The following is a 57,671-nucleotide window of genomic DNA, read 5'->3' on the forward strand; positions in this document are numbered from 1 at the left end:
TGGCGGTCCAGCGCACGCTGGTGGAGGACCTGGGCGGCACCTTCCACCACGTCGTCGGGGACGACATACCGGTCGCGCTGCTCGACTTCGCGCGCGGGGTGAACGCCACCCAGATCGTCCTCGGCTCCTCGCGCCGCAAGACCTGGCAGTACGTCTTCGGGCCCGGCGTCGGCGCCACCGTCGCCCGGGAGTCGGGCCCCGACCTCGACGTCCACATCGTCACCCACGACGAGGTCGCCAAGGGGCGCGGACTGCCGGTCGCCCGGGGCGCGCGGCTCGGCCGCTCCCGGGTCGTCTGGGGCTGGCTGGTCGGAGTGGGCGGCCCGGTGGTGCTGGCAGTCCTGCTGAACACCATCGACCTCGGCCTCGCCAACGACATGCTGCTGTTCCTGACCGTGACGGTCGCGGCGGCGCTGCTCGGCGGGCTCTTCCCGGCCCTCGCCTCGGCGGCCTTCGGCTCGCTGCTGCTGAACTACTACTACACGCCGCCGCTGCACCGGCTGACGATCGCCGACCCGAAGAACATCGTCGCCATCGCGATCTTCGTCGGGGTCGCCGTCTCCGTGGCCTCCGTCGTGGACCTCGCCGCCCGCCGCACGCACCAGGCGGCCCGGCTGCGCGCCGAGTCGGAGATCCTCTCCTTCCTCGCGGGCAGCGTGCTGCGCGGCGAGACCAGCCTGGAGGCCCTGCTGGAACGGGTCCGGGAGACCTTCGGCATGGAGTCGGTCGCCCTGCTGGAGCGGGCCGGCGACGTCGACCCGTGGACGTGCGCGGGCAGCGTGGGCCCCCAGTCGCCGAAGCGGCCCGAGGACGCGGACGTGGACATGCCGGTCGGCGACCACATGGCCCTCGCGCTCTCCGGACGCGTCCTGCCCGCCTCCGACCGCCGGGTGCTCGCCGCCTTCGCCGCCCAGGCCGCGGTCGTCCTGGACCGCCAGCGCCTCCAGCACGAGGCCGACCAGGCCAAGGAGCTGGCCGAGGGCAACCGCATCCGCACCGCCCTGCTGGCCGCCGTGAGCCACGACCTGCGGACCCCGCTGGCCGCGATCAAGGCCGCCGTGTCCTCGCTGCGCTCCGACGACGTGGCCTGGTCCGAGGAGGACCAGGCGGAACTCCTGGAGGCGATCGAGGAGGGCGCCGACCGGCTCGACCACCTCGTGGGCAACCTGCTCGACATGTCCCGCCTGCAGACCGGCACGGTCACCCCGCTGATCCGCGAGATCGACCTCGACGAGGTGGTCCCGATGGCGCTCGGCGGCGTACCCGAGGGCAGTGCCGATCTGGACATCCCCGAGACGCTGCCCATGGTCGCCGTCGACCCCGGTCTGCTGGAGCGCGCGGTCGCCAACCTCGTCGAGAACGCCGTCAAGTACAGCCCCGCCGACGAACCGGTCCTGGTGTCCGCGAGCGCCATGGCGAACCGGGTGGAGGTACGGGTGGTGGACCGCGGCCCCGGCGTCCCGGACGAGGCCAAGGACCGCATATTCGCGCCCTTCCAGCGCTACGGGGACGCTCCCCGCGGCGCGGGCGTCGGCCTCGGCCTCGCGGTCGCCCGCGGCTTCGCCGAGGCGATGGGCGGCACACTGAACGCCGAGGACACCCCTGGCGGCGGACTCACCATGGTGCTCACGGTCCGGGCGGTCGACAGGCTGCCCGACCTGGCCACGGCAACAGCAGAAAGGCAGGCTTCATGACCAGGGTGCTCGTGGTCGACGACGAGCCGCAGATCGTACGTGCCCTCGTGATCAACCTGAAGGCACGGCACTACGAGGTCGACGCGGCCGCCGACGGCGCCGGCGCGCTCCAGCTCGCCGCCGCCCGCCATCCCGACGTCGTCGTTCTCGACCTCGGGCTGCCCGACATGGACGGCGTAGAGGTGATCAAGGGGCTGCGCGGCTGGACCCGGGTGCCGATCCTGGTGCTCTCGGCCCGGCACTCCTCGGACGAGAAGGTCGAGGCGCTCGACGCGGGCGCCGACGACTACGTCACCAAGCCCTTCGGCATGGACGAACTGCTGGCCCGGCTGCGCGCCGCCGTGCGCCGCGCGGAGCCGACCGGGGGCGGCGAGGACGACGTCGTCGTCGACACCGAGGACTTCACGGTCGACCTGGCCGCCAAGAAGGTCAACAGGGAGGGACGGGACGTACGGCTCACCCCCACGGAGTGGCACCTGCTGGAGGTGCTGGTGCGCAACACCGGCCGCCTGGTCAGCCAGAAGCAGCTGCTCCAGGAGGTGTGGGGACCGTCGTACGGCACCGAGACGAACTACCTGCGGGTCTACATGGCACAGCTGCGCCGCAAGCTGGAGGTGGACCCCTCGCATCCTCGGCACTTCATCACGGAGCCGGGGATGGGATACCGGTTCGAGAAGTAGTCCCTGCGGGAATGGGGTACAGGGCAAGTAGGGATGCAGGAAGGGCACAGGTGCGCGAAAGAGCACTGGTGGGCGCACACGTTCATCCGACGTCAGTGCTCCCCGGTACGCTTTCGGTATGAGTGCTGTTCCTCGTTCCGAAAAGCCGGCGGGCCGGTTCCGGCGCATGATCGACCGGCTGTCCTCGTCCCAGGAGGACCTGGAGTCCGAGGAGCTGCGCGAGGACTCCGAGACCACGGGCTGTACGCGGATCGGTGACTGCCACGACCGACAGATCGTCACGGTTACTGGTACCTTGCGCACGGTCACTCTGCGCCCACGGGCCGGAGTCCCGGCCCTGGAGGCCGAGCTGTTCGACGGTTCGGCCGCCCTGGACGTGGTCTGGCTCGGCAGACGCTCCATCGTGGGCATAGAACCGGGACGCAAGTTGATCGCCTCGGGCCGGATCTCGATGAGCCGGGGCCGTAGGGTGCTGTTCAATCCGAAGTACGAACTCAGACCCCTTGGACGGGAGTAGCCGGTGACGTCGCTCGACAAGCCGACCGAAGACGCCCAGGACGCCCAGCAGGATGCGCGGGCGGTGACCGAGGCCGCACTCTTCGAGGCGTTCGGCGGCGTGCGGGGCATGGTCGAGACGGTGGTGCCCGGCCTGCTCTTCGTCACCATCTTCACGATCAACAAGAACCTGCACTGGTCGGCGATCGCCGCCCTCGGGGTGTCCCTGCTGCTGGTCGTCGTCCGCCTCGCGATGCGCGACACCGTCAAGCACGCCTTCAGCGGCGTCTTCGGCGTCGCCTTCGGCGTGGTCTTCGCGATGATGACCGGCAACGCCAAGGACTTCTATCTGCCGGGCATGCTCTACACGCTCGGCCTGGCCATCGCCTACATCGTCACGACCCTCGCGGGCGTGCCACTGATCGGTCTGATCCTCGGCCCGGTCTTCAAGGAGAACCTCTCCTGGCGCACCCGCAACCCCGGCCGCAAGAAGGCGTACGCGAAGGCCAGTTGGGCCTGGGGCCTGATCCTGCTCGCCAAGTGCGCGATCCTCTTCCCGCTTTACTGGTGGGCCAACACTGCGCAACTGGGCTGGATCCTGATCGCGCTGAAGATCCCGCCCTTCCTCCTCGCCGTCTGGCTCACCTGGGTGTTCCTGGCCAAGGCCCCCGCCCCCATCGACGTGTTCGCCGAGATGGAGGCGGAGGAGCAGGCCGAGAAGGAGCGCAAGGCCGCCCTCGGGACCGAGTCCGGCGACGAGGCCACGGCCGGCCGTCACCGCCGCGACGCGTAGCGGTTGCCCGTACGACGTAGTTCCCCGCGCCACGTAGTTCCCTGTACGACATAGTTCCCTGTACGACGTAGGGGGCGCCCGGAGATCTCCGGGCGCCCCCTACGTCGTATCGGAGCTGTCGGGGCCGACTAGCTCGTCGCGTCGTCGCGGCGGACCGAGAGCAGGTCCTCGAGCTGTTCCTCGCGGGCCTGGGCGGCGACGAAGAGAAGTTCGTCGCCCGCCTCCAGGGAGTCCTCCTGGGAGGGCGTGAGGACGCGGGTGCCGCGGATGATCGTGACCAGGGAGGTGTCCTCGGGCCACTCCACGTCGCCGACCTGCGTGCCGGCCAGGGCCGACTCCGGCGGGAGGGTCAGCTCGACCAGGTTCGCGTCGCCGTGGCTGAAGCGCAGCAGCCGGACCAGGTCGCCGACGCTCACGGCCTCCTCGACCAGGGCCGACATCAGACGCGGGGTGGAGACCGCCACGTCCACGCCCCAGGCCTCGTTGAACAGCCACTCGTTCTTCGGGTTGTTCACACGGGCGACGACGCGCGGGACGCCGTACTCGGTCTTCGCGAGCAGTGAGACGACCAGGTTGACCTTGTCGTCACCGGTGGCCGCGATGACCACGTTGCAGCGCTGCAGCGCCGCCTCGTCCAGCGAGGTGATCTCGCAGGCGTCGGCGAGCAGCCACTCCGCCTGCGGGACGCGCTCGACCGAGATGGCGGTCGGCGCCTTGTCGATCAGCAGAATCTCGTGCCCGTTCTCCAGGAGCTCGCCCGCGATGGAGCGACCGACGGCACCGGCACCGGCAATGGCGACCCTCATCAGTGACCGCTCTCCTCTTCGGGGCCCTCGGCGAACGACGCCTCGACCTTCTCGACGTCGTCCGTGCGCATCATCACGTGCACCAGGTCGCCCTCCTGCAGCACCGTCTGAGAGGTGGGCAGGATCGCCTCGCCCAGCCGCGTGAGGAAGGCCACACGCACCCCGGTCTCGTCCTGGAGACGGCTGATCTTGTGGCCGACCCAGGCGGCGGAGGCGTGCACCTCGGCGAGCTGCACCCCGCCGGTGGGGTCGCGCCACAGCGGCTCGGCACCCGAGGGGAGCAGCCGCCGCAGCATCTGGTCGGCCGTCCAACGGACGGTGGCGACGGTCGGGATGCCCAGGCGCTGGTAGACCTCGGCGCGGCGCGGGTCGTAGATGCGCGCCGCGACGTTCTCGATGCCGAACATCTCGCGGGCCACCCGGGCGGCGATGATGTTCGAGTTGTCACCGCTGGAGACGGCGGCGAAGGCGCCGGCCTCCTCGATGCCCGCTTCACGCAGGGTGTCCTGGTCGAAGCCGACTCCGGTGACACGACGGCCACCGAAGCCGGAGCCCAGTCGTCGGAAGGCCGTGGGGTCCTGATCGATCACAGCGACCGTGTGCCCCTGTTGCTCCAGGGTCTGGGCCAGAGCGGAACCCACTCTTCCGCAGCCCATGATGACGATGTGCACGACCGTCCTTCCGAATGTAAATGGTTACGGCTCAGGCTAAACAGGGTCTCAGACCGCCGCCCAAGCTACACACGCGCGGTCGATCAGGGGCACCCTTGTGCACGTTCGCCTGTGCGTTCACGGGGATCAACGGGGATCAGTGGCGATTGAAGCTGCGCACGCTGAGAAGAGTCAGGATTCCGAGGCCGACAAGTCCTGCGGTGGCGCCGATGAGCTCAGCGGTCACGTGCATGGAACCTCCATAGTGGGATAAACGGGGCTTTGTCATATAGGCATGCGGACGCGCGAGGCTGCGGAATCCGCAACGGGGCCCCTCTCCGTTTTCACTCGGAGAGCAGATGTCGAGCGGCGGGTGGGCGACCCCCCGTTCGAACGCTTACGATCCTCTGCGTGTCCAAACTGACCGACGTGCCCAAACGGATCTTGATCGGGCGCGCACTGCGCAGTGACCGGCTCGGGGAAACCCTCCTGCCGAAGCGCATCGCACTCCCCGTCTTCGCATCCGACCCGCTCTCCTCCGTGGCCTACGCACCCGGGGAAGTGCTTCTGGTCCTCTCCATCGCGGGCGTGTCGGCCTACCACTTCAGCCCCTGGATCGCGCTCGCGGTCGTCGTGCTGATGTTCACCGTGGTCGCTTCCTACCGGCAGAACGTCCACGCCTACCCCAGCGGCGGCGGCGACTACGAGGTGGCCAACACCAACCTCGGCCCCAGGGCCGGCCTCACCGTCGCCAGCGCGCTGCTCGTCGACTACGTCCTCACCGTCGCCGTGTCGATCTCGTCCGGCATCGAGAACCTCGGCTCCGCCATCCCCTTCGTGGTCGAGCACAAGGTGCTGTGCGCCGTCGTCGTCATCGTGCTGCTCACGCTGATGAACCTGCGCGGAGTCAAGGAGTCCGGAAAGCTCTTCGCGATTCCGACGTACGTCTTCGTCGCGGGCGTCTTCATCATGATCGCGTGGGGTGCCTTCCGCGGGCTCGTCCTGAACGACACCATGCGCGCGCCGACCTCCGACTACCACATCAAGGCCGAGCACCAGGGACTCGCGGGCTTCGCGCTCGTCTTCCTGCTGCTGCGTGCCTTCTCCTCCGGCTGTGCGGCGCTCACCGGCGTCGAGGCGATCTCCAACGGCGTCCCGGCCTTCCGCAAGCCCAAGTCGAAGAACGCCGCGAGCACTCTCGCGGCGATGGGCCTGCTCGCCGTCACCATGTTCTGCGGCATCATCGCCCTGGCCATGTCGACCAAGGTCCGGATGGCCGAGAACCCGGCCACCGACCTGATCCACAACGGCGTCCCGATCGGCTCCGGCTACGTCCAGAACCCGGTGATCTCGCAGGTCGCCGAGGCGGTCTTCGGCAAGGGCAGCTTCCTGTTCATCGTGCTCGCCGCCGCCACCGCGCTGGTGCTGTTCCTCGCGGCCAACACCGCGTACAACGGCTTCCCGCTGCTCGGCTCGATCCTCGCCCAGGACCGCTATCTGCCGCGCCAGCTGCACACCCGCGGCGACCGCCTCGCCTTCTCGAACGGCATCGTCCTGCTCGCGGGCGCCGCCACACTCCTGGTCGTCATCTACGGCGCCGACTCGACCCGGCTGATCCAGCTCTACATCGTCGGCGTCTTCGTCTCCTTCACGCTCAGCCAGACCGGCATGGTCCGGCACTGGAACCGCCACCTGCGCACCGAGAAGGACCCGGCCAAGCGCAGCCACATGATCCGCTCCCGCGCGATCAACGCCTTCGGCGCCTTCTTCACCGGCCTGGTGCTGGTCGTCGTCCTCGTCACCAAGTTCACGCACGGCGCCTGGGTCGCCCTGCTCGGCATGGTGATCTTCTACGCGACGATGAGCGCGATCCGTAAGCACTACGACCGCGTCGCCGAGGAGATCGCCGCCCCGGAGGGCCCCTCCGACGACAGCGTCCGCCCCTCCCGCGTCCACTCGGTGGTCCTGATCTCCAAGATCCACCGCCCGACCCTGCGTGCCCTCGCCTACGCCAAGCTGATGCGCTCCGACACCCTCGAGGCGCTCAGCGTCAACGTCGACCCGGCCGAGACCAAGGCCCTGCGCGAGGAGTGGGAGCGGCGCGGCATCGACGTACCGCTGAAGGTCCTCGACTCGCCGTACCGCGAGATCACCCGGCCCGTCATCGAGTACGTGAAGGGCCTGCGCCGGGAGTCCCCGCGCGACGCGGTCTCGGTCATCATCCCCGAGTACGTGGTCGGCCACTGGTACGAGCATCTGCTGCACAACCAGAGCGCGCTGCGGCTCAAGGGCCGGCTGCTGTTCACGCCCGGTGTGATGGTCACCTCCGTGCCCTACCAGCTGGAGTCCTCGGAGGTCGCGAGGAACCGGGCCCGCAAGCGGCAGGAGTGGAACGCGCCGGGTGCGGTGCGCCGGGGTCCGGCGGAGGAGCGCCCGAAGGAGTCCTCGAACACCAAGGGCTGACGGTCCTGCGACCGCAGGGGCTTACGGCCCTGTGACCGCAGGGGCCGACGGCTTTGTGGTGAGCGGCCGGGCAACGTCCACGTAGACTGGTGGGCTGTTGTCCGGCCGTTCGCGGTTCCGCGACCCCTTCCTCATCCCCTTTCGCATCTGGAGTCACCCCGCCATGCAGGCAGAACCGAAGAAATCGCTGGTGGGGGAGGAGTACGAGGTCGAGATCGGCCCCGTGGCCCATGGCGGGCACTGCATCGCCCGTACGGCCGAGGGCCAGGTGCTCTTCGTCCGGCACACCCTGCCCGGCGAGCGCGTCGTCGCGCGAGTCACGGAGGGCGAGGAGGGCGCGCGCTACCTGCGCGCGGACGCGGTGACGATCCTCTCGGCGTCCAAGGACCGCGTCGAAGCCCCCTGCCCCTACGCCGGCCCCGGCCGCTGTGGCGGCTGCGACTGGCAGCACGCCAAGCCGGGCGCGCAGCGCCGCCTCAAGGGGGAGGTCATCGCCGAGCAGCTGCAACGGCTCGCTGGCCTCACGCCCGAGGAGGCGGGCTGGGACGGCACGGTGATGCCCGCCGAGGGCGACAAACTGCCCCCCGGCGAGGTTCCGGCCTGGCGCACGCGCCTCCAGTACGCCGTGGACGCGGACGGCAACGCCGGACTGCGCCGCCACCGCTCGCACGAGGTCGAGCCGATCGAGCACTGCATGATCGCGGCACCGGGCGTGAGCGAACTCGGCATCGAGGAGCGCGACTGGTCCGGCATGGCCTCGGTCGACGCGATCGCCGCGACCGGCTCCCAGGACCGCATGGTCATCCTGGAGCCCCGCCCCGGCGCCCGCCTGCCCCTCGTGGAACTCGACAAGCCCGTCTCCGTGATGCGCGTCGAGGAGCACGACGGCGGCATCCACCGCGTCCACGGCCGCGCGTTCGTGCGCGAGCGGGCCGACGGCCGTACGTACCGCGTCGGCAGCGGCGGCTTCTGGCAGGTCCACCCGATGGCGGCCGACACCCTGGTCAAGGCCGTCATGCAGGGCCTGATGCCGCGCAAGGGCGAGATGGCGCTCGACCTGTACTGCGGCGTCGGCCTCTTCGCGGGCGCCCTCGCGGACCGCCTCGGCGACAAGGGCGCGGTCCTCGGCATCGAGTCCGGCAAGCGCGCCGTCGAGGACGCCCGGCACAACCTCACCGCCTTCGACCGGGTCCGCATCGAACAGGGCAAGGTCGAGTCGGTCCTCCCGCGCACCGGCATCACCGAGGTCGACCTCATCGTCCTCGACCCGCCTCGCGCCGGCGCCGGCAAGAAGACGGTCGAGCACCTCTCCTCCCTGGGCGCCCGCCGCATCGCGTACGTCGCCTGCGACCCGGCGGCGCTCGCCCGCGACCTCGGGTACTTCCGCGACGGCGGGTACAAGGTGCGGACGCTGCGGGCGTTCGATCTCTTCCCGATGACGCATCACGTGGAGTGCGTTGCCATCCTTGAACCTGCAGCAAAGGGCCTCTGACCTGCAGCTCTGCTGCTCTTACGGTTCCTTTGAGGTGCGGCGGATCGGGACGACCTGTTTTCCGGTGCGCAGGCGCGTGACGCCGGCCTCCGGAGGCCGGCGTGAGGTTGTTCTGACGCTCGTTGGACGCTCGCGGCGGTTCCGCTGGTGCTGCTGATGTGGGTGTAGAGGTCGATTTTGCCGTCGTTGCCGTCGTTGCCGTCGTTGCCGTCGTTGCCGTCGTTGCCGACGGGGACGGCGACCGCGGTGACCGTGCTGGGGATGGTGGTGGGCACGCCGCTGACGGGTGTGGTGACGGTGTCGCCTGCGATCTTCAGGTGGGTGACGGAATCGGATGCGACCGTGTTGCGATCGCCGCGCAGCAGCCCCGCGCGTGTCCGAGTACGTCGCCCCCGGCCGCGCCGAGGTCGGTTTCGCGGCCTTTTGGTCGAGGGAACACGCGCCTGCCTATTCCGGTCCTCACGGCTTGAGCCGTTCGGCAGTCGGTGCCCGGAAACAGCGCGCACCGCACGGACCGCCGCCTCGAAGTGCCACTCCCGGAAACGGACCGGCGATAGGCGGTAACGTGACTGGGTGGAGATGTTCCATTTGCGATATTTCGTGGCGGTTGCCGAGGAGCTGAACTTCTCCGCGGCGGCCCGCCGACTGCACATGGCCACCTCGCCACTGAGTCAGCGGATCAGGGACCTCGAGCGGGAGCTCGACCAGCGGCTGTTCGAGCGCGACACGCATCGCGTCTCGCTCACGCCCGTGGGTGAGGCGCTGCTGCCGATCGCCCGGAACGTACTGGATGAGATCAACTCCATTCCGTGGCGGCTGCGCGAGGTGGCCCGGACCGAGCGCAGCACCATGTTCGTGGGCATCCCTCCCGGGGTGCACCCCGCACTCAGGTCGCTCGTCGACACGCTCGCCGAGCGCGTCAGCGAGACGTGCGAGCTCCTGCGCTGGCCCGGCAGCTCCAAGGCCCTGGTCGTCGGTGTGCACGAGGGCAGACTCCCGTTCGCGCTGGTCCATCTGCCGATCAGCGACCCGGCGCTGGAACAGCTGCCCGTCCTGTCGGAGCGGCTGGGAGCGGTGGTGCCGGCCGATCGGTTCGCCGGGCGGGACTCCGTTGCCCTGACCGAGCTGGCCGACCTTCGTTTCGTCGTCCCGCCCAAGGAAGTCGGCCTCGCCTATTTCGATCAGCTCGACCGAGAAATGGCTGAGCGGGGTATCAAAAAACGCATCACCTTGACCGACACCGGGTACGACGGAGTCGCTGAAATTGTTTCCAGCGGAATTGCTTTCTATTTTACGATGCTCGATCCGAAAAGCCCCATGCACGGCTATGCGAAGGCGAATACCAAGGTTCTGCCGTTCACGGATTTCAAGCCGCGACTGGAGACCGTTCTGATCTGGCGCCGCGACCGGGCTCGCGACGGTGACCTCGATGAACTCGTCGAAGCAGCCCGCGAGGTCTTCGGTGCCCCGCTTCACCTCTGAACCGAGTGGCCTGCACGCGTTAGGCACCGTTTCCGCGCTCGTCGCCCAGGATCGACCCTCGAACGTCGGGGATCTGCGCCGCCTTTCGCGGTTGAGGCGATCTCCGCCAGACCGTCCGAATCACGCCCCAGTGGCCACCCATATCGGTGTGACCGCTGCGGTCACACCGATATTAGCAACTCGATAATTCCGTGATCCGTTATTCGCGGCTAGCGTTCCTTCTCGTAGCCAACCAAGGCACGAAAGGACGCGAAAATGGCGGACGCAGAGACCTCCGGGCCGCTCGCCGGCGTGCGGGTCATCGACCTCGCGACCGTGGTGATGGGTCCGTACGCCGCCCGAATCCTCGGAGATCTGGGCGCCGATGTCATCAAGATCGAATCCCCCACGGACTCCCTCCGGGTGGGTGAGTACCGCAACACCCCGGGCATGACCCCGCTGCACCTCAACGTCAACCGCAACAAGCGCAGCGTGAGCCTCGATCTGAAGGACGACAGCGAGCACGCCCAGGCCCTGAAGCTCATCCACACCGCCGATGTGCTGATCACCAACATGCGACCCCGTGCGCTCGCCCGACTGGGCCTGACCTACGAAGACCTCGCCGCCGCCAACCCCGGCCTCGTCTACGCGCAGGCAGCGGGCTTCCGCAGCAACTCGGACCGGGCCGACATCGCCGCCTACGACGAGACCGTGCAGGCCGCCTCCGGGCTGGTGGACATCGCCAACCGCACGCTGGGCACGCCGCTCTACCTGCCGACCATTCTCGCCGACAAGGTCTGCGGCCTGACCATCGCCTACACCGTGCTTGCCGCCCTGGTGCACCGGAACAGGACCGGCCACGGTCAGCGGATCGAGATCCCGATGACCGACACGATGATCGCCTTCAACCTGGTCGAGCATCTCGCCGGGCACACGTTCGAGCCGGCGTCCGGCCCCACTGGCTATCTGCGGTCGTTGGCGGAGCACCACACACCGCGACGCACCAAGGACGGCGTGGCCGCCCTGATCCCGTCCAACCCGCAGAACTACCGCGACCTCTTCGCTGCCGCCGGCCGTCCCGACCTGGTCGCGGACCCACGGGTCAACGGCACCGTCGTCGACCCGCTCGACGCCGACGACCTGTCCGTCCTGGTCGACGAGTGCGCCCCGGCCCGGACGACGGCCGAGTGGGCCGAGACATGCGCGAAGCACAGCATCGCGATGGGACCGGTGCTGGAGCTGGACCACGCGCACGAGGATCCCTACGTCCGCGAGGGCCACCTGATCGAGACCGTCGTGCACCGGACCGAGGGTCCGGTCCGCACCAGCGGGATCCCGGTGAGGTTCTCCGCCACCCCCGCCTCGATCCGCCGCCTGGCTCCCGTGCCGGGCCAGGACACCGCGGAGGTCCTCGCCGAGCTGGCAGCAACCTGCTGAATCCGCTGAGTCCTAACGAAGCATCAGGAGAAACACAGTCATGAGCACCAAGGAAGTGCGTGTCCAGCAGGTGGGCTCTACTTTGCTGATCACGATCGACCGCCCCCAGGCACGTAACGCGGTGAACGCCGCGGCCGCGGCGGGACTCGCCGCGGCACTGGACCAACTGGAGGCCGACCCCGCGCTGCGGGCCGGCGTCCTGACCGGAGCGAAGGGCACCTTCAGTGCCGGTATGGACCTCAAGGCCGCCCTGATCGGCGAGTCGCCGACGATCCCGGGCCGCGGGTTCGGCGGCCTGACCGAAGCCGAACTGACGAAGCCGCTGATCGCCGCCGTCGAGGGCTGGGCCATGGGGGGCGGTTTCGAACTGGCCCTGGCCTGCGACCTGATCGTCGCCGCCGAGGACGCGCGGTTCGGCCTGCCGGAGGTCAAGCGCGGTCTGAGCGCCGGCGGTGGTGGCGTGATCCGTCTGCCCAAGCGCATCCCGTACCACCTGGCGATGGAGTTTCTGTTGACCGGTGAGCCGGTGAGCGGTGGCCGTGCCGGAGAGCTGGGCCTGGCGAACCGGGTCACCCCGCCGGGCGAGGCAGTGGCCGTCGCCCTCGCGTTCGCCGAGAAGCTCGCTGCCAACGCCCCGCTCGCGCTGGCCACGGTGAAGAGCGTGGTGAAGGCCGCCGAAGGCGTGCCGGAGTCGGACGCGTTCGACGTACAGCGCAAGGCGATGGGGACGCTGATGGCCTCGGCCGACGCACGCGAGGGCATGACCGCCTTCGCCGAGCGCCGTGCCCCGCAGTGGACGGGGAAGTGACATGAGGATAGAAGACGTGCGCCGTCAGGCCACCACCCCGCTGACCCGCCCGGCGTTTCCTCGCTCCACCGCCAGGTTCACCGACCGCGAGTACCTCAATATCGTCTACCGCACCGACCCCGAGGCGCTGCGGGCCGTCGTTCCCGAGCCGCTGCGGATCGAGGAGCCCCTGGTCCGGTTCGAGATCATGAAGATGAACGACGTCACCGGGTTCGGCCCCTACACCGAGGGCGGCCAGGCGATCCAGGTCAGCTTCGACGGCGAGCAGGGCGAGTACCTGCACGCGATGTACCTCGACAACTTCCCGGCGACCGCGGCCGGACGCGAGGTGAGCGCCTACCCGAAGGTTCTCGGCACACCGAAGCTGTACGTCGACAACGACGTGCTGGTCGGCACCCTCGACTACGGCACGCTGCGGGTCGCCACCGCGACCATGGGCTACAAGCACCACGCATTCGACACGTACGACGCCGAAGAGCAGATCACGGTGCCGACCTTCATGCTCAAGGCCATCCCCGGCTACGACGGCACCCCGCGCGTCCTGGAGCTGGTCCGCACCGAGATCACCGACGTGGTCGTCAAGGCCGCCTACACCGGCCCGGCCAGGCTGCAGCTGTTCGAGCACGTCCTCGCCCCGCTGGCCGACCTGCCCGTCCTGGAGATCGTCTCCGCCAGCCACATCCTCACCGACCTGACACTCGCCCCGGTCAAGCCGGTCTTCGACTACCTCGAGGGAGACGCGCGATGACGCACCCGTTCCGTACCGTCGCGGTGATCGGCGCGGGCACCATCGGACTTTCCTGGACGGCACTGTTCGCCGCACACGGTCTGACCGTCCGTGTCAGCGATCCCCGCCCCGACCTGCCGGAGGCGGTCGCCGAGGCGCTCGCCGCGTTCGGTCCGCACCTGGCCACCCAGGGCCTGGACACCGAAGGCCTCGCCGACCGCGTCCACCTCGCGGCCGACGTCACCGAAGCCGTCCGGGACGCGGACATCGTCCAGGAGAACGGGCCCGAGCGCATCGAGTTCAAGAAGGAGCTGTTCGCCCAGCTGGTCCGGGAGACCCCCGGACACGCACTGCTGCTGAGCTCGTCGTCGGCGATCCCGGCGACCGCTTTCACGACGCATCTCGAGGGCGCCGACCGTGTCCTCATCGGACACCCCTTCAACCCGCCCCACCTGCTGCCGCTCGTCGAGGTCGTACCCGGCGAACGCACCGGCGAGGAGGCCGTGCAGGCGGCCGTCGACTTCTACACCGCCGTCGGCCGCACCCCCGTCGTCGAACGCCGGGAGATGCCCGGCTTCGTGGGCAACCGCCTCCAGAGCGCGCTCAACCGCGAGGCCGTCCACCTCGTCCAGCAGGGCGTGGTCACCCCCGAGGACCTGGACACCGTCGTGACCCACTCGCTCGGCATCCGCTGGGCGACGGTCGGTCCGTTCCTCGGCGGGCACCTGGGCGGCGGGCCCGGCGGCTACCGCCACATCACCGAGCACATCGGCAAGTCCATGCAGCAGATGACCCTCGGTGAGCCCTCGCAGGACCCCGAGGACCAGGAGCGAGTCATCCAAGCCGTGGAGAAGGCATACGCCTCCACGCCGTACACCGACCTCGCCGAAGCCCGCGACCGCCGGCAACTCGCCGTCCTGTCCGCCCTGGAAGACATCCGCCAGAACGAGAACCAGCACCAGCACAAGAACCGGAACGAGAAGGAGAACTGAGATGACCACCGCCGCCGCCCCCGTTGCTCAGCTGGACGACCAGCTCACCGCCGACTTCTACCTGTACGAGTCGCTGCTGCCGGACGAGGAGCGCAAGATACTGCTCAAGGCCCGCACGTTCATGCGTGAGGAGGTCAAACCGCTGGTCAACGACGCCTGGAGCAAGGCCGAGTTGCCTCAGGAACTGATCGAGAAGTTCCGCGGCAGCGGACTGGTCGCCCTGGCCTACGAGGGCTACGGCGAGCACCAGCCGGCCGTCAGCCACCTGCTCAGCGGGACGCTCGCCATGGAGCTGGGCCGCGTCGACGCCTCGTGCGCCACCTTCTTCGGTGTCCACAACGGGCTGGGCTTCTACTCCATCTACTACGGCGGCGACAAGGAGCAGCGCGACAGGTTCCTGCCCGCCATGGCCACGATGGAGAAGATCGGCGCGTTCGCCCTGACCGAACCTGACGGTGGCTCCGATGTTTCCGGCGGCATGCGCACCACCGCAAGGCGTGAGGGCGACACCTGGGTCCTCAACGGCGCCAAGAAGTGGATCGGCAACGCCACCTTCGCCGACTACGTGGTGGTCTTCGCGCGGGACGCAGCGGACAACAAGGTCAAGGCCTTCGTCGTCGAGAAGGGCACCCCCGGCTTCGAGCCGGTGAAGATCGAGGGCAAGATCGCGCTGCGGATCGTGCAGAACGCCGAGATCACCCTGACCGACGTCCGCGTGCCGGAGGCGAACCGGCTGCAGAACATGAAGGGCTTCCGGGATGTCGCCGAGGTCCTGCGCCAGACGCGCAGCGGGGTGGCCTGGCAGGCCCTGGGTGTCATGATCGGCGCCTACGAACTCGCACTGGACTACGCCAAGGAGCGCAACGCCTTCGGCCGTCCGATCGCCAAGTTCCAGCTGGTGCAGGACCTGCTGGTGAAGGGCCTGGGCAACATCACCTCTTCCTGGGGAATGCTGGTGCAGCTCGCCCGGCTGCAGGACCAGGGCATCTTCCGCGATGAACACTCCGCGCTGGCCAAGGAGTTCGTCGCGGCCCGCATGCGGGAGGTCGTCGCCTGGAGCCGCGAGATCTTCGGCGGCAACGGCATCCTCCTCGACTACGACATCGCCCGATTCTTCTCCGACGCCGAGGCCCTCTACTCCTACGAGGGCACCCACCAGATGCAGACGCTCATCGTCGGCAAGTCCATCACCGGCCACAGCGCCTTCGTGGGGTGACGCATATGACCACCGAATCCGTCTTCACCGGCCTGAAGGTCCTCGACGCCTCGACCTTCATCGCGGCGCCCGCCGCGGCAACCATGCTCTCCGACTTCGGAGCGGACGTCATCAAGATCGAGCCGCCGGGAGCGGGCGACCCCCAGCGGAGGCTGAGCTTCGTGCCGCCCAGCCCCCGGGCCGAGGCCAACTACGGCTGGCACCTCGCCAACCGCAACAAGCGCGGCATGGTGCTCGATCTGAAGTCCCCGGCCACCACCGAGGTCCTCAAGCGGCTCGTCCAGTGGGCCGACGTGGTCATCACCAACTTCCCGCACGGCACACGCGAGAAGCTGCACCTCGGCTACGAGGAGGTCTCGGGCTGGAACCCGCGGGTCGTCTACGCAGACCTCACCGGCTTCGGTGATGCCGGCCCCGACGCCCGGCAGCCGGGCTTCGACCTGACCGCCTTCTGGTCACGCAGCGGGCTGCTGGCCTCCACCCGGGACGCGGGAGCCCCGCCGACGGTGCCGGTCTGGGGCAGCGGCGACTACACGACGGCGGTCGCCATCTACGCGGCGATCGTCACCGCCCTGTACCACCGCGAGCGGACGGGACAAGGGGCCAATGTCGGGACGTCGCTGCTCGCCGCGGGTGTCTGGGCCACGGGGACATTGGTGGCCGGCGCCCTCGCCGGCGGCACGCCGTTCGAGCTGCACGACCGCAATGCGCCGGTGAACGCGCTGACCAACCCCTACCGGACCGCGGACGACCGGTGGATCATGCTGGCGACCTCAGCCGTGCACTGGCCGGCACTGGCGCGGGCCATCGGACGCCCCGAGCTGATCGAGGATCCCCGTTTCATGGACGTCGAGAGCGCCGCGAAGAACGCCGCCGCGCTCAGCGAGCTGCTCGACGTGGAGTTCGGCTCCCGGCCCTTTGCCGACTGGGAGGACGCCCTGGCCCGGGAGCGCGTCACCTACAGCCTCATCCAGACACCGGAAGAGGCCGCGCGGGACCCGCAGCTGCGCGCGAACGACATCGTCGTGCCTCTGGAAGGGGTCAGCGGGCTGGAGTACACCGTCAGCAACCCGGTCAGCCTCCGAGGGGTGCCGAAGGTCCCGGCCAAGCGGGCCCCGGAGCTGGGTGAGCACAACGACGAGATCCTCGCCGAGCTGGGATTCGCTCCCGCCGACATCGCTCTGCTGTGCGCCAAGGGAGCGATCCCGGGCAGGCCGGAAGCGGAAGCCGCGTGACGAGCACGGCGCCCGAAGCGGTCAGTGTCACGCGCCACGCGCCCCCAGCGCCGCGATGGCCCGCCGACGAACCCCGGCACCGCCCGGTAACCGCCCATGGCCCCTCGGCCGGGCGGCGCACGAGACCCCGCTGACCAACAAGGCCGGCAGGAAGAGCCAACGGCACCTCCCCGCACGATGAGGCGGCGAGGTGCCGTTGCCGTGCTCACGCCGAGCGGAAGGGCTCGCGGCACCAAGTGCGAGCACGTGGACGGGCGGTGCCCTGTTGCTCAGCTCCACTGATGCACCAGTGGAACGATCGCTAAGGTTCTGTGCACTGGACGGATGGGTTCCGGGGTCCGTACGTTCGGCTGCAGACTGCCTCCGCCGTGGGCACCGAAGCCTCGCACCCCCATGACTGCGCTCCGAAAGCCGCGACGGCCGCGGCGGCACCTGCCCTGCCTGTGCCTCTCCTCGCTTACCTCCCCCCGCGAGCATCCGTGCAGACGCCTTCCCCAACTGATCGCCGGCCTCGCCCTCTACGGATTCAGCCTCTCGGTCATGGTCCGGGCCTCGCTGGGCGCCAACCCCTGGAGCGTCCTCGATGAGGGGCTCAAGAGAGCCGGGACCAGTCGGTTGATGAGGGTGGTGACCTCGGCTTCCAGATCCCGGACGATCGTGGTGAGCTCTCGGCAGCGGGCCAGTAGTTGCCCGGCCAGGCGTGCGGCGAGGCCGTTTCGGCCGTCGAGGAAGGCTGCCACGGTGAGTACCATCGCGCTGACCTGGGACTTCGACAGCTGGGTCGCGCCGAGGGGGCAACCCTCAGTTGCGGTGGTTGACGCGTTCGTGGCCGGCCTGCCCGTATTCGGCACCGCAGACGGCGTCGGCCTCGGCGGACATCAGCGCAGCGCATCGGTGCACGTCTTGACCATCGCGCGGAGCAGATCGGGACTCGCCGCGGCGAGGTTGACCTCGGCGAGGGCGTGCAGGGGCACACTGCTGTCTGGAGCGGTCATCGTGCTGATCTCCTTCGGGCTTCGACACCTCGAAGATCAGCCGGTGGCCGTTCGTCCATGGGGTCCACACCCTGACGCCGGAGCAAACCCCCGGATCAGGTCGGAGTCCGGGCTGAGGGTGTTGCAGCCCGTCGGCGAAGCCGACCTCTCCCCATACCGCCGAACGAGAGCTGCCGTGCACCCCGGCACAACCAAGCAGGTGACCGAGGGCATGGGTTTGACTGCTGCGGTCATACCGGTGGAAGCGATTCGGTAATTCCGTCCCGCGCGGGAAGCGGGCAGGGTGGAGCCATCGAGTCCGACTTCGCCGTGGGGTCGGAACTACCCCCGGGAGCAGCGCATGCCTACCCTCCACCGTCAGGAAAACGTCTTCGTACTCGATCTCGGAGACGGCGAGAATCGCTTCCACCCCGACTGGCTCACCGCCGTCGACACCGCTCTGGACGAGGTTGACAAGGCAGAAGGGCCACGGGCCCTGGTGACCGCCGCGACGGGCAAGTTCTACTCCAACGGCCTGGACCTGGAGTGGCTGAGCGCCCACCCCGACCAGCACGAGAGCTACACCACCTCTGTCCACAAGCTCTTCGCCCGCGTGCTGTCTCTGCCGGTGATCACCGTGGCCGCCCTGCAGGGGCACACCTTCGCCGCCGGTGCGATGCTCTCCCTCGCGCACGACTTCCGTGTCATGCGCGCGGACCGCGGCTTCTGGTGTCTGCCCGAGGCCGACATCAAGATCCCCTTCACTCCCGGCATGTGCGCCCTGATCCGGTCCCGCCTGGCGCCGCAGACCGCGCACGAGGCCATGGTCACTGCTCGCCGCTACGGCGGGTCGGATGCCGCCGCCGTGGGCATCGTCGACCAGGCGGTCGCCGAGGATGCCGTGCGCTCCACGGCCATGGCGATCGCCGAGGCACAGCTGAGCAAGGCCGGCGACACTCTCGGCACCATCAAGGCACGCATGTACGCCTCGGTCCTGGCCACCCTGCCCCGCACGGACAGCCTGGCTGACTGACCCAGGACTCTCACGAAGACCACCCCAGCGGCGCCCCACCCCCATGCGCTACGTCAATACCGGGCCCGTTGACCCCAGATACGCCAGCGCAGGCTGCGGCCACTACGGCTCATGCGGCCTGACTTACTACAACACCAGCTGGGCACAGCGCACAGCGCACAGCGACAATGGCAACGGCACGACCACACGGTCCAAGGGCCTCGGCGAGACGATCGCTCTGACCCGGCAGCAACCGGCGAAACAATGCAGGGTCCCGGAGCCACCTACGGCCTGGGAGGATCTCGGCGAGCATTCGGTATGTCGCGTGCAGGTCAAAACATTGACCGTTCCTCAAATGCGCCAGAGGCCCCGCCGGGTACCTGGACGCGCGGGATCAGTGAGGCTCCACCCAACGACAGTGCCGTGCTGGACCAGGAGCGCCACATCGGGCGCGATACCGACGCGGGCCTCCAATGGCTCGTCGAGGACGTCGAGATCGCGCGGGCCGGTCAGCACGGCATCACCGGGGGTGCGGCACAGCACCGCGCACATCTTCAGCCAGAAGTCCCGGACCTCGTCGGCGTGAAGCCCACCCGGGCGTACCGCGGGTGTGTCGGGAAGGCGGGCGGAGTGCTCCACCGAAGCGGATTCTCCCGGCAGTTGGAATTCGGCTCCGACCAGGGTCTTGCGCAAGGGTCCTGGCCCGGACCGTCGTTGTCAGTGGTGACCACTAGTTTGGAGTCACTGGAAGACGGCCGATGCGGCCGACCGGGCCTTTGGGGAGGGGTGTGCTGTGTCCGCTGCGCAGGCACGACAGTCGGGGAACACGACGTATCTGGAGCTGTCCCAGGAGAGCGGCGGTGCCCACAAGTTCTACGAGGTGACCGTCGAGGGGACCACCGTCTCCGTGCGGTACGGACGGATCGGTGTGGACGGGCAGCGTCAGACCTCCGCGTTTCCGACCGTCGAGAAGGCGAACGTGGCGGCGGCGAAGAAGATAGCGGAGAAGGTGCGCAAGGGGTACGCGCCCGCCGTCCAGGGGCAGCGCGCGGCCCGGCCCGTGACGCATCGTCAGGTGACGTCCGCCCCGTCCACGGCGCGGGCGACGGCCCCGGTGCTGTGGCGGTTCCGTACGGGCGCCTCGGCGTTCGGCATCCATGTCGACGAGGACCGTTGCTGGGTGGGCAACCAGCACGGCAGCGTCTACAACCTGAGCCACGACGGTGAGGTGTTGGCTCACTACTCCCTGCCGGACGGTGTGAAGTGCCTGGTGGCGGACGACTTCTGGATCTACGCGGGCTGTGACGACGGCCGGGTGTACGACCTCTCCTCGAAGGTGCCGTTCGCGGCCTACGAGATAGCGGCCGAGGTGGACATCTTCTGGCTGGACATTCACGCGGGCGTGCTGAACGTCTCCGACCGCAACGGCGGGCTGACGGTCATCGACCACGAGGACGAGCTCCAGTGGTCGCGCAACTCGTCCGGGGACAACGCGTGGATGGTGCGGGCCGACGACCACGCCGTGTACCACGGGCACAGCCGCGGTGTGACGGCGTACGCGGCGGACGGCACCAGCCAGCTCTGGCACACCGCGACCAACGGCAACGTGCTCTTCGGATGGCAGGAGGAGAACGCCGTCTACGCCGGGACGGGGCGGCGGGTCGTCCAGCGGCTCGCCAAGTCCGACGGGCGGATCGAGGCCTCCTACGCGTGCGACGCCGCGGTGTACTCGTGCGCCACGTCCCCCGGCGGGCGGTACGTCTTCGCGGGCGACTCCGCTTCCTCCGTCTACTGCTTCACCGCCGACGGCACCCGGCTGTGGAAGCTCGGCACGGGCGGCGGTTCGGCGCTGTCCATGCAGTACCACGACGAAAGGCTGTACATCGTCTCCACGGACGGCTCGCTCGCCTGCATCGACGCGAGCGAGGCCGCGATCAACGCCGCCCAGTCGGGCACCGTCCCGGTCGCCGCGGACATCAAACTGGCGGCCGCCCTGCCGACGTACGCACCGCTGACCACCGCCGCCTCCGTCGCCACGGTCAGCGCCGTCCCCGCGCCGGGGAGCGGGGTCGTCGTGGAGTGCACTCAGGAAGGGGGCCGAGTGCGCGTGCACGTGGTCTCCGAGGGCTATGAGCCGAGTTGGAACGTGCAGTTCCCGCGTGCGATACGCCAGCCCGGCGCCCGCTATGTGGTGGACGCGCTGCACTCCTCGGTGGGTGGCTTCTACCGGGTGCGCGGAGAGATCAGGCGTCTGGTGTGACAGACGGCCGCGTGTTGTGCGACCCGGTGCCGATGGCACGAGCGTGAGGACGAGGCCGAGGCCGAGGCCGAGGAATGGGCCATGGCGAAAGAGCGAGTGACCGTGTGCGTCCCCCCGGTGTGCCCCGGGGGGACGTCCTCCGGGCCGTCGGTGCGGCCATGGCGCCGTACGACTACAACCGCGACGCCGGACCTGGTGTGCCGGACGTCGAGACCTGGTGGGACTACTGGCGGATCGACGGCCGGGGCGGCGAGTTCCCGGTCGTCCCGGGGCACGAGGCGGACCCGCGCCTCATCCGGGGGTCCGAAACCATTTCCGGAGAGCCGCGCAGCGTTCCGCCCTCGCTGTGCGACGGCGGACCGCGCGTTGCTGGACCTCCAATGCCCCCGCGCGCAGGCAGCCGCCAAGGCGCGCCGGGCTTTCGAGGCCTGGCAGGCGTTTGCCTCCGGGTACCCGCAAGCGCGCGCCATGAGCGACTTCCGGGCCCGGCACTTCGCCGACCCCGAGGGTTATCCGCAGACACAGGTGCTGGAGGACTTCCGCACGCAGCCTGTCATCGCGGCGCTCCTGGACAACCCGGAACTGGAGGACCTCGTGGGCGAAGACCCGGTCGCCCGTTTCGCCGACGACTTCAACGAGTACCTCGACGCACTTCCGGCCGACGCGTACGTCGTCCGTGTGCTGTACCACGGGTGAGTGAACTGGTGCGGTGCGTAGGGCAGTTGTCGCCGTATTCGTAGGAGGCCCCGCAGTGTGACCTGGGCCTTGCGGGCCGGTCGCTGGGCGGGAGCGCGGGCCAGGGTGCGGGACTTGATCGCCAGGCTCTACTGGCCGCGGCCGACCGAGCAGGAGGACGGCCGGCCACCGCTCGACCCGCCCGCCGGAGGGCGGCCCTCCGGCGTGCGGGGGCGGTCAGACGCGGGCCGGTTCCTGTGCGGCCGGGTCGTCGTGTGCCGGGGGCGTCGGGGCGATCGTCGACTGCTGGGTGAGCGCCTCGCCCTCGACGTCGACTTTGGGCAGGATGCGGTCCAGCCAGCGGGGCATCCACCAGGCGGCTTCGCCGAGCAGGGCCAGGACTGCGGGTACGAAGGCCATGCGGACGATGAATGCGTCGAACATGACGGCGATGGCGAGGCCGAAGCCGATCATCTTGATCATGGATTCGCCGGCGCCGATGAAGCCGGAGAACACGGCCATCATGATCAGCGCGGCGGCGACCACGACGCGGGCGCTGTGGCGGAAGCCGCTCTGGACGGCCTGGCTGGGGCTGTTGCCGTGGACGTAGGCCTCGCGCATCCGGGCGACGAGGAACACCTCGTAGTCCATTGCGAGGCCGAAGACGATGCCTACCAGGAAGATCGGCATCATGCTCATGATCGGGCCGGTGGTCTCGACGCCGAGGAGTGAGGCCAGCCAGCCCCACTGGAAGACGGCGACGACGGAGCCGAGCGCGGCGAGTACCGACAGGAGGAAGCCGACGGCCGCTTTGATGGGGACCAGGATCGAGCGGAAGACCACCATCAGGAGCAGGATGGCCAGGCCGACGACCACGATGAGGTAGGGGATGAGGGCGTTCTGGGTCTTTTCCGCCATGTCGATGTTCAGGGCGGTGGTGCCGGTGACCTCGAACTCGGCGTGGGTGGAGGCTTCGGTGGCGGGGCGTTCGTTGCGGATGGTCTTGACGAGGTCCTGGGTTTTCTTGTCGGTGGGCGCGGTGGTGGGGACGGCGGAGAAGACCGCGGTGTCGCCCGTGGTGTTGAAGCGGGCGGGGGAGACGGAGACGATGCCGTCGGTGGCCTTGATCTTCTTCTCGATGGTGGTGACCGCGGTCTTGGGGTTCGTGGCGTTCTTGGCGTCCACGACGATGGTCAGGGGGCCGTTGAAGCCGGGGCCGAAGCCTTTGGCGAGGTCGTCGTAGGCACGGCGCTCGGTGGTGGAGGTGGGTTTGGCCTCGTCTCCGGGCATGCCCAGCTGGAGGTCCATTACCGGTACGGCGAGGGCGCCCAGGCCGGCGACCGACAGCAGGAGTACCGGGAGGGGGCGGCGCAGGACGAGGCGTGCCCAGCGGCTGCCGCCGTTGTTCTCGCCGCCTTCCTTGATCCGTCCGCGTTTGCGGGCCGTGCGGGAGAGTACGGCGTTGGGCCAGAAGCCGAGGAGGGCGGGGACCAGGGTCAGCGCGATGACGACGCCGACCATGACGGCTCCGGCGGCGGCGAGGCCCATCTTGGTGAGCATGGGGATGCCGACGACGGACAGGCCGGCGAGGGCGATGACGACGGTGAGGCCGGCGAAGACGACGGCGGATCCGGCGGTTCCGGTGGCGAGGCCCGTGGCTTCCTGCGGGGTGTGGCCCTTGGCGCGTTCCTCGCGGTAGCGGGAGACGATGAAGACGGCGTAGTCGATGCCGCAGGCGAGGCCGAGCATGGTGGCGAGGGTGCCGGTGGTGGAGGACAGGCCGAGCGTGCTGGACAGGGCCATGATCGCGGCCATCGAGACGCCCACGCCGAGGATCGCGGTGAGCAGCGGCAGCCCGGCGGCGGTCAGTGAACCGAAGGTGATGATCAGGACGAGCGCGGCGATGGCGATACCGATCGCCTCGGCCGAGCCGCCCGCGGCGGGCTGGGTCGCCAGCGCCGTGCCGCCGACCTCGACGGTCAGGCCGGACTTCTTGGCCTGCGCTATCGCGTCCTTCAGAGAGTTCTTGCTGGCGTCGGTGAGGTCGTCGGCCTTCACCTTGTAGGTGACGGTCGCGTACGCCGTCGTGGCGTCCTTGCTGATCGCCTTCGCCTGGAAGGGGCTGACCGCGCTGGCGACCTGCGAGCCGTCGGCCGCCTCGTCCACCAGTTTGTCGATGGTCTTCTTGTTCCCGGCGGCGGTGATCTTCTGGCCGTCGGGGGCCACGAAGACGATCCGGGCGTTCGCCCCGTCGGCCTTCGCCCCGGGGAAGCGCTGCTCCATGAGGTCGAACGCCTTCTGGGACTCGATCCCCGGCATGGAGTTGTTCGGATCAGGAGCGGCGGGAGCCTTGGCCGCACCGAAGCCGACAGCGGCCAGGACGGCCACCCATATGAGGGCGACGTACCAGCGCCGCCGGAAGGCCGTACGGCCCAGTCGATAAAGGAAGGTAGCCACGGGCTGAGGTCTCCACTCGTCCGATCTCGGGAACCCCATCAGGTTCCCCGTGGCAGACCCCTCCCGTCGTCGTGCACGTGCCGACATTTGCGACTACTGAGAACGCAGTACGCCGCTTCCGGATCATCCTCCTGACGTCTACCGCCGGCCGCGGAGAACCGCGACCGGCGGCGTACGTCAGGGGGCCCTAGCGGGTGCTTGCCGGGGCCTTCAGGTGCAGATCCGTGCTGGACAGCGTCATCGGCGTGGCCGAGACGGCCCGCAGCCGGATGCGTACTCCGGCGCCGGGGAGGGTGAACCTGCCGGAGGGCGGCAGGAGCTCGTAGCTGGCCGAGGCGTGCCGGCCGAGGGTGGCGGGGCCGGACTTGATGGACCAGTAGCGGCCCATGCCCTGGCCCGTGGTCAGGGTGAAGTGCGGGGTGAGGGCCGTGTCGCCGAGGTTGGTGACGCGGACGGTGAGCGCGGTCACGGTCTTGGCGGTGGTGGTCCGGCTCTCGCCGACCAGCCGCATCCTCAGGGGCGGCGATCCCGTCACCGCCAGGGTCGACGCGACCAGGGCGGGGACGATCAGCAGCACGCCGGTGGCGATGCGCGCCCGCTGCCGGTGCGGGCCGCGCAGGAAGGCGGGCCGGGGCTGCCACGCCGTGGTGAAGGCCGACGGCGGCGCGGTCACGGCGGCGGCCAGCCAGAGCGGCGTCATCATCAGGTAGTAGCCGTCCTGCGAACGCGTCGCCAGGAAGAACGCGCACCACGGCAGGACCACCGCGGCCGGTCCCAGCCGCCGCATGAACAACACGAAGAGCCCGAGCAGCCCGGCGGCCAGCAGCATGCTCGCGTGCGAGTACCAGGACAGCCGGTCGCTGCCGTCGGTGAAGTACAGCGAGATGCCGACCAGGCCCTGACCGTGCAGGTTCGCCTGCTGGGTGAGCGGGAGCGCGATCCCGGAGAACCAGCTGCGTGGCTCGCTCACGATGAAGTACGCGTTGATCAGCAGCCAGGTCAGGGCGGCCACCCCTACGATCCGGCCCACGGCGGACGCCGCCGCGCGCGCTCCGAGGTCACCGCGGCGCAGGGCGTAGACCCCGGCCAGCAGGAACGGCGTGAGGAACCACGGCAGCTGCTGCGAGGCGCAGGCCGCGCCCAGGCACGCCGCCCGCGCCCAGTCGCTCCGTCCGCCGTAGCCCATCCGCGGCCAGCCCACCACCACCGGGATGAGGAAGGCACACGCGACGATCGCCGGATAGCCGAGCCGGGCGTACGCGGTCAGCAGGCCGAGACCGAGGCAGACCAGCGTGGCCGCGGACCGCCACTGCGTCGGCAGCATCCGCCACATCACGATCGTGCCCACGATCAGGGCGCCGGTGGCGGTGAGGACCGCGGGGGCGGCCCCGTGTCCGACCCACAGCAGCGGCGCGCTGAGCAGCAGGGGCAGCGGCGGATAGCCGTACGTGTAGTCGTAGCCGCCGGTCATCGTCGGGGTGAGGGCGACCCCGTGCTGCCCGAAGAGCCAGGGCCACGGCTGGTCGTAGACCTGGTGCCCGGCGACGAACTCACGGGCGGCCTGTGCGGTGAGGACCGACTCGTCACCGCCGCCGTGGTACATGGCGAACCCGCACATCGCGAGCGTCACGGCCGTCACGAGGATCACGAGGTCGAGGCGGGCCAGCGAGCGGGCCCGGCGCACGGTCAGCGTCAGGACGCCCGTCACCAGGATCGAGGCGTAGCAGACCGAGATCACCGCCGCGACGGCGAGCCGGTGGCTCGCCGCCGCCGTCCACATCGGGCGCGTGCCGATGAAGAGGCTGATGTCGGCGAGCAGGGTCAGGACGCGGTGCCACTGCGCGGGCGTCTCGTCGGGCGACGCCTTCGTGAGGGCCTTCTGGCCGGTGGTCGACGGCCTCATTTCTGCCAAGTACACGGGATTGGACGGTAATTCCCGCAGATGAAGGCCGTGATGCCGGACGTGAAGAGTCCGGTATGAGGGTGGTAAGAAGAGCGTTTACGGCCGATGTGGGTGCGTGTCGTGCGGGAGCATCTCATATAAGGGCGTCTCATGCTTTGGCGGGACATACTGGGGTGTCTCAGGCGTTGGAGAGGGACACCTCGGTGGACTTGATGAGTGCGACGACCGTCGATCCGACCGCAAGGCCTAGCTCCGTCACCGCGTCCTTGGTGATCGCGGAGGTCAGCTCGCCGCCCGGGACCTCGACCTTGACGCGGGCCATGGCCCCGCCCGTGGAGACCTCCGTCACCGTGCCGGGGAACTGGTTGCGGATGCTCACCCCGTCGACCGGCCCGGTGGCCAGGGACACCTCCGTCGACTTGACCAGGGCGCGGACCGTGGAGCCCGTGGTGAGACCCAGATCCTCGACCGCCTCCGCGGTGATGGCCGCGGTGAGGTCCTGACCGCCGTCGAGGCGGACCTTGACCGTCGCCATCACCTCGCCCGGGGTGACGGAGGTGACGGTTCCGGGGAGCTGGTTGCGGATGCTCAGGCTCATGGGGGTACGCCTCAATGTGCGGTGCGGTGGGACAGCGAACGAGGGATGCCGGCACGCTACGAATGGTCGGGTTCGCCAATTATGTGCAACTCGCGGCTCTCGGTGGGCTCACCACACCCCGTGTCTCCCGTGTCTCAGTACACGTCCCGTACGTACCGCTTCTCCGCCGCCAGCTGTTTGACGTACGCGGTGGCCTCCGTTCCGCCCAGACCGCCGTGCGTGACGGCTATGTCCCGCAGCGCCCGGTCGACGTCCTTGGCCATCCGCGAGGCGTCTCCGCACACATAGAAGCGGGCGCCGTCCTGGAGCCAGTGCCACAGCTCGGGCCCGTGCTCACGCATCCGGTCCTGCACGTAGACCTTGGCGCGCTGGTCGCGCGAGAACGCCGTGTCGAGCCGGGTGAGCGTGCCGTCGTCGAGCAGTCCGGTCAGCTCGTCCTCGTAGTAGAAGTCGGTGGCGCGGTGCTGCTCGCCGAAGAACAGCCAGTTCGGCGCCCGATGGCCGAGCGCCCGGCGCTCCTCGAGGAATCCGACGAACGGCGCGACTCCGGTACCGGGCCCCACCATCACCATGGGTGTCGTCGCGTCCGCCGGGGGCCTGAAGTGCGGCGACCGCTGCACGAAGACCGGGACCTCCGCCTCCGGTTCGGCATCGGCGAGGAAGGGCGAACAGACCCCGCCCCTCGCTCGGCCGCCCGGATTCTCGTACCGCACCACGGAGACGGTCAGCGAGACGAGGTACGGGTCGACGAGCGGACTCGACGAGATCGAGTACAGCCGGGGCTGCAACCGCTTGAACACCTCGGCCCACTCCGCCGCCGACGCGTGCACCGGATGCTCGGCCACGACGTCCACGGACTGCCGCCCCCACGACCAGCGGGCCAGCTCTCCCTTGTTGTCCGGACGCAGCAGCTTCCTCAACTCGCGGCCGTCACGCGTCCGTTCACCGACGAAGCGCAGCAGATCCGGGGTGATCCGCGTGATGTCGAAATGCCGAAGCAGGGCCTCGCCGAAGGTGACCTCACCCACACCCGTCACATCGACGGACGTTGAGCTGTCGACGCCAATCGTCTCCAGCCATTCGGTAACCAGACCCGGCGAGTTGACGGGCCGCACGCCGAGCGCGTCCCCCGCCTCGTACGGCAGCGGGCTCTCGCTGTCCCGGGTGTCGAAGGTGAATCGGCGCACTTCCTTGCCGGCGCCGGGCAGGCTGAGCAGCCGGTTGCCGGTGAGACGGGCGGTGGCGGCTGGCGGCGCGGGCTTGGCGGGCCTGGCGGGGTTGGCGGTCCGGGGCGACTCGGACGCCCTGGATGTTTCGGGTGCATCGGGTGTCCTGGGTGTCTCGGTCCGTCCGCCGAGCGCGGTGAGGATCAGCTCCAGCCAGGCGTCCGCGTTCGGCTCGTAGTCCGGTTCGCAGTCCGTACGGGGAGCCAGGCGTACGGCGCCCAACTCGTCCAGGCGCGCGTCCAGCCGACGCCCGTGCCCGCAGAAGTCGTCGTACGAGGAGTCGCCGAAGGCGAGCACGGCATAGCGCACGCCGTCCAGCCGCGGAGCCTCCTGCCCGGACAGGGTGTCCCACAGGCCGGACCCGTTGTCGGGCGCGTCACCGTCCCCGAAGGTGCTGGTGATGAAGAGCAGGTCGGCGCTGCGGGCGAGCGCGCCGACGTCCGCCTCGTCCATCCCGACCAGTCGCGCCCGGTGCCCGGTGGCGGTGAGCCGCTCGGCGGTGGCCGTCGCGAACTCCTCCGCGTTCCCGGTCTGCGAGGCCCACAGCACCGCCACCTCACGGCGCGCGGACTCCGGCGCGGGAGCCGCCGGGGGCGCGGAGCGCGAGTACATCCCGGCGAGCACGCCGTTCACCCAGAGGGCGTGCTCGGGGTCGAAGGGGGCGTCCGGGGGGAGGACGGGCACGCCCGGGAGCCCGGAGGAGAGCCCGGCGAGAAAGCCGCTGAGGTACTGCCGCTCGACGGAGGAGAGCACGGGCGGGGGAGCGGGCTCCAGACCGAAGCCTTCGGGCGCCGTCGCGACTCGGGTGGGCATCTTCGGCCCGTCTGGGATCTGCGACCCGTCGGGCGCCTTCGATCCGTCGGGTGTCTCCGGCCCGTCGGGCGTCCCCGGAAGCGCCCTTCGGGCGGCAACGCGCGCCAGCGACACCGCGCACACCTTGAACTCCGGCTGGAACGACACCGGATCCACCGCGTCACTGGTCACCGCGTTGATGCTCAGGTACTCCCCGAACAGGTCGTTCCAGTGAAACGGCGCGAACACGCACCCCACCCGCACCCGGTCCGTCACCACCGCGGGCAACACCGCCCGCCCCCGCCGGGAGGCGACCTCCACCGAGTCCCCCTCCACGATCCCGAGCGCGGCCGCGTCCTGAGGATGCAGCTCCACGAACGGCCCGGGGTTGAGCTTGTTGAGCTTGGCCACCTTCCCCGTCTTGGTCAGCGTGTGCCACTGGTGCTGCAGACGTCCGGTGTTGAGCACGAACGGAAAGTCGTCGTCGGGCATCTCGGCGGGCGGCAGATGGGGCCGCGCGTAGAAGACGGCCCGCCCGCTCGCGGTGGGAAACGACAGCTCACCGTCGCCCGCCGGCTCCACATACCGGATCGGATTCCGCGCGGGCCCGTCCTCCCGCGCCACGGGCCACTGCACGGGCCCGCCCCGCAGCCGCTCGTAGGAGGCACCCCGCAGATCCCACCCGGTCTTCGGGTTCCACGCCCCCTTGATCTCCTCGAAGATCTGCTCGGCACTGTCGTACGAGAACTCCTTCTCGTACCCCATGGCGCGGGCGACGGCCGCGATGATCCGCCAGTCCGCCCGCGCCTCCCCGGGCGGGTCGACGACGGCCCGTGCCAGGGTCAGCGTCCGCTCGCTGTTGACCAGGACGCCCTCGGCCTCCGTCCACAGCGCGCCGGGGAGCACGACATCGGCGTACGCGTTGGTCTCGGTCTCGGCGAAGACGTCCTGGGTGACGACGAACTCGGCGGCTTCGAGCCCTTCGATGACGGTCCGGCGGTTGGCGACCGAGGCGACGGGGTTGGTGCAGATGATCCAGCAGGCCTTGATGTCCCCCTCGGCCATCTTCCGGAACATCTCGACGGTGCCCTGCCCCACCCCGTCCTTGCGGATGCTCCCGACCGGCAGCCCCCACAACTCCTCTACGAAGGCACGCTCCTCGTCCACCAGCACCGACCGCTGCCCGGGCAGCCCGGGCCCCATGTACCCCATCTCGCGCCCGCCCATGGCGTTGGGCTGCCCGGTGAGGGAGAACGGTCCGCTGCCGGGCCGGCAGATGGCGCCGGTGGCGAGATGCAGATTGACGAGCGCGTTGGTGTTCCAGGTGCCGTGCGTGGACTGGTTGAGCCCCATGGTCCAGCAGCTCGTCCACTCCCCGGCCTCACCGATCAGCCGCGCCGCCGCCCGGATGTCGTCCTCCGGGATGCCGGTGATCTCGGCGACGGCCGCGGGCGGACTGTCCGCGAGGAACGCGGGCATCGCCTCCCAGCCCTCGGTGTGCCGGGCGATGAAGCCCGGGTCCGTGTAGCCGCCTTCGTGCAGCAGGTGCAGCAGTCCGTTGAGCAGCGCGAGGTCGGTCCCCGGCCTGATCTGCAGAAACAGATCGGCCTTCGCCGCCGTCGCGGTGCGCCGCGGATCGACGACGATCAGCTTGGCCCCGGCCTTCACACGCTCCATGAGCCGCAGGAAGAGGATCGGATGACAGTCGGCCATGTTGGACCCGATGACGAGGAACACGTCCGCGCGGTCGAGATCGTCGTACGACCCCGGCGGTCCGTCGGCGCCGAGCGACAGCTTGTAGCCGGTGCCCGCGCTCGCCATGCACAGCCGTGAGTTCGACTCGATCTGGTTCGTCCCGACGAAGCCCTTGGCCAGCTTGTTGGCGAGGTACTGCGCTTCGAGGGTCATCTGCCCGGAGACGTAGAAGGCGACGGCGTCCGGGCCGTGCTCGTCGATGATCGCGCGCAGACGCCGGGCGGTCTCGGCGAGGGCCACGTCGACGGGGGCGGGACGTGGCTCCTCGCCGCGGTCCTCGCGCACGAGCGCCGTGGTCAGCCGGCCGGGCGCGGCGAGCATGTCGGCCGTGGTCGCGCCCTTGGTGCACAGCCGACCGGAGTTGGCGGGGTGGTGCTTGTCCCCGGACGCCTTCAGGACCGTACGCCGTCCGTCCGGTCCCCGGCCGATGTCGAGGACCATGCCGCAGCCCACACCGCAGTACGAGCAGACGGTCCGGACCTGCTCCGGGCGGGGGGTCGTGGTCATGCCGACGACAGTACGAATTGCCCGTTACGCGGATGTCACATGGTCTGATCTTGGGGGGTTACGCCCGCTGCACAACCGGCCGACGGGCGATGTGAGGGTGTCGCGGACCGTGTCGCTGTTGGGCCGAACGGGTGACCATGCGTAAGAATTGGCCGGTGCAGACAATGAGTGCGAGCCAGGACGGGGTGGGCCAGTGAACAGCCACGACGTCACCGACGAGCAGTGGGAAGGGCTCGCCCAGGTCGTTCCGCTGCGGGGCCGGGACGCCTGGCCCTCGGCGGTGAATCACCGGTCGATACCCGAGGCCGTGACCGAGGCGCGGCGCCGCTTCGTGGTCCTGCGGGTCAATGTGTTCGCGGACGCCCGCGACGTCGCGGAGACGCTGATGTCGGGCATCCCCGTCCTGCTCGACCTGACCAGCGCGGAGACCGAGGTCGCCAAGCGGGTGCTGGACTTCAGCACGGGGGTGGTCTTCGGTCTGGCGAGCGGCATGCACCGGGTCGACCGCAACGTGTTCCTGCTGACACCGCGCGGGACCGAGGTGCGAGGGCTGATGGAAGGGGCGGGGGTTCCTGGGATCTGATCAAGGGAGGGCTGGGCTTCCCGGGATCTGATCAGGGGAGGGCGGGGGTTCCCGGGATCTGACCAGGGGCGTCCAGGACCGGGCGCCGCGCGCGGGCGCGCGCCGGTCCCCCGATCGTGGGAAGGCCGCCGGGCTGTAACGGTTCGCCTGCGGTTCGCCCGGCGAGGGGCCCTTACCGTCCACATATGACCGTGTCATCTCTGGCGGCCCCCGCCCAGGCCGAGGCGCGCCCCGACCGGCCCGGCGCCACCGAACTCAGGCTCGCCGCCTTCGCCGCGCACCGGCGCGCCCGGTTCCCGCTCGGCCCTCTCACTCTCTTCACCGGCCCCAGCGGCAGCGGCAAGACCGGTGCCCTGCGGGCGTACGAGGCACTGGCGCGGCTCGGCGGCGGCGCCGCGCTCGGCGAAGTGTTCCCCGACCCGGTCTCCTGCGTCCCCGAACGCGCCCGGCCCGACGCCCAGCGACGGCGCGGCTTCCGCATCGGCTGCACGGTCGACGGCCCCGAAGGACCCGTACGGCTCGATGTCGCCGTACAGGCCGAGCCCGAACTGCGCATCGTCGGCGAGCGGTTGACCGCGGGCGGCCTGACCCTCCTGGAGACCGCGCTACGGGACCCCGGCCGCCGTGTCGTCCAGGCGGCCTGGCACACGGCGGGCTCGTCGGCGGTCACCCGGGGCCCGCTCCCCGACGACCGCCTCGGCACCGCGCTGCTGCCACTGCGCGTCGCCGGCCGGACGGACGGTGAACGGCGGGTCCTGGCCGCGGCCGAGCAGATGGTGGTCGCCCTGCGGTCCGTGTACGCCTGCGACCCGAGCCCCCGACGGATGCGCGCCGCCGCTCCGCTCGGCGCGGGGCGGTTGCTCCGGGGCTGCGACAACCTCGCCGAGGTGCTGTGGCGTACCCGGTCGGAGTGCGGCCACCGCTACGCGCACCTGGTCACGGCGGTACGGGCCGGCTGCGCGGGCCCCGTCACGGACGTCCTGGCCGAGCCGCTCGGCGACGGCACGGTCCGCGCGCTCCTCGATCGCGGGGACGGTGTCCGTACGCACCTGGGGCTGCTCGGGGACGGCGAGCTGAGGTATCTGGCGCTGGCCCTGGTGCTGCTCACCGGGCCCGGCGTGCTGGAGGTCGACCCGGCGGGGGAGGTCCCGGCCGCGTTGCAGACGCTGACGGTGCTGGCCGACGGCCTCGACCGGGGGCTGGACGTGCGGCAGGCCGGGGAGTTGGTGCGACTGGCGGCGCGGATGTGCGAGCGGGGGCACATCCGGCTGGTGGGTGCGGTGGGCGATGGCGTCCGGGTGTGCGAGGTGCCGGGGACCACGGTGGTAGACCTGACGCCGTGAGTGAAAGTGAACTGGATGTGGCGAAGTTGCAGCGCAGGCTGGCCGAGTTCGCGGCCGCGCGGAACTGGCAGCAGTACCACACGCCGAAGAACCTGGTCGCCGCGCTCAGCGTGGAGGCGTCCGAACTGGTCGAGATCTTCCAGTGGCTGACGCCCGAGGAGTCGGCGCGGGTCATGGACGACGCGGACACCGCGCACCGCGTCACGGACGAGGTGGCGGACGTGCTGGCGTATCTGCTCCAGCTGTGCGAGGTGCTCGGCATCGACGCGTTGGCGGCGCTCGACGCGAAGATCGACCGGAACGAGCGGAGGTTTCCGGTGGGGGAGGGGGCGTAGGGGGCCCGGCGGTGTGGGGTGCTGCGGCGCGGGGGGCGCTGTGGCGCGGGGGACGGGGACGGGCGGGCCCCGTGGCGGGGTGCGCGCTGTTGTCGTGGAAGAGCCGCGGTGGGGTGTGCGGTGCTTCGCGGAGGTGCCGTGGTGAGGGTGTCGGGGAAGCGGTGGGTCCGATTGTCACTCTCCGGAGTCGTTGAGTTGTCCACATTCGACTTCCTGTCCACAGATTTCGGTCTTCCTCTGGCTTTTCGTCTCGCGGGCTCTCACTCTGGGTAGTGGACAGGGGAGTTCGGGCGGACGTGCGACGAGCGCGTCGGGACAGACGGGGGCAGTGCATGGACGCGGTGCGGCTCATCGGGGCGAGCAGGCGTGCCCTCGCGGGGAGCGGGGACACGGTCGAGGTGGTGGCGGAGGCGTGGCAGGCGCAGGCCCTGGCCCAGGCCATAGGGAGTCGTTTCGCCGTCTCGGGGCCGCCGGAACTGCGGGGCGAGGCGCTTGGACTGACGGAGCTGGCGGGCCGGGGCTGCGGTGTGCTGGACGCGCCGCCCCGCGACATGGCCGACCTGCGCGCCGCTCAGCTCACCGAGTTGGGTGATGCGCGAGAGTCCCTGCTGTGTCTCGGGGGTCTCCTCGGCGAGGTCGGTATCGCCCTCGTCGGTATCGCCTGCGCGGCGGACGATCAGGGGAGGTACTGGCAGTGCATGGAGGCGATCGACGCGGCGGACGAGTCCCGGGACCGGGTCCTGGAGATGCTGAGACGGTTGGCCGCGCGGGATCAGGGGGTGGTGGAGCGGGGGTCGGCGACCGGGTAGACGGGGGCCTTCGCTCGCCCCCGCCGCCCCTACCCGTCCCATCCTTCTGGGGCTCCGCCCCAGACCCCGAGGGGTGGTGTTTCGGCTGCGGGCCGGTGGGGGCTGGTCGCGCAGTTCCCCGCGCCCCTTGAGGGGCGCTGTGCGCATCTTGGGCAGGGGCGGCGGGCCCGAGGAAGGCGACCTCAGCCGAGCTGCGGCATGACCTCCGCGGCGATCAACTCCAGGTGGTCCAGGTCATCGAGGTCCAGCATCTGCATGTACATCCGCTGCGACCCGACGGCCTGATACTGGGCGATCCTCTCGACGACCTCCGCCGCGGAGCCCGCGAGCCCGTTCGCCTTGAGTTCGTCGACGTCCCGCCCGATGGCGTCCGCGCGCCGCTTCACCTCGCTGTCGTTCTTACCGACACAGGCGACGAGCGCGTTCGAGTACACGAGGTCGTCGCCCTTGCGCCCGGCCCGCTCGGCCGCCGCCCGCACCCGCTGGAACTGCTGCTCCGTGTCCGCGAGGGAGGCGAAGGGGATGTTGAACTCGTCGGCGTACCGCGCCGTCAGCTCGGGCGTCCGCTTGGCACCGTGGCCGCCGATCAGGACCGGCACCTTCGGCTGCGCGGGCTTGGGAAGCGCGGGGGAGTCCTTGAGCTGGTAGTACTTCCCCTCGTAGTTGAACCGCTCACCGACGGGCGTCTCCCACAGGCCCGTGACGATGGCGAGTTGTTCCTCCAGCCGTCCGAACTTCTCCTTGGGGAACGGAATCCCGTACGCCTCGTGCTCGGCCTCGTACCAGCCGGATCCCAGACCGAGTTCCACTCGCCCGCCCGACATCTGGTCGACCTGCGCGACCTGGATGGCGAGGACGCCGGGGAGGCGGAAAGTACCGGCCGTCATGAGCGTGCCGAGGCGGATCCGGCTCGTCTCACGGGCGAGACCGGCCAGGGTGATCCAGGCGTCGGTGGGCCCGGGAAGCCCGTCGACGGATCCCATGTGCAGGTAGTGGTCAGAACGGAAGAAGGCTCCGTAGTTGAGGTCTTCGGCGGCCTTGGCGACGCGGAGCAGCGTCTCGTAGGTCGCTCCCTGCTGCGGTTCTGTGAAGACTCGAAGATCCATGCATCCATCATGCACCGGTCACATCAGCCGCCCCACCAGGAACCGCTGTCACGGAGCTCGGTGGGAAAATTCTCGGGTCCCCCAGGGGCGTTCGCTATACGTTGGGGCGGGCGCGCCGACGACAGGCCGGGAGCAGTGATCCCCCGGCGCGCTCTCCCCCCGCTGTGGTTCACCGGCGCTCGGCGCTGGTGAGGTATTCACAGCTCAGAAGACGTTTCGAGGCAGATTCCAGTGTTCCTGACGATCAGTACCACCGGTACCCCAGAGCGCCCCGCCACCGATCTCGGCTTCCTGCTGCACAAGCATCCCGACAAGGCGCAGGCGTTCTCGACCTCCTACGGCACGGCGCACGTCCTCTACCCCGAGGCGTCCGTCGAGCGGTGCACGGCCGCACTGTTGCTGGAGGTCGACGCGGTGGCGCTGGTCCGGCGCGGCAAGGGCAAGGGCCGCGGCGGCGCACCCGACGCCGCGCTCGCGCAGTACGTCAACGACCGCCCGTACGCCGCCTCGTCCCTGCTCGCCGTGGCGCTGAGCGCGGTGTTCTCCAGCGCGATGAAGGGCCAGTGCGCCGCGAAGCCGGACCTGCCGGCGCGGCCGCTGCCGCTCCGGATCGAGGTGCCCGCGCTTCCCGCCAGGGGCGGCGCCGACCTCGTACGCAAGCTGTTCGAGCCGCTCGGGTGGACGGTGGCGGTCGAGGCCGTGGCGCTGGACGTCGAGTTCCCCGAGTGGGGCGACTCCCGCTACGTACGCCTGGAACTGGAGGCGTCGGGTCTGACCGTCGCCGAAGCCCTGCGCCACCTCTACGTCCTGCTGCCGGTGCTCGACGACGCCAAGCACTACTGGGTGTCGTCCGACGAGGTCGACAAGCTGCTGCGGGCGGGCGAGGGCTGGCTGCCGGACCACCCCGAGCAGAGGCTGATCGCCGACCGGTACCTCTCGCGGCGCTGGTCGCTGATGCGGGAGGCGATGGAGCGGCTGGAGCTCGTACGGCTCGCCGAGGCCGACGACACCGAGGTCGAGGAGATCGACAACGCGGTCGACGAGGAGGCGGACACGGAGGAGAAGCCGATCCCGCTCGCTGTCCAGCGCCGGGACGCGATCCTCGCCGCGCTGCAGGCGTCGGGCGCGGCCCGCGTGCTCGACCTCGGCTGCGGTCAGGGGCAGCTGGTGCAGGCGCTGCTCAAGGACGTGCGGTTCACCGAGATCGTCGGTGTCGATGTGTCGATACGGGCGCTCGCCATCGCCTCGCGGCGGCTCAAGCTGGACCGGATGGGCGAGCGGCAGGCCGCGCGCGTGCGGCTCTTCCAGGGCTCGCTCGCCTACACCGACAACCGCCTCAAGGGGTACGACGCCGCCGTGCTCAGCGAGGTCGTCGAGCACCTCGACCTGCCGCGGCTGCCCGCCCTGGAATACGCCGTCTTCGGCTCGGCCCGCCCCCGTACGGTCCTGGTGACGACGCCGAACGTCGAGTACAACGTCCGCTGGGAGACCCTCCCGGCCGGACACTCCCGCCATGGCGACCACCGGTTCGAGTGGAACCGGGAGGAGTTCCGGACCTGGGCCCGCCAGGTGGCCGGGCGGCACGGATACGAGGTGGAGTTCACGCCCGTCGGCCCCGACGACCCGGAGGTCGGTCCGCCGACCCAGATGGCCGTCTTCACCCTCGCCACCACCGGCACCCCGACCACCACGGGCACCCCGACCACCACCCCGACCACCACGAAGGAGGAGAAGGCCGCATGACCGGCAACGACACCACCCAGGGGCGCACCCTGCCCGTCACCGACCTCTCCCTCGTCGTCCTGATCGGCGCGTCCGGCTCCGGCAAGTCCACCTTCGCTCGCCGGCACTTCAAGCCGACCGAGGTCATCTCCAGTGACTTCTGCCGCGGCCTGGTCGCCGACGACGAGAACGACCAGAGCGCCAGCGGCGACGCCTTCGACGTCCTCCACTACATCGCGGGCAAGCGGCTCGCGGCCGGCCGGCGCACCGTCGTGGACGCCACGAACGTCCAGCAGGAGAGCCGCCGCCAGCTGATCGAACTCGCCAAGAAGCACGACGTGCTGCCCATCGCGATCGTGCTCGACGTGCCGGAGGAGGTGTGCGCCGAGCGCAACGCCTCCCGCACCGACCGCGCCGACATGCCGCGCCGCGTCATCCAGCGCCACATCCGTGAACTACGCCGTTCGCTGCGGCACTTGGAGCGCGAGGGCTTCCGCAAGGTGCACGTCCTGCGGGGCGTGGCGGAGATCGAGAGCGCCGAGGTGCGGACGGAGAAGCGGTTCAACGACCTGACCCACCTCACCGGCCCCTTCGACATCATCGGTGACATCCACGGCTGCGCCTCGGAGCTGGAGACCCTGCTCGGCAAGCTCGGTTACGTCGACGGCGCGCACCCTCAGGGCCGTACGGCCGTCTTCGTCGGCGACCTCGTCGACCGCGGCCCGGACACGCCCGGAGTTCTGCGCCGCGTGATGTCCATGGTCGCGGCCGGCGACGCGCTGTGCGTGCCGGGCAACCACGAGAACAAGCTCGGCCGCTATCTCAAGGGCCGCAAGGTCCAGCACTCCCACGGACTGGCCGAGACCATCGAGCAGCTGGACGGCGAGAGTGAGGAATTCAGCGCGCGGGTGCGGGAGTTCGTCGACGGGCTGGTCAGTCACTACGTCCTGGACGGCGGGCGGCTCGTCGTCTGCCACGCCGGACTGCCCGAGAAGTACCACGGCCGTACGTCGGGCCGGGTGCGCTCGCACGCGCTGTACGGCGACACGACCGGGGAGACGGACGAGTTCGGCCTGCCGGTGCGCTATCCGTGGGCGGAGGACTACCGGGGCCGGGCGGCCGTCGTCTACGGTCACACCCCGGTCCCCACGGCCACCTGGCTGAACAACACCATCTGCCTCGACACCGGTGCCGTGTTCGGCGGCAAGCTCACCGCGCTGCGCTGGCCGGAGCGCGAGCTCGTCGACGTACCGGCCGAACGGGTCTGGTACGAGCCGACGAAGCCGCTGGCCTCCGAGGCTCCCGGCGGACACGAGGGGCGGCCGCTCGACCTCGCCGACGTGCACGGGCGGCGGGTCGTCGAGACGCGGTACGCCGGGCGGGTGTCGGTACGGGAGGAGAACGCGGCGGCGGCCCTCGAGGTCATGAGCCGGTTCGCGGTCGACCCGCGCCTGCTGCCCTACCTCCCGCCGACGATGGCGCCCACGGCGACCTCCCAGGTGGAGGGCTACCTCGAACACCCCGCCGAGGCCTTCGCCCAGTACAAGGAGGACGGCGTCGCCCGCGTCGTGTGCGAGGAGAAGCACATGGGGTCGCGGGCGGTGGCGCTGGTCTGCCGGGACGCGGGGGTGGCGCGGGAGCGGTTCGGCGTCGCGGAGGGGCCCACGGGGGCGCTGTACACCCGTACCGGCCGGCCCTTCTTCGACGACTCCGCCGTCACCGAGGAGATCCTCGGGCGAGTGCGGGAAGCGGTGACGGCGGCCGGTCTGTGGGAGGAACTGCGTACGGACTGGCTGCTGCTCGACGCCGAGCTGATGCCGTGGTCGCTCAAGGCGTCCGGGTTGCTGCGCAGTCAGTACGCGGCGGTCGGCGCCGCGGCCGGGGCGGCGTTCCCGGGGGCGCTGGCCGCGCTCGAAGGGGCCGCGGAGCGTGGGGTCGACGTCCGGGAACTGCTCGGCAAGCAGCGGGAGCGGGCCGCCGACGCGGCGGCGTTCACCGAGGCGTACCGGCGGTACTGCTGGCCGACGGACGGGCTGGAGGGGGTGCGGCTCGCTCCCTTCCAGATCCTCGCCGTCCAGGGCCGCGCTCTCGCCGCGGTGCCACACGACGAGCAGCTCGCGCTCATCGACCGGCTGGTCGAGCACGACGGGAGTGGGCTGCTGCAGACGACTCGGCGGTTGTTCGTGGACACCGGGGACGCGGAGTCCGTGCGGGCCGGGGTGGACTGGTGGCTGGAGATGACCGGGCGTGGGGGTGAGGGCATGGTCGTCAAGCCGGTCGGGGCGGTGGTGCGGAGCGGGCAGGGGCGTCTTGTCCAGCCCGGCATCAAGTGCCGGGGCCGTGAGTATCTGCGGATCATCTACGGTCCTGAGTACACGCGTCCTGAGAACCTCGACCGGCTGCGGGGGCGGTTCCTGAACCACAAGCGGACGCTCGCGCTTCGGGAGTACGCGCTGGGGTTGGAGGCGTTGGACCGGCTGGCGGAGGGGGAGCCGTTGTGGCGGGTGCATGAGGCGGTGTTCGGGGTGCTGGCGCTGGAGTCGGAACCAGTGGACCCACGTCTGTAGCGTTCTTCGCCCCCGCCGCCCTTACCCGTCCCATCCCCTGGGGCTCCGCCCCAGACCCCGGGGTGGTTCTTCGGCTGCGGGTCGGTGGGGGCTGGGCGCGCAGTTTCCCGCGCCCCTGAGAGCCCCAGCCCGTCCGGCGTTTGTCAGCCCACCAGGCGCAGTCTCACCCCCGCCACCCCCACCCGTACGGTCTGCCCCCACACCAGCTCCACCGCGTCGCCCTCCATGCCGTCGCCGAACGCGATGAGGCGGTCGGACTCGACGGTGAGGGAGAGGCGGGCGGAGGCGGTGAGGGAGCCGGCGACGAGGGACGTGCCGGTGGCCGGTGACGGCCAGGCCTCGCGGACGAACCAGAGGAGACGTTCCTCCGCGGGCCCGGGCAGCGGCAGCTCACCGCCCCGCTCCTGCCACACCGAGCGGAGCCACCCGCTGGCGCCCGTCCCGGTACCCACCAGGACCCCGGAGGAGGCCTGGGGCTCGACGGCACCCCCGTACTCGTCGAGCCCCAGCCGATAGCGGGCCGTCTGGTGGCTCGCGGTTCCGAGATAGATCTCGTTGAGTGCGACCAGCCGCTGCGTGTCGTCCGCGACCGCCTCGACCATGGTCAGCTCGTCGGCCCGGCCCCCGCGCGCCGAGGCGAGCAGCGCACTCGCGTCGCGCGGCCGGTGCCGCACGAGCACCCCCGGGTTCCGTCCGGGGTCGGTGTCGATCCCCACCACCGGCTGTCCGGTCAGGTACTTGGCCACGTTCGCCACCAGCCCGTCCTGCCCGACCACGACCACCACGTCCTCCGGAGCGAAGAGGAAGCGGTCCAGGTCGCCGCGCTCGACGCGCGCTTGACGCCAGGTCAGCGGCACCGCCGAGACCACCTCCGCCAGTGCCTCCCGCGCCCGCCGGTGCCGCTCGGCCACCTCCTCGATGTCCCGCCCACGGGAGGAGAGGAAGAACGCGGCCTGCCCGTGCGTACCGTGCCGGGCCACCAACTCCTCGTACTCCGTGGTGCGATGGACGAGGACGACCCGGGGCGCGAGACTCACTGCGCCGGCCCTCCGGTGGCGCCGTTGCCCAGCCGTGCGAGCAGGCCCGTCAGGACGTCCGGTGACACCGTGACACTGTCGATGCGCGGCAGGTTCTCCGCGAGCTGTGTGCCCGTCAGGGCGTGCAGCGTGGCGACGTCCACGTCCCCGTGGACCCGCAGCCAGGCGGCCTGCGCCGCGGCTCGCGCCTCGCCGACCTCGCGCGCGGCCGTGGCCTCGGCCTTGGCGAGCTGTACCACCCGGCTGCCCTCCGCCTCCGCGAGCCGCACGGTCCGCGCCGCCTCCGCCCCGGCCCGTACCGCGTCCGCCGCCGCGTGCTCCTCCGCCTCGCGCCGCGCGTTGGTGCCGCGCTGGTCGACCAACTGCTCCTCGCGCCGGGCGAGTTCGATCTGGCTGGCGAGCTCGTTCTCGGCGATCGCCCGCTCCCGCTCGACGGCGACGGCCCGGCGTTCGTAGGTCGCCTTGTCCGCCTCCTGCTGGATCTGCTCGCGGGCGGGAGTGCGCAGCGCCCGCTCCACCTCGGGTTCCGGGCGCAGCGCGACGACCCGTACGGCCACCACCTCGATCCCCGTCGCGGGCAGCCGGGGTTCGGCGGCGAGCCCGCCCGCGATCCGCTCCCGTACCGACGCGACGCCGTCCACCAGGGCCGCCGCCAGCGATGTACGGGCCAGTACGTCCAGCGCGTGCTGCTGGGCCGTCTCGGTCAGCAGCGAGCCCAGCTGTTCGAGGGGCGCGCCGCGCCAGGAGCCGGTGTCGGGGTCGATGGAGAAGTCGAGCCGCTCGGCCGCGACCCCGGGATCGACGATCCGGTAGGTGACGGTCGCCTGCACAGCGACGTCCTGGAAGTCGGATGTGCGGGCGTGGAAGGTCATCGCCAGCTCGCGGTCGTCGACCGGGACTTCGGAGAGCGTGGCGGTCAGTGAGCGGTACCAGAAGCTGAGTCCGGGGCCGTCGTGCACGAGTCGGCCCGACCGGTGGTGCCGGACATGGGCGGTGGGCGCCCCGCGCAGATGGCGCCAGCCGAGACGCCGGGTGATGTCGGCCATGGGTACCCCCTCGCCGCCGGGCGACCCCGGCGACCCGCTGTGATGCGCTTTTGTCGTCGCAATGACGATAACGAGGGGGTGCCCTTATCGTCAAGGGGACGAAATCAACTCGCCCGACTCCCGTCGATCCGTGGGTGAACAGGCGTCCGGATGGTCAGGATGGAGGCATGGGATTCCACGTCGACTCCGAGGCCGGGCGGCTGCGCCGCGTCATCCTGCACAGACCCGACCTCGAGCTCAAGAGGCTCACCCCCAGCAACAAGGACGCCCTGCTCTTCGACGACGTGCTGTGGGTGCGCCGGGCCCGGGCGGAGCACGACGGGTTCGCGGACGTGTTGCGCGACCGCGGGGTCACCGTCCATCTCTTCGGCGACCTGCTCACCGAGGCCCTGGGGATCCCGGTGGCCAGATCGCTCGTCCTGGACCGGGTCTTCGACGAGAAGGAGTACGGGCCGCTCGCCACCGACCACCTCCGGGCGGCCTTCGAGACCCTGCCCGCCCCGGAACTGGCGGCCGCGCTGGTCGGCGGGATGACCAAACGGGAGTTCCTGGACGCGCACCCGGAGCCGATCTCCGTGCGCTTCCATGCCATGGACCTCGACGACTTCCTCCTCGGCCCGCTCCCCAATCACCTCTTCACCCGGGACACCTCCGCCTGGATCTACGACGGGGTCTCCATCAACGCCATGCGCTGGCCCGCGCGGCAGCGGGAGACCGTGCACTTCGAGGCGATCTACCGGCACCATCCGCTCTTCCGTGACGAGGGCTTCCATCTCTGGTCGGAGGGGCAGGCGGACTACCCGTCCACGATCGAGGGCGGTGACGTGCTCGTCATCGGCAACGGCGCTGTGCTCATCGGCATGAGTGAGCGGACGACGCCGCAGGCCGTCGAGATGCTCGCGCACAAACTGTTCGCCGCGGGGTCGGCCCGTACGATCGTGGCGCTCGACATGCCCAAGCGGCGGGCCCTCATGCACCTCGACACCGTGATGACGATGGTCGACGGCGACACCTTCACCCAGTACGCGGGGCTCGGCATGCTCCGCTCGTACACCATCGAACCGGGCTCGGGGGACAAGGAGCTGAAGGTCACCGACCATCCGCCGGAGCACATGCACCGGGCGATCGCGGCGGCGCTGGGGTTGAGCGAGATCCGGGTGCTGACCGCGACGCAGGACGTGCACGCGGCGGAGCGGGAGCAGTGGGACGACGGGTGCAATGTCCTCGCGGTGGAGCCTGGGGTCGTCGTCGCTTATGAGCGCAACGTGACCACTAACACGCATCTGCGGAAGCAGGGGATTGAGGTGATCGAGATTCCGGGGAGTGAGCTGGGGCGGGGGCGGGGTGGGCCTCGGTGTATGAGCTGTCCGGTGGAGAGGGACGGGGTGGGGGATTGATGCGGGGTGCGGGTTGTGTGTGGCTGGGCGCGCAGTTCCCCGCGCCCCTGAAGGGGCGCTGTCCCCGAGGTTCACGAAGAGGTTCCGTATAGAAATGTGGAGCATCGTATAGACTTCCAATCGCCCCTTTGTTCGTCCCCGTTCTCGCATCCCTGGAGCGCCCCCATGGCGACAGTCCCGACCGCCCTCGCCGGACGCCACTTCCTCAAGGAGCTGGACTTCACCGAGGAGGAGTTCCGCGGTCTGATCGAGCTGGCCGCCGAGCTCAAGGCGGCCAAGAAGGCCGGGGCCGAGACGCAGTACCTGCGGGGCAGGAACATCGCGCTGATCTTCGAGAAGACCTCGACCCGTACGCGCTGCGCCTTCGAGGTCGCCGCCGCGGACCAGGGCGCGTCGACGACGTATCTGGACCCGTCCGGTTCACAGATAGGCCACAAGGAGTCCGTGAAGGACACCGCGCGTGTGCTCGGCCGGATGTTCGACGCGATCGAGTACCGGGGTGACAGCCAGGCCTCCGTCGAGGAACTGGCCGTGTACGCCGGAGTGCCCGTCTACAACGGTCTGACCGACGACTGGCACCCCACCCAGATGCTCGCCGACGTGCTCACCATGACCGAGCACTGCGACAAGCCGCTCGGCGAGATCGCCCTCGCCTACCTGGGTGACGCCCGTTTCAACATGGGCAACTCCTACCTGGTCACCGGCGCGCTCCTCGGCATGGACGTCCGGATCGTCGCCCCGGAGGCCTACTGGCCCGCCGAGGAGATCGTCGCCGAGGCCCGCAAGCTCGCCGAGAGCAACGGCGGGCGCGTCACCCTCACCGAGCACCTCGGCGAGGGCGTCCACGGCGCCGACTTCGTCGCCACCGACGTCTGGGTCTCGATGGGCGAGCCCAAGGAGGTGTGGGGCGAGCGCATCGCCGCGCTGTCCCCGTACGCCGTGACCATGGACGTGCTGCGCGCCACCGGCAACCCGGACGTGAAGTTCCTGCACTGCCTGCCGGCCTTCCACGACCTGGGCACCAAGGTCGGCCGCGAGATCCACGAGACCCACGGCCTCGACTCGCTGGAGGTCACCGACGAGGTGTTCGAGTCGGCGCACTCGGTCGTCTTCGACGAGGCCGAGAACCGGCTGCACACCATCAAGGCGATCATGGTCGCCACCCTGGGCCGAGCGGGAATCCCCGAGGTCCTGGCCTGACGGAGGTCCCCGCAGGCCTTATCCTGACCGGCGGTCCGGATCCACCCCTTCCGCGACCGCCGTGCGACCGACCCCGTCGCACCCCGCACCACCGGAAATGAGCACCACCCGCATGTCCGCTCCACGCGTCAAGTCCCCCCAGCTGCTGATGGCCGAATCAGGCGCCGACCGCGAAGGCCATGGCCTCAAGCGGACCATGGGTCTCTTCCAGCTCATCTGCTTCGGCGTCGGCGCGATCGTCGGCACCGGAATCTTCGTCGGACTCTCCGACTCGGTCGCACAGGCCGGACCCGCCGTGGTCGTGTCATTCATCCTCGCGGCGATCACCTGCGTCTTCACCGCGTTCTCCTTCGCCGAGCTCGGCGGCGCGATCCCGGTCTCCGGATCCTCGTACTCCTTCGCCTACGCGGGACTGGGCGAGGGCACGGCCTTCCTCGTCGGCTGGTGTCTGATCCTGGAGTACGGCGTCTCCGTGTCGGCCGTGGCGGTCGGCTGGAGCCAGTACGTCAACGAGCTGCTGCACAGCCTCACGGGCGTGCAACTGCCCGCCGCGCTCTCGGCGGGCCCGTCAGACGGCGGGATCGTCAACCTCCCCGCGGTCATCGTGATCGCGCTGGCCTCGGTCCTGCTGATCCGCGGGGTGCGCGAGAGCGCCCGGGCGACCGCGGCCATGGCCGTGCTGAAGCTCGTCGTGCTCGTCGCCTTCTGTGCGATCGGGTTCAGCGCCTTCAAGCACGGCAACCTCACGCCGTTCTCCCCGGCCGGGCTCGGCGGCATCGGCGCGGGCACCACGGCGGCCTTCTTCTCGTACATCGGCTTCGACGCGATCACCACGGCCGGCGAGGAGGCCAAGGACCCCCGCCGCAACATCCCGATCGCCATCCTGGTCTGCATCGGTCTGGTCACCCTGCTGTACTGCGCGGTGGCCCTCGCGGCGATCGGCGCCGTCGGCGGCGACGCGGTCGCCGGGCGGCCCGCCGCGCTGTCGTACGTCGTCAACGTGGTCACCGGCTCCACGGTCGGCGCAGGGGTCGTCGCGTTCGGAGCGGTCGTCGCCATCGCCTCGGTCGTGCTCGCGGTGATGTACGGACAGACCCGCATCCTCATGTCCATGTCCCGCGACGGGCTCGTGCCGCGGGTCTTCGAGAAGATCTCGCCGAAGACCTCGACACCGGTCGCGGGAACCCTGATCGTCGCCGTCGTCTTCGCCGTCCCGGCGGCCTTCGCCCCGCTCGACGCCGTCGTCAACCTGACGACGATCGGCACGCTCGCCACCATGGCCGCCGTCAATGTCGCGGTGATCGCGCTGCGGCGCCGGCAACCGGGTCTCGCCAGGACGTTCCGGGTGCCGCTCTACCCCGTGGTGCCGCTGCTCGGCATCGGCTTCTGTCTGTACCTGATGTACGAGACGGGCTGGACGACCTGGATCCAGTTCGTGTGCTTCCTGGCGGCCGGCTTCCTCGTGTACGTGCTCTACGGGCGCCGCAACTCCCGGCTGGCGGCGGACGCGGCCGTTACCGGAGCCGTTCCCGGCGCAGGGGTCACGCCGGACGCCGCTGAGCGGGCACCACAGGCAGTCTGAACCAGACCGCCTTGCCGGAGCCGGTGGGGCGGTGGCCGCAGGAGGAGCTCAGGGTGCGGATCAGGAGAAGGCCGCGCCCGTGCTCCTGCCAGGGGTCGGGCTCACCGGGCGGCTCCGGGACCGTGAGGTTGCCGGGCGGCTCCGGGTCCGGGTCGTGCACCTCGACCTGACAGCCGGTCGGCATCAGCTCCACGACCAGCTCTATGGGACCCTCCCCCGCGGTGTGCTCCACGGCGTTGGCGACCAGCTCCGCGGTGAGCAGTTCCGCGGTGTCGCTGTCGGCCGCGTGCTTCAGCTCGGCCAGCGCGGTGCGGACCAGGGCGCGGGCGACCGGCACGGCCGCGGCGGTGTGCGGCAGCGCGATGCGCCAGGAGGCGGGGGCGGGGGTGTCGTGCAAGGCGGGTCCGTTCATGGAGCAGGCTGTCCTGCTTTCAACTTGAGGAATGGTACGGCGCGGCCTGACGCAGGCGTCGGGCGGGCGCTTTCCAGGACATTCGGTGGGCGCCCTCCCAGGACGTTCGGCTCGGCATGAGGCCCCGTACCCAGCTCAACGCCCGGTCTCCCGCGAGGTGCTTCCGCCGTTACGGGGCTATCGAGAAGCCGTGACTCGGTGACGGGAAACGGTCACTTCGCGACTCAGTTATTGCGCGCTCGTGACGACAGTCACAGACTGGTGATAACTTCGTGGAGTAACGACGACCGCTGTCCGGCGCCCCGTGGCGCGGACCGCCGCCCCCGCCCGAGGAGGCCGCCCGTCATGAGTCCCTTCACCGGCTCCGCCGCCCGCACCTCCGACTGGCAGCACCTGAGGTGCGCGGTCGCCGACGGGGTCGCCACGGTCACCCTGGCCCGCCCCGAGAAACTCAACGCCCTCACCTTCGGCGCCTACGCCGACCTGCGCGATCTGCTCGCCGAGCTCTCCCGTGAGCGGTCGGTGCGGGCGCTGGTGCTGGCGGGGGAGGGGCGCGGCTTCTGCTCCGGCGGCGACGTCGACGAGATCATCGGCGCGACCCTGTCCATGGACACCGCCCAGCTCCTCGACTTCAACCGGATGACCGGGCAGGTCGTGCGGGCCGTGCGGGAGTGCCCGTTCCCGGTGATCGCGGCGGTGCACGGGGTCGCGGCGGGCGCCGGAGCCGTCCTCGCCCTGGCCGCCGACTTCCGGGTGGCCGACCCGAGCGCCCGGTTCGCCTTCCTCTTCACCCGTGTCGGACTGTCCGGCGGCGACATGGGCGCCGCCTATCTGCTGCCCCGGGTCGTCGGGCTCGGTCACGCGACCCGGCTGCTGATGCTCGGCGAACCGGTGCGCGCGCCCGAGGCCGAGCGGATCGGCCTGATCAGCGAGCTGGCCGACGAGGGCAGCGCGGACGAGGCCGCCCAGCGGCTGGCCCGCCGCCTGGCCGAGGGTCCGGCTCTCGCGTACGCCCAGACCAAGGCCCTGCTCACCGCCGAACTGGACATGCCCCTCGCCGCCTCCGTCGAGCTCGACGCCTCGACCCAGGCTCTTCTGATGACCGGCGAGGACTATGCCGAGTTCCATGCGGCGTTCACGGAGAAGCGCGCGCCGAAGTGGCGGGGGCGATAGCCGTGGCGCCGCGGACGGGCGCGTCTGTGCGTGTCGCCGTCATCGGCGGCGGTCCCGGCGGGCTGTACGCCGCCGCGCTCCTCAAGCGTCTCGACCCGGGCCGCGAGGTCACCGTCTGGGAGCGTAACGCCCCCGACGACACCTTCGGCTTCGGTGTCGTGCTCTCCGACGAGACGCTCGGCGGGATCGAGCACGCCGACCCGGTCGTGTACGCGGCGCTCCAGGACGAGTTCGTGCGCTGGGACGACATCGACATCGTGCACCGGGGCGTGCGCAGCACCTCCGGAGGCCACGGCTTCGCGGCGCTCGGCCGGCGCCGACTCCTGGAGATCCTGCACGAACGCTGCCGCTCGCTCGGCGTCGAGCTGCGCTTCCGGACCGAGGCCCCGCCGGCCGCCGAACTGATGACGGCGTACGACCTGGTCGTCGCCGCCGACGGGGTGCACAGCCCGACCCGGGCGGCGTACGCGGAGGTGTTCGGACCGTCGGTCGAGGAGCACCGGTGCCGTTACATCTGGCTCGCCGCCGACTTCGCCTTCGACTCCTTCCGCTTCGAGATCGCCGAGACCGAGCACGGCGTGATGCAGCTGCACGGCTACCCGTACTCCCGCCCGTCGCCCGACCACCACCCCTCAACGGGGCCCTCCGGGCCACAGAACCAATTCGGCGCCTCCACCGTCATCGTCGAGATGCGCGAAGAGGTGTGGCGGGCGGCCGGTTTCGCGGACCTCGACGAACAGGAGTCCGTCGAGCTCTGCGGCAAGATCTTCACGGACGCGCTCGGCGGGCGGCAGCTGCGGTCCAACAAGTCGACGTGGACCACCTTCCGTACGGTGGTCAACGACCGCTGGTCCCACGGCAACCTGGTCCTCCTCGGCGACGCCGCGCACACCGCCCACTTCTCCATCGGCTCCGGCACCAAGCTCGCCGTCGAGGACGCGCTCGCGCTGGCCGCCTGCCTGGAGGAGCGGCCCACCCTCGACGAGGCACTCGTCGCGTACGAGGAGGAGCGGCGCCCTGTCGTCGCGTCCACCCAGCGGGCGGCGCGGGCCAGCCTGGAGTGGTTCGAGAACCTGGGGCTCTATCTCCACCAGCCGGCCCGGCAGTTCGCCTTCAACCTCCTCACGCGCAGCCGCCGTGTCACGCACGACAACCTGCGGCTGCGGGACCCGCACTTCACGGCGGCGGTCGAGCGCGAGTTCGGCTGCCCGCCCGGCACACCGCCGATGTTCACCCCGTTCCGGCTGCGCGGTCTGACCCTGCGCAACCGGGTCGTGGTCTCACCGATGGACATGTACTCGGCCGTGGACGGCGTCCCCGGCGACTTCCACCTCGTCCACCTGGGCGCACGGGCGCTCGGCGGCGCGGGCCTGGTCATGACCGAGATGGTGTGCGTGAGCGCCGAGGGCCGCATCACACCCGGCTGCGCGGGCCTCTACTCACACCGGCAGGCCGATTCCTGGCGGCGGATCATCCGCTTCGTGCACGCCCAGTCGCCCGGCACCGCGATCGGCGTCCAGCTCGGACACTCCGGCCGCAAGGGCTCCACGAAGCTGATGTGGGAGGGCATGGACGAGCCGCTGGAGGAGGGCAACTGGCCGCTCGTGGCCGCCTCCCCGATCCCGTACGGACCGCGCAGCCAGACCCCCCGGCAGCTGTGCCGCGCCCAACTCACCGACATCCGCGAGCAGTTCGCGGCCGCCGCCTGGCGTGCCGCCCGCTGTGGCTTCGACCTTCTCGAACTGCACTGCGCCCACGGCTACCTGCTGTCCGGCTTCCTCTCACCGCTCACCAACCGGCGCACCGACGTCTACGGCGGCTCGCTGGAACGCAGACTGCGCTTCCCGCTGGAGGTCTTCGACGCCGTGCGGGCCGTGTGGCCGGAGGAGCGGCCCATGACCGTCCGAATCTCCGCCACGGACTGGGCCGAGGGCGGCAACACCGGGGACGAGGGCGTGGCGATCGCCCGGGCCTTCGCGGCGCACGGCGCCGACGCGGTCGACGTGTCGACCGGGCAGGTGGTCGCCGACGAACAGCCCGAGTACGGCCGTTCGTACCAGACCCCGTTCGCCGACCGGATCCGCCACGAGACCGGGCTCCCCGTGATCGCCGTCGGCGCGATCTCCTCCTGGGACGACGTCAACTCCCTGATCCTGGCCGGGCGTACGGACCTGTGCGCACTCGCCCGGCCGCATCTCTACGACCCGCACTGGACGCTGCACGCGGCGGCCGAGCAGGGGTACGAGGGTCCGGGCGTCGCCTGGCCGGGGCCCTACCGCGCGGGCAGCCGCCGCCCGCAGACCGGACGCGTCGACGCCCCCAAGCCCCGTCTCTCGCTGGGTACTTGAGGGCGCCGAAAGAGCGGTCCTAACCGGCGAGGTCGGCCATGCCCGCCGTCAGTGTCGAGCCGTCCGCCGGGTCGACGAGGAGGAACGCGCCGGTGCGCAGGGTGATGCGCCCGTTCCCGGACGTTCTGCGTGAGGGCGGGCGCGTCGGGCCCGGCGGTGATCATGTCGCCGCGTGAGACATCGCGCTGGTCGGCCAGGCGCAGGGTCAGCGACTGCGGCGCGTAGGACGGCCTCGGACTCCAGGGCGTCCAGGTGCGACGGCGTGGAGGGCTGTTCGACCGTCGCGGAGGTCATTCGAGCCCCTTCGCCGCGAGCACCGCGTGCACCGAGTCCGCGGACTCCTCCGGGGTCCGCAGATGCGTCTCCAGCGTGAGCGCCGGGTCCAGCGGCGGCAGAAGCCGAGACCCGCGGCGAGGAACCGGCGGACCTCGTCGCCGTCGAGGACCTCCACCTGGTGACCCTCCGCCCTCAGACGGGTCCCGAGTATCCGGGCGATGGTTGTCCTGCCCGCGCTCGGCAGGCCCGTGAGCCAGACGGTGGCTCCCTGAGCCCTCACACATCAGCGGGTTCGGTGAAGCTCGCTCCCGTGTCCCGCAGCCGCTCGTGCAGCGCCCGGAACACGGCGGCCGAGCGGGCGCCCGGCCAGTCCTCGGGCAGCAGCGCGGCGGGCAGCCCCGGGTCGGCGTACGGGAGGTGGCGCCAGGTGTCCAGGGCGAGCAGATAGTCGCGGTACGCCTCCTCGGGCGGGGTGTCCGTGCGCCGCCCCCAGTCGCGCAGCACGGTCGCGTGCTGGTCGAGGAAGGCCTCGTGCTGCTTGGCGATCGCCGCCAGGTCCCACCAGCGCGCGACCGCGTCCGCCGTCGCCGCGAAGCCCAGGTGCTCCCCGCGGAACAGCTCCACGTAAGGGTCGAGCCGCAGCCGCGCCAGGGTGTGCCGGGTCTCCTCGTAGAGCCGCGCGGGGGCGAGCCAGACGCCGGGGGCCGCCGTCCCGAAGCCGAGACCGGCGAGGCGTGAGCGCAGTACGTGCCGCTTCTGCCGCTCGGACTCCGGCACGGAGAAGACGGCGAGCACCCAGCCCTCGTCCTCGGGGGGCGCTTTCGCGTACACCCGCCGGTCGCCGTCCTCCAGCAGTTGGCGGGCGTCGGGCGACAGCGCGTACCCCGCGCCGCCCGCCGCCGTACGCGCCGGATCGAGCAGTCCGCGGCGCTTGAGCCGGGACACCGACGAGCGTACGGAGGGCGCGTCGACGCCGACCGCGGCGAGGAGCCGGATCAACTCGGCCACCGGCACGGGGCCGGGCATGAAACGGCCGTACGCGCCGTAGAACGTGACGATGAGGGACCGGGGGGCGTGCTGCTCTGACACGTTGATCACTCTAGTGCGCGAAGATCACTTGGGACCGCCGCCGGTGGACAACTCACCCTCCGGCGCGGGCGGCGACGGGGTCTGCCCGCTCGCCGGCGGAGCGTCCGCGCGCAGCCGGAAGCGTTGCAGCTTTCCGGTCGCCGTGCGCGGCAGCGAGTCCAGGAAGACGAACTCGCGAGGGCACTTGTACGGCGCCAGCTCGGACTTGAGGAAGGCGCGCAGCGCCTCGGCGTCCTTGCGTGCCCCCTCTCTGAGGACCGCGTACGCCACCACCACCTGGCCGCGTGCCTCGTCGGGCCGCCCCACGACCGCCGTCTCGACCACGTCCGGGTGGCGCAGCAGGGCGTCCTCGACCTCGGGCCCCGCGATGTTGTACCCCGCCGAGACGATCATGTCGTCGGCGCGGGCGACATAGCGGAAGTAGCCGTCGGGGTCGCGCACATAGGTGTCGCCGGTGATGTTCCAGCCGCCGCGCACGTACTCCCGCTGCCGTGGGTCGGAGAGATAGCGGCAGCCCACCGGGCCGCGCACCGCGAGCAGTCCGGGCTCGCCGTCCGGCACCGGCGTCCCCTCGGCGTCGACCACGCGCGCCTGCCAGCCCGGTACGGGGACGCCCGTCGTCCCGGGGCGGATGTGCTCGTCGGCCGCCGAGATGAAGATGTGCAGCAGCTCGGTGGCGCCGATGCCGTTGATGATGCGCAGTCCGGTGCGGTTGTGCCAGGCCCGCCAGGTCGCGGCGGGCAGGTTCTCGCCCGCGGACACACAGCGCCGCAGCGAGGTCGTGTCGTGCTCGTCCAGCTCCGCCAGCATCGCCCGGTAGGCGGTCGGTGCGGTGAACAGCACCGAGACGCGGTGCTCGGTGATCGCGGGCAACAGCTGCTTGGGGCCCGCCTGTTCGAGCAGCAGGGAGCAGGCGCCGGCGCGCATCGGGAAGACGACCAGGCCGCCGAGCCCGAACGTGAAGCCCAGTGGGGGACTGCCGGTGAAGACGTCGTCCTCGTGCGGCCGCAGCACGTGCTTCGAGAAGGTGTCCGCTATGGCCAGCACATCGCGGTGGAAGTGCACACAGCCCTTGGGGCGGCCGGTGGTGCCGGAGGTGAACGCGATCAGCGCGACGTCGTCGGCGGCCGTGTCGACCGCCGTGAACGGCTCGTCCGGGGCGCCCGTGATGCGCAGCAGCAGGTCGTCGGGCGCGTCCCCGCCGTATGTCGTGATCCGCAGCCCCGGGATCTCCGCCTTCGCCAGGTCGTCGACCGACCGTACGTCGCACAGCGCGTGGGTGACGTGGGCGATGGCGCACATGGTGGTCAGCTCGTGCGGGCGCTGCTGGGCGAGCACCGTGACGGCGACCGCGCCCGCCTTCAGGACCGCCAGCCAGCACGCGGCGAGCCAGGGTGTGGTGGGCCCGCGCAGCAGCACACGGTTGCCGGGCACGACGCCCAGTTCGGTGGTCAGGACGTGGGCGATCCGGTCCACCCGGGCGAGCAGGTGCCCGTACGTCCACAGGTCGCCGGACGGTGTGCGGAAGGCGGGGCGCTGCGGTGGCTTGCCGCCGAGGAGTTCGGCGGCGCAGTTCAGCCGTTCGGGGTAGCGCAGCTCGGGCAGGTCGAAGGGGAGTTCGGGCCACTGCTCGGGGGGTGGGAGGTGGTCGCGGGCGAAGGTGTCGACGTGGGCCGAGGTCGTCGGCTCCAGGGTGTCGCCGTCCATGGAGGTTCGCCCCCTTGTCGTGGTGGGCTCGCAGCGCTCAGCTCGTGACTCTCGGTGCCCAGCTCTCGGTGCTCTGGGCTCGCGTCTCGCACAAGGAGCGTATCGTGTTGGTGACGACAGTCAACGTCCCGCGATAGCCTGGGGTCCCGCAGTCCGACGGCGGAGAGGGAACCGGCAATGACCGCATTCTCGCTCGATCCGGCACAGACCGCCTGGTGTGCCGAGCTGCGCGCGCTGGCCGAGGAGCGGTTGCGCCCGCTGGCGGAGAAGGGCGAGCCGGGTCACGTCAACCGTGCCCTTGTCGCCGAGTTGGGCCGGCTCGGGCTGCTCGCCCGCCTGTTCACCTCGGGCGCACTCGATCTGTGCCTGATGCGGGAGTCCTTGGCGCACGGTTGCACCGAGGCCGAGACGGCGCTCGCCCTGCAGGGGCTCGGCGCGCATCCGGTGCACGCGTACGGCACCCGGGCGCAGCGCGAGCACTGGCTGCCCCGGGTCGCGGACGGCAGTGCGGTGGCCGCGTTCGCGCTCAGCGAGCCGGGCGCGGGTTCGGACGCGGCGGCGCTGGCGCTCCGCGCGGACCGGGACGCCGCACGGGCGCCCACTTCCGCACCGGCGCCCGGCGAAGCGGCGCCCGTGGCCCGCGGGGCCTCATCCGCGGCCTCTGGAACGGCGCCCGGAGCCGTGCCTGCGGCCTCTGGAGTCGCGCCTGCGGCCCCCGGAGCCTTGCCCGCGGACCCCGTGCCGTCCGTCGTCGAGGCGCAGGGGCCGCCCGTCGCCGAACGTGACGGCTGGGGGCGTTGGCGGCTCAGTGGGGAGAAGTGCTGGATCTCCAACGCGCCCGAGGCCGACTTCTACACCGTCTTCGCGCGGACCACACCGGGCGCCGGAGCCCGGGGCGTCACCGCCTTCCTGGTGCCCGCCGACCGGCCGGGCCTCACCGGCACCCCGCTCGACATGCTCTCCCCGCACCCCATCGGCGCCCTCGCCTTCGACGCCGTACCGGTGACGGCGGACGACGTGCTCGGCGAACCCGACCGCGGTTTCCGGGTCGCGATGCACACCCTCAACCTCTTCCGCCCGAGCGTGGGCGCCTTCGCGGTCGGCATGGCGGAGGCGGCCCTCGCGGCGACGCTCACGCACACGGCCGGGCGTGAGGCGTTCGGCGGCAGGCTGAAGGACCTGCAGACGGTGGCTCACCAGGTCGCCGAGATGGCACTGCGTACGGAGGCGGCCCGCCTGATGGTCTACGCGGCGGCGGCGGCGTACGACGAAGGGGCCCCGGACGTGCCCCGGCGCGCGGCGATGGCGAAGCTGCTGGCGACCGAGACGGCCCAGTACGTGGTCGACGCGGCGGTCCAACTGCACGGCGCCCGTGCCCTGCGCCGCGGCCATCTCCTCGAACACCTCTACCGGGAGGTCCGCGCGCCCCGTATCTACGAAGGGGCCAGCGAGGTCCAGCGGGCGGTCATCGCCAAGGAGCTGTACGCGTCGGTGGAGGCCCCGTGAGTGTCGTGAGCCTGGAGGTTCCGTGAGCACCGAGCGCGTCAACCCGCCCGAACTCTCCCCGCCCACCGGCTTCTCGCACGCCGTCGTCGCCACCGGCACCCGCGTGGTCTTCCTGGCGGGCCAGACCGCGCTGGACACGGACGGGAAGGTGGTCGGCGGGACCCTCCCGGAGCAGTTCGAGAAGGCGCTGACCAATCTGCTGACGGCGTTGCGGGCCGCCGGCGGCACCCCGGCCGACCTCGCGCGGGTCACGGTCTACGCCACCGATGTCGCGGACTATCGTGCGCGGGCCCCCGAACTCGGCCGCGTCTGGCGGCGGTTGGCGGGCCGGGACTATCCCGCGATGGCCGTCGTCGGCGCCGCCCGCCTCTGGGACGAACAGGCCCTGGTCGAACTCGACGGTTTCGCGGTGCTGCCGTAGCACCCCGCCCTCGGCACTCCCGGCGCTCCCGGTATTTCCGGAGGGACTAGGCGGCGACGGCCAGCCGCTCGGCGAACACCCGGTGCGGAGCGACCACGCTGCCGTCGGGGAGCAGTTCACCGCTGTCGTCGAAGACGATCGCGCCGTTGCACAGCAGGTTCCAGCCCTGCTCGGGGTGGGCCGACACGATGTGCGGAGCCTTGGAGTCCGCGGACGGGCACAGAGTTTGGTGGGAACACATGACGCACCTCCACGTCGGATGCGATGAGTGTCGACGGCGCTGTCGCCGCCTCGCATAGGTAAGACCATGCTCCCGTGGCGAACTCATCGGAACCGCCGGGCGAGAAGCGTGACAACACGCGGACAACTCTCGAACGTTCCCATGACGCACGGACTCGACCCGCGACGGACCGGACCCGCCATGGACGGGACCCGCCTGGGCCGGACTCGCCGAACACCGGACTCGCCACCAAAGGGGTGAGGGTCACCGCCTCGGGCCTGTGTCCCCGGTACCTGTGGAGCCCCCCACGTTCCAGGAGGTACCTCATGCCCCTGCGCCAGGTCTTCGGCGCGGCCACCGGCGCCGTGCTTCTGCTGCTGTTCGCCCCGTCCGCCGTCGCCGTGTCCGTGGGCGCCCTGTCGGCCCCGTCCGAGACGGTCACCGTCGACCCGACCGGTCACCTCGCCGCCGACGGAACCGTCACCCTCTCCGGCACCTACCGCTGTCTCAGCGGCACGGGGCCGGTGCTCGTCTCCTCGTCGGTGTCGCAGGGCGACCCCCGGATCCGCTACGGCATCGGCGGCAGCGCGGCGGTCTGCGACGGCGCGGAACACCGCTGGACCAACTCGGAGAAGCGCACACCCGGCACCCTCGCACCGGGCGCCGCCCATGTCGAGGCCACCCTGATGGAACTGAGCCCCGCCCTGGGCGGTCTGCCGCTGCCGCTGTTCCACGCGGTGCAGCAGCAGGACATCACCCTCGTGGAGGGCTGAGCGGGCACACGGGCGGGACGGGGCGGCACCCGGCGGGCTCGCCGCAGAACGACGCGAAGTCGTCCCCCGGCGAGCTCCACCACCTTTTGGTCGTCCTAGATGTCCCGGAACGTCTCGATCTGCGCTCCGATCGAGTTGAGCCGCTCGGCCAGGTCCTCGTAGCCGCGGTTGATGACGTACACATTGCGCAGCACGGACGTGCCGTCGGCCGCCATCATCGCCAGCAGCACCACCACGGCCGGGCGCAGCGCCGGCGGGCACATCATCTCGGCGGCGCGCCAGCGGGTCGGGCCCTCGACCAGCACGCGGTGCGGGTCGAGGAGCTGCAGCCGGCCGCCGAGCCGGTTGAGGTCGGTCAGGTAGATGGCCCGGTTGTCGTAGACCCAGTCGTGGATGAGGGTCTTGCCCTGTGCGGAGGCCGCGATGGCCGCGAAGAAGGGCACGTTGTCGATGTTCAGGCCCGGGAACGGCATCGGGTGGATCTTGTCGATCGGCGCCTCCAGCTTGGAGGGCCGTACGGTGAGGTCCACCAGCCGCGTACGGCCGTTGTCGGCGAAGTACTCCGGTGTGCGGTCGTGGTCGAGGCCCATCTCCTCCAGCACGGCGAGCTCGATCTCCAGGAACTCGATCGGCACCCGGCGCACCGTCAGCTCCGACTCGGTGACCACCGCGGCGGCGAGCAGGCTCATCGCCTCGACCGGGTCCTCGGAGGGCGAGTAGTCCACGTCCACGTCGATGTTCGGCACGCCGTGGACGGTGAGCGTGGTCGTACCGACGCCCTCCACCCGTACGCCGAGTGCCTCCAGGAAGAAGCACAGGTCCTGGACCATGTAGTTGGAGGAGGCGTTGCGGATGACGGTCACGCCGTCGTGGCGGGCGGCGGCGAGCAGCGCGTTCTCGGTGACGGTGTCCCCGCGCTCGGTCAGCACGATGGGCCGGCCGGGGGAGACGGCCCGGTCGACCTGGGCGTGGTAGAGCCCCTCGGTGGCGGCGATGTCGAGCCCGAACCGCCGCAGCGCGATCATGTGCGGCTCGATGGTCCTGGTGCCGAGGTCGCAACCGCCCGCGTACGGCAGCCTGAAGGTGTCCATACGGTGCAGCAGCGGGCCGAGGAACATGATGATCGACCGCGTCCTGCGGGCGGCCTCGGCGTCGATCGCCTCCATGTCCAGCTCGCTCGGGGGCACGATCTCGAGGTCGACCCCGTCGTTGATCCAGCGGGTGCGGACGCCGATCGAACCGAGCACCTCCAGAAGGCGGTAGACCTCTTCGATCCGGGCCACCCGGCGCAGCACCGTGCGCCCCTTGTTCAGGAGCGTCGCGCACAGCAGCGCGACGCACGCGTTCTTGCTGGTCTTGACATCGATCGAGCCGGACAGACGACGTCCGCCGACCACACGCAGATGCATCGGACCCGCGTAGCCCAGAGAGACGATCTCGCTGTCCAGGGCTTCACCGATTCGAGCGATCATCTCAAGGCTGATGTTTTGGTTGCCGCGCTCGATGCGATTGACGGCGCTCTGACTTGTGCCGAGTGCCTCGGCGAGCTGCGACTGTGTCCAGCCCCGGTGTTGCCGGGCGTCACGGATGAGCTTGCCGATGCGTACGAGGTAGTCGTCTGCCATGGCGCGACCGTATATCTGATGTGAGATAAAGAGAAACGGAGCGCACCCGTCCGAGTAGTGGGCTACAGCACACCGCACCCACAGGGGAGTTCGGGTGCGGCGCCGTCGTGGCCCGGCGACTTCGCTCAGCGCTCCCGCCGACGCGTCGTGCGCCGCCAGCCGAAGGGGCCCGGCAGGTCCATCGACGTGGTGCGGCGTCCGTTGCTGCTGCGGGTGTGGTGCGGCCCGTGCCGGCCGCCCGTGGTGATCGACCACGAGCGCCGGTTGATGTTCAGCCGTACCCCGG

The 57,671-nt window shown here is 70.6% G+C and carries 47 protein-coding genes and 3 pseudogenes (1 of these 50 only partly in view); 30 read left to right on the plus strand and 20 right to left on the minus strand.

Translation table 11 applies throughout. The annotated features are described in order from the left end of the window. From AQJ27_RS29835 to AQJ27_RS29850, 4 genes are all read left to right on the plus strand, one after another. On the plus strand, nucleotides 1-1,694 hold a 1,694-nt coding region (locus AQJ27_RS29835), incomplete at its 5' end, for an ATP-binding protein (protein WP_067375332.1). Beyond that, complete coding sequence (locus AQJ27_RS29840) at nucleotides 1,691-2,374, plus strand: response regulator (protein ID WP_054237129.1); 684 nt, start codon at nucleotides 1,691-1,693, stop codon at nucleotides 2,372-2,374. The genes AQJ27_RS29835 and AQJ27_RS29840, both read left to right, overlap by 4 nt. A gap of 118 nt (nucleotides 2,375-2,492) precedes the next feature. Beyond that, complete coding sequence (locus AQJ27_RS29845; RefSeq protein WP_075030585.1) at nucleotides 2,493-2,891, plus strand: OB-fold nucleic acid binding domain-containing protein; 399 nt, start codon at nucleotides 2,493-2,495, stop codon at nucleotides 2,889-2,891. A 3-nt stretch (nucleotides 2,892-2,894) separates the two neighbouring features. Then, entirely contained in the window at nucleotides 2,895-3,662 is a 768-nt protein-coding gene (locus tag AQJ27_RS29850; protein WP_067375336.1) for a DUF3159 domain-containing protein, read from the plus strand. A 128-nt stretch (nucleotides 3,663-3,790) separates the two neighbouring features. On the opposite strand, the gene AQJ27_RS29855 is transcribed toward AQJ27_RS29850, so the two are convergent. Both AQJ27_RS29855 and AQJ27_RS29860 read right to left on the minus strand, forming a co-directional pair. Then, complete coding sequence (locus AQJ27_RS29855) at nucleotides 3,791-4,468, minus strand: potassium channel family protein (RefSeq protein ID WP_054237132.1); 678 nt, start codon at nucleotides 4,466-4,468, stop codon at nucleotides 3,791-3,793. Continuing rightward, complete coding sequence (locus AQJ27_RS29860; RefSeq protein WP_054237133.1) at nucleotides 4,468-5,139, minus strand: potassium channel family protein; 672 nt, start codon at nucleotides 5,137-5,139, stop codon at nucleotides 4,468-4,470. The genes AQJ27_RS29855 and AQJ27_RS29860 overlap by 1 nt, the downstream gene beginning before the upstream one ends. Before the next feature lie 390 nt (nucleotides 5,140-5,529). On the opposite strand from AQJ27_RS29860, the gene AQJ27_RS29865 reads away from it, so the two are divergent. The 9 genes from AQJ27_RS29865 to AQJ27_RS29905 all read left to right on the plus strand — a co-directional run bounded on the left by AQJ27_RS29865 (nucleotide 5,530) and on the right by AQJ27_RS29905 (nucleotide 16,949). Further along, nucleotides 5,530-7,581: an APC family permease gene (locus AQJ27_RS29865; RefSeq protein ID WP_067375338.1), complete on the plus strand. Its 2,052-nt coding sequence runs from the start codon at nucleotides 5,530-5,532 to the stop codon at nucleotides 7,579-7,581. A gap of 163 nt (nucleotides 7,582-7,744) precedes the next feature. Then, a complete protein-coding gene (locus AQJ27_RS29870) occupies nucleotides 7,745-9,073 on the plus strand; it encodes a class I SAM-dependent RNA methyltransferase (protein ID WP_067375340.1) in 1,329 nt (442 codons plus the stop codon). A 579-nt stretch (nucleotides 9,074-9,652) separates the two neighbouring features. After that, a complete protein-coding gene (locus AQJ27_RS29875) occupies nucleotides 9,653-10,555 on the plus strand; it encodes a LysR family transcriptional regulator (RefSeq protein ID WP_235613659.1) in 903 nt (300 codons plus the stop codon). A gap of 255 nt (nucleotides 10,556-10,810) precedes the next feature. Continuing rightward, nucleotides 10,811-11,971: a CaiB/BaiF CoA transferase family protein gene (locus tag AQJ27_RS29880; protein ID WP_067375344.1), complete on the plus strand. Its 1,161-nt coding sequence runs from the start codon at nucleotides 10,811-10,813 to the stop codon at nucleotides 11,969-11,971. 40 nt (nucleotides 11,972-12,011) lie between these two features. Then, nucleotides 12,012-12,779, plus strand: coding sequence for a crotonase/enoyl-CoA hydratase family protein (locus AQJ27_RS29885; RefSeq protein WP_067375347.1), 768 nt, complete (start codon nucleotides 12,012-12,014; stop codon nucleotides 12,777-12,779). Between the two features lies 1 nt (nucleotide 12,780). Further along, a complete protein-coding gene (locus tag AQJ27_RS29890) occupies nucleotides 12,781-13,527 on the plus strand; it encodes an acetoacetate decarboxylase (protein ID WP_067375348.1) in 747 nt (248 codons plus the stop codon). Beyond that, entirely contained in the window at nucleotides 13,524-14,498 is a 975-nt protein-coding gene (locus AQJ27_RS29895; RefSeq protein WP_067375351.1) for a 3-hydroxyacyl-CoA dehydrogenase NAD-binding domain-containing protein, read from the plus strand. The genes AQJ27_RS29890 and AQJ27_RS29895 overlap by 4 nt, the downstream gene beginning before the upstream one ends. A gap of 1 nt (nucleotide 14,499) precedes the next feature. Continuing rightward, nucleotides 14,500-15,714, plus strand: a complete 1,215-nt coding sequence (locus tag AQJ27_RS29900) for an acyl-CoA dehydrogenase family protein (protein WP_067375353.1) — start codon at nucleotides 14,500-14,502, stop codon at nucleotides 15,712-15,714. A 5-nt stretch (nucleotides 15,715-15,719) separates the two neighbouring features. Further along, the gene (locus AQJ27_RS29905; RefSeq protein WP_067375355.1) at nucleotides 15,720-16,949 is read left to right on the plus strand and encodes a CaiB/BaiF CoA transferase family protein; all 1,230 of its coding nucleotides are present in this window, start codon (nucleotides 15,720-15,722) and stop codon (nucleotides 16,947-16,949) included. Between the two features lie 518 nt (nucleotides 16,950-17,467). Here AQJ27_RS29905 and AQJ27_RS54895 read toward each other — a convergent pair. Both AQJ27_RS54895 and AQJ27_RS52680 read right to left on the minus strand, forming a co-directional pair. Next, a complete protein-coding gene (locus tag AQJ27_RS54895) occupies nucleotides 17,468-17,689 on the minus strand; it encodes a hypothetical protein (protein WP_159064418.1) in 222 nt (73 codons plus the stop codon). Nucleotides 17,690-17,753: 64 nt separating this feature from the next. Continuing rightward, nucleotides 17,754-17,944 (minus strand): annotated as a pseudogene (locus AQJ27_RS52680) (transposase); the annotation flags it as partial. Nucleotides 17,945-18,284: 340 nt separating this feature from the next. On the opposite strand from AQJ27_RS52680, the gene AQJ27_RS29915 reads away from it, so the two are divergent. Then, a complete protein-coding gene (locus AQJ27_RS29915) occupies nucleotides 18,285-18,956 on the plus strand; it encodes an enoyl-CoA hydratase-related protein (RefSeq protein ID WP_067375359.1) in 672 nt (223 codons plus the stop codon). 330 nt (nucleotides 18,957-19,286) lie between these two features. Here AQJ27_RS29915 and AQJ27_RS29920 read toward each other — a convergent pair whose 3' ends face one another. Further along, entirely contained in the window at nucleotides 19,287-19,628 is a 342-nt protein-coding gene (locus tag AQJ27_RS29920) for a hypothetical protein (RefSeq protein WP_159064419.1), read from the minus strand. Nucleotides 19,629-19,728: 100 nt separating this feature from the next. Between AQJ27_RS29920 and AQJ27_RS29925 the strand changes: the two genes are divergently transcribed. Together AQJ27_RS29925 and AQJ27_RS29930 are read left to right on the plus strand one after the other, a co-directional pair. Next, the gene (locus AQJ27_RS29925) at nucleotides 19,729-21,195 is read left to right on the plus strand and encodes a WGR domain-containing protein (RefSeq protein WP_067375360.1); all 1,467 of its coding nucleotides are present in this window, start codon (nucleotides 19,729-19,731) and stop codon (nucleotides 21,193-21,195) included. A gap of 468 nt (nucleotides 21,196-21,663) precedes the next feature. Then, nucleotides 21,664-21,891 carry a hypothetical protein gene (locus AQJ27_RS29930; RefSeq protein ID WP_067375362.1) on the plus strand — a complete coding sequence of 76 codons (228 nt, stop codon included), beginning with the start codon at nucleotides 21,664-21,666 and terminating at the stop codon, nucleotides 21,889-21,891. Nucleotides 21,892-22,107: 216 nt separating this feature from the next. Here the strand turns inward: AQJ27_RS29930 and AQJ27_RS29935 are convergent, their stop codons facing one another. The 4 genes from AQJ27_RS29935 to AQJ27_RS29950 form a co-directional block, all read right to left on the minus strand. Further along, nucleotides 22,108-24,327 carry an MMPL family transporter gene (locus AQJ27_RS29935; protein ID WP_159064420.1) on the minus strand — a complete coding sequence of 740 codons (2,220 nt, stop codon included), beginning with the start codon at nucleotides 24,325-24,327 and terminating at the stop codon, nucleotides 22,108-22,110. Nucleotides 24,328-24,514: 187 nt separating this feature from the next. Further along, nucleotides 24,515-26,230, minus strand: a complete 1,716-nt coding sequence (locus tag AQJ27_RS29940; RefSeq protein ID WP_067375367.1) for a hypothetical protein — start codon at nucleotides 26,228-26,230, stop codon at nucleotides 24,515-24,517. 178 nt (nucleotides 26,231-26,408) lie between these two features. After that, entirely contained in the window at nucleotides 26,409-26,828 is a 420-nt protein-coding gene (locus AQJ27_RS29945) for a TOBE domain-containing protein (RefSeq protein WP_067375369.1), read from the minus strand. 134 nt (nucleotides 26,829-26,962) lie between these two features. Further along, a complete protein-coding gene (locus tag AQJ27_RS29950) occupies nucleotides 26,963-31,108 on the minus strand; it encodes a bifunctional nitrate reductase/sulfite reductase flavoprotein subunit alpha (protein WP_067375371.1) in 4,146 nt (1,381 codons plus the stop codon). 193 nt (nucleotides 31,109-31,301) lie between these two features. Between AQJ27_RS29950 and AQJ27_RS29955 the strand changes: the two genes are divergently transcribed. From AQJ27_RS29955 to AQJ27_RS29970, 4 genes are all read left to right on the plus strand, one after another. Continuing rightward, nucleotides 31,302-31,691 carry a cell division protein SepF gene (locus AQJ27_RS29955; protein ID WP_054234050.1) on the plus strand — a complete coding sequence of 130 codons (390 nt, stop codon included), beginning with the start codon at nucleotides 31,302-31,304 and terminating at the stop codon, nucleotides 31,689-31,691. Between the two features lie 185 nt (nucleotides 31,692-31,876). Continuing rightward, a complete protein-coding gene (locus AQJ27_RS29960; protein ID WP_067375372.1) occupies nucleotides 31,877-33,034 on the plus strand; it encodes an AAA family ATPase in 1,158 nt (385 codons plus the stop codon). Beyond that, nucleotides 33,031-33,369, plus strand: a complete 339-nt coding sequence (locus AQJ27_RS29965; protein ID WP_075030563.1) for a nucleotide pyrophosphohydrolase — start codon at nucleotides 33,031-33,033, stop codon at nucleotides 33,367-33,369. The genes AQJ27_RS29960 and AQJ27_RS29965 overlap by 4 nt, the downstream gene beginning before the upstream one ends. A gap of 332 nt (nucleotides 33,370-33,701) precedes the next feature. After that, complete coding sequence (locus AQJ27_RS29970) at nucleotides 33,702-34,178, plus strand: DUF6099 family protein (RefSeq protein WP_067375374.1); 477 nt, start codon at nucleotides 33,702-33,704, stop codon at nucleotides 34,176-34,178. Between the two features lie 182 nt (nucleotides 34,179-34,360). Here AQJ27_RS29970 and AQJ27_RS29975 read toward each other — a convergent pair whose 3' ends face one another. Then, nucleotides 34,361-35,284: an LLM class F420-dependent oxidoreductase gene (locus AQJ27_RS29975; RefSeq protein ID WP_067375376.1), complete on the minus strand. Its 924-nt coding sequence runs from the start codon at nucleotides 35,282-35,284 to the stop codon at nucleotides 34,361-34,363. A 231-nt stretch (nucleotides 35,285-35,515) separates the two neighbouring features. On the opposite strand from AQJ27_RS29975, the gene AQJ27_RS29980 reads away from it, so the two are divergent. Together AQJ27_RS29980 and AQJ27_RS29985 are read left to right on the plus strand one after the other, a co-directional pair. Continuing rightward, complete coding sequence (locus AQJ27_RS29980; RefSeq protein WP_067375378.1) at nucleotides 35,516-37,027, plus strand: 3' terminal RNA ribose 2'-O-methyltransferase Hen1; 1,512 nt, start codon at nucleotides 35,516-35,518, stop codon at nucleotides 37,025-37,027. Next, a complete protein-coding gene (locus tag AQJ27_RS29985; protein WP_067375380.1) occupies nucleotides 37,024-39,573 on the plus strand; it encodes a polynucleotide kinase-phosphatase in 2,550 nt (849 codons plus the stop codon). The genes AQJ27_RS29980 and AQJ27_RS29985 overlap by 4 nt, the downstream gene beginning before the upstream one ends. Before the next feature lie 143 nt (nucleotides 39,574-39,716). Here the strand turns inward: AQJ27_RS29985 and AQJ27_RS29990 are convergent, their stop codons facing one another. Next, nucleotides 39,717-40,610: a hypothetical protein gene (locus tag AQJ27_RS29990; protein WP_067375382.1), complete on the minus strand. Its 894-nt coding sequence runs from the start codon at nucleotides 40,608-40,610 to the stop codon at nucleotides 39,717-39,719. Beyond that, entirely contained in the window at nucleotides 40,607-41,656 is a 1,050-nt protein-coding gene (locus AQJ27_RS29995; RefSeq protein ID WP_067375384.1) for an SPFH domain-containing protein, read from the minus strand. The genes AQJ27_RS29990 and AQJ27_RS29995 overlap by 4 nt, the downstream gene beginning before the upstream one ends. 167 nt (nucleotides 41,657-41,823) lie before the next feature. Between AQJ27_RS29995 and AQJ27_RS30000 the strand changes: the two genes are divergently transcribed. From AQJ27_RS30000 to AQJ27_RS30010, 3 genes are all read left to right on the plus strand, one after another. Continuing rightward, nucleotides 41,824-43,053 (plus strand): arginine deiminase, encoded by a 1,230-nt coding sequence (locus AQJ27_RS30000; protein ID WP_067375387.1) that lies wholly within the window; start codon nucleotides 41,824-41,826, stop codon nucleotides 43,051-43,053. Nucleotides 43,054-43,218: 165 nt separating this feature from the next. Further along, complete coding sequence (gene argF, locus AQJ27_RS30005) at nucleotides 43,219-44,253, plus strand: ornithine carbamoyltransferase (protein ID WP_067375389.1); 1,035 nt, start codon at nucleotides 43,219-43,221, stop codon at nucleotides 44,251-44,253. A 112-nt stretch (nucleotides 44,254-44,365) separates the two neighbouring features. Continuing rightward, nucleotides 44,366-45,835, plus strand: a complete 1,470-nt coding sequence (locus AQJ27_RS30010) for an amino acid permease (RefSeq protein WP_067375391.1) — start codon at nucleotides 44,366-44,368, stop codon at nucleotides 45,833-45,835. On the opposite strand, the gene AQJ27_RS30015 is transcribed toward AQJ27_RS30010, so the two are convergent. Continuing rightward, nucleotides 45,795-46,247 carry an ATP-binding protein gene (locus tag AQJ27_RS30015; protein ID WP_067375393.1) on the minus strand — a complete coding sequence of 151 codons (453 nt, stop codon included), beginning with the start codon at nucleotides 46,245-46,247 and terminating at the stop codon, nucleotides 45,795-45,797. The two genes, AQJ27_RS30010 and AQJ27_RS30015, sit on opposite strands and share 41 nt — an antisense overlap. A gap of 345 nt (nucleotides 46,248-46,592) precedes the next feature. Between AQJ27_RS30015 and AQJ27_RS30020 the strand changes: the two genes are divergently transcribed. Next, nucleotides 46,593-47,420, plus strand: coding sequence for an enoyl-CoA hydratase family protein (locus AQJ27_RS30020; protein WP_067375395.1), 828 nt, complete (start codon nucleotides 46,593-46,595; stop codon nucleotides 47,418-47,420). Beyond that, nucleotides 47,405-49,768: a bifunctional salicylyl-CoA 5-hydroxylase/oxidoreductase gene (locus tag AQJ27_RS30025; RefSeq protein WP_067375396.1), complete on the plus strand. Its 2,364-nt coding sequence runs from the start codon at nucleotides 47,405-47,407 to the stop codon at nucleotides 49,766-49,768. Before AQJ27_RS30020 ends, AQJ27_RS30025 begins: the two co-directional genes overlap by 16 nt. A 19-nt stretch (nucleotides 49,769-49,787) precedes the next feature. On the opposite strand, the pseudogene AQJ27_RS58915 reads toward AQJ27_RS30025, so the two are convergent. From AQJ27_RS58915 to AQJ27_RS30035, 4 genes and pseudogenes are all read right to left on the minus strand, one after another. Beyond that, nucleotides 49,788-49,995: pseudogene (locus AQJ27_RS58915) on the minus strand (hypothetical protein); the annotation flags it as partial. Nucleotides 49,996-50,156: 161 nt separating this feature from the next. Next, nucleotides 50,157-50,324: pseudogene (locus AQJ27_RS58920) on the minus strand (adenylyl-sulfate kinase); the annotation flags it as partial. Next, nucleotides 50,321-51,142, minus strand: a complete 822-nt coding sequence (locus AQJ27_RS30030) for a PaaX family transcriptional regulator (RefSeq protein WP_067375398.1) — start codon at nucleotides 51,140-51,142, stop codon at nucleotides 50,321-50,323. The gene AQJ27_RS30030 and the pseudogene AQJ27_RS58920, both read right to left, overlap by 4 nt. A 15-nt stretch (nucleotides 51,143-51,157) precedes the next feature. Continuing rightward, a complete protein-coding gene (locus AQJ27_RS30035; protein ID WP_079065359.1) occupies nucleotides 51,158-52,840 on the minus strand; it encodes an AMP-binding protein in 1,683 nt (560 codons plus the stop codon). A 177-nt stretch (nucleotides 52,841-53,017) separates the two neighbouring features. On the opposite strand from AQJ27_RS30035, the gene AQJ27_RS30040 reads away from it, so the two are divergent. Beyond that, nucleotides 53,018-54,346, plus strand: coding sequence for an acyl-CoA dehydrogenase family protein (locus AQJ27_RS30040; protein WP_067375400.1), 1,329 nt, complete (start codon nucleotides 53,018-53,020; stop codon nucleotides 54,344-54,346). 22 nt (nucleotides 54,347-54,368) lie between these two features. Beyond that, nucleotides 54,369-54,767, plus strand: coding sequence for a RidA family protein (locus tag AQJ27_RS30045; protein ID WP_067375402.1), 399 nt, complete (start codon nucleotides 54,369-54,371; stop codon nucleotides 54,765-54,767). A 46-nt stretch (nucleotides 54,768-54,813) separates the two neighbouring features. Here the strand turns inward: AQJ27_RS30045 and AQJ27_RS30050 are convergent, their stop codons facing one another. After that, nucleotides 54,814-55,008, minus strand: coding sequence for a DUF5999 family protein (locus AQJ27_RS30050; protein WP_067375404.1), 195 nt, complete (start codon nucleotides 55,006-55,008; stop codon nucleotides 54,814-54,816). A gap of 305 nt (nucleotides 55,009-55,313) precedes the next feature. Between AQJ27_RS30050 and AQJ27_RS30055 the strand changes: the two genes are divergently transcribed. Further along, nucleotides 55,314-55,760: a DUF6299 family protein gene (locus AQJ27_RS30055; RefSeq protein ID WP_067375409.1), complete on the plus strand. Its 447-nt coding sequence runs from the start codon at nucleotides 55,314-55,316 to the stop codon at nucleotides 55,758-55,760. A 95-nt stretch (nucleotides 55,761-55,855) separates the two neighbouring features. Here AQJ27_RS30055 and AQJ27_RS30060 read toward each other — a convergent pair whose 3' ends face one another. Together AQJ27_RS30060 and AQJ27_RS30065 are read right to left on the minus strand one after the other, a co-directional pair. Next, a complete protein-coding gene (locus AQJ27_RS30060; RefSeq protein WP_054234030.1) occupies nucleotides 55,856-57,385 on the minus strand; it encodes a helix-turn-helix domain-containing protein in 1,530 nt (509 codons plus the stop codon). A gap of 125 nt (nucleotides 57,386-57,510) precedes the next feature. After that, nucleotides 57,511-57,671, minus strand: the 3' portion of a protein-coding gene (locus AQJ27_RS30065) for a DUF4236 domain-containing protein (protein WP_067375410.1). 37 nt of this gene lie beyond the right edge of the window; the window shows 161 of its 198 coding nt (coding positions 38-198); its start codon lies beyond the right edge, outside the window; the stop codon is at nucleotides 57,511-57,513.

The organism is Streptomyces olivochromogenes, from assembly GCF_001514115.1.
Classification (GTDB): Bacteria; Actinomycetota; Actinomycetes; order Streptomycetales; family Streptomycetaceae; genus Streptomyces; species Streptomyces olivochromogenes.

Coding starts and splice junctions, on each gene's coding strand:
- AQJ27_RS30015 (WP_067375393.1), bottom strand. CDS start 46,247: ATGAACGGACCCGCCTTGCACGACACCCCCGCCCCCGCCTCCTGGCGC.
- AQJ27_RS29840 (WP_054237129.1), top strand. CDS start 1,691: ATGACCAGGGTGCTCGTGGTCGACGACGAGCCGCAGATCGTACGTGCC.
- AQJ27_RS30040 (WP_067375400.1), top strand. CDS start 53,018: ATGACCGCATTCTCGCTCGATCCGGCACAGACCGCCTGGTGTGCCGAG.
- AQJ27_RS29885 (WP_067375347.1), top strand. CDS start 12,012: ATGAGCACCAAGGAAGTGCGTGTCCAGCAGGTGGGCTCTACTTTGCTG.
- AQJ27_RS29950 (WP_067375371.1), bottom strand. CDS start 31,108: ATGACCACGACCCCCCGCCCGGAGCAGGTCCGGACCGTCTGCTCGTAC.
- AQJ27_RS29995 (WP_067375384.1), bottom strand. CDS start 41,656: ATGGCCGACATCACCCGGCGTCTCGGCTGGCGCCATCTGCGCGGGGCG.
- AQJ27_RS29870 (WP_067375340.1), top strand. CDS start 7,745: ATGCAGGCAGAACCGAAGAAATCGCTGGTGGGGGAGGAGTACGAGGTC.
- AQJ27_RS29855 (WP_054237132.1), bottom strand. CDS start 4,468: ATGAGGGTCGCCATTGCCGGTGCCGGTGCCGTCGGTCGCTCCATCGCG.
- AQJ27_RS30035 (WP_079065359.1), bottom strand. CDS start 52,840: ATGGACGGCGACACCCTGGAGCCGACGACCTCGGCCCACGTCGACACC.
- AQJ27_RS30050 (WP_067375404.1), bottom strand. CDS start 55,008: ATGTGTTCCCACCAAACTCTGTGCCCGTCCGCGGACTCCAAGGCTCCG.
- AQJ27_RS29880 (WP_067375344.1), top strand. CDS start 10,811: ATGGCGGACGCAGAGACCTCCGGGCCGCTCGCCGGCGTGCGGGTCATC.
- AQJ27_RS30020 (WP_067375395.1), top strand. CDS start 46,593: ATGAGTCCCTTCACCGGCTCCGCCGCCCGCACCTCCGACTGGCAGCAC.
- AQJ27_RS29875 (WP_235613659.1), top strand. CDS start 9,653: ATGTTCCATTTGCGATATTTCGTGGCGGTTGCCGAGGAGCTGAACTTC.
- AQJ27_RS29945 (WP_067375369.1), bottom strand. CDS start 26,828: ATGAGCCTGAGCATCCGCAACCAGCTCCCCGGAACCGTCACCTCCGTC.
- AQJ27_RS29940 (WP_067375367.1), bottom strand. CDS start 26,230: ATGAGGCCGTCGACCACCGGCCAGAAGGCCCTCACGAAGGCGTCGCCC.
- argF (WP_067375389.1), top strand. CDS start 43,219: ATGGCGACAGTCCCGACCGCCCTCGCCGGACGCCACTTCCTCAAGGAG.
- AQJ27_RS29960 (WP_067375372.1), top strand. CDS start 31,877: ATGACCGTGTCATCTCTGGCGGCCCCCGCCCAGGCCGAGGCGCGCCCC.
- AQJ27_RS29930 (WP_067375362.1), top strand. CDS start 21,664: ATGAGCGACTTCCGGGCCCGGCACTTCGCCGACCCCGAGGGTTATCCG.
- AQJ27_RS30060 (WP_054234030.1), bottom strand. CDS start 57,385: ATGGCAGACGACTACCTCGTACGCATCGGCAAGCTCATCCGTGACGCC.
- AQJ27_RS29890 (WP_067375348.1), top strand. CDS start 12,781: ATGAGGATAGAAGACGTGCGCCGTCAGGCCACCACCCCGCTGACCCGC.
- AQJ27_RS30000 (WP_067375387.1), top strand. CDS start 41,824: ATGGGATTCCACGTCGACTCCGAGGCCGGGCGGCTGCGCCGCGTCATC.
- AQJ27_RS29845 (WP_075030585.1), top strand. CDS start 2,493: ATGAGTGCTGTTCCTCGTTCCGAAAAGCCGGCGGGCCGGTTCCGGCGC.
- AQJ27_RS30055 (WP_067375409.1), top strand. CDS start 55,314: ATGCCCCTGCGCCAGGTCTTCGGCGCGGCCACCGGCGCCGTGCTTCTG.
- AQJ27_RS29975 (WP_067375376.1), bottom strand. CDS start 35,284: ATGGATCTTCGAGTCTTCACAGAACCGCAGCAGGGAGCGACCTACGAG.
- AQJ27_RS29915 (WP_067375359.1), top strand. CDS start 18,285: ATGCCTACCCTCCACCGTCAGGAAAACGTCTTCGTACTCGATCTCGGA.
- AQJ27_RS30010 (WP_067375391.1), top strand. CDS start 44,366: ATGTCCGCTCCACGCGTCAAGTCCCCCCAGCTGCTGATGGCCGAATCA.
- AQJ27_RS29985 (WP_067375380.1), top strand. CDS start 37,024: ATGACCGGCAACGACACCACCCAGGGGCGCACCCTGCCCGTCACCGAC.
- AQJ27_RS29895 (WP_067375351.1), top strand. CDS start 13,524: ATGACGCACCCGTTCCGTACCGTCGCGGTGATCGGCGCGGGCACCATC.
- AQJ27_RS29905 (WP_067375355.1), top strand. CDS start 15,720: ATGACCACCGAATCCGTCTTCACCGGCCTGAAGGTCCTCGACGCCTCG.
- AQJ27_RS29900 (WP_067375353.1), top strand. CDS start 14,500: ATGACCACCGCCGCCGCCCCCGTTGCTCAGCTGGACGACCAGCTCACC.
- AQJ27_RS29970 (WP_067375374.1), top strand. CDS start 33,702: ATGGACGCGGTGCGGCTCATCGGGGCGAGCAGGCGTGCCCTCGCGGGG.